Source organism: Clostridium nitrophenolicum (genome assembly GCF_055391695.1).
In genome coordinates, this window is record NZ_AP042469.1 from 1,903,158 (window position 1) to 1,960,828 (window position 57,671).

Annotated in this window: 51 protein-coding genes and 1 tRNA gene (1 of these 52 only partly in view); 47 read left to right on the forward strand and 5 right to left on the reverse strand. The window is 31.6% G+C overall.

Annotation, left to right across the window (positions count from 1 at the left end; genetic code table 11):
• The 3 genes from ACZ5N4_RS08870 to ACZ5N4_RS08880 all read left to right on the forward strand — a co-directional run.
• A protein-coding gene (locus ACZ5N4_RS08870) for an ATP-binding protein (RefSeq protein WP_464209104.1) crosses the window boundary here: on the forward strand, positions 1–2,269 show its 3' portion. It extends 1,103 nt beyond the left edge of the window; only the last 2,269 of its 3,372 coding nucleotides appear in the window; the start codon falls outside the window, past its left edge; it ends in the stop codon at positions 2,267–2,269.
• A 325-nt stretch (positions 2,270–2,594) separates the two neighbouring features.
• A complete protein-coding gene (locus ACZ5N4_RS08875) occupies positions 2,595–5,972 on the forward strand; it encodes an insulinase family protein (protein WP_464209106.1) in 3,378 nt (1,125 codons plus the stop codon).
• Between the two features lie 115 nt (positions 5,973–6,087).
• Entirely contained in the window at positions 6,088–7,293 is a 1,206-nt protein-coding gene (locus ACZ5N4_RS08880) for an MFS transporter (RefSeq protein ID WP_464209108.1), read from the forward strand.
• Positions 7,294–7,342: 49 nt separating this feature from the next.
• On the opposite strand, the gene ACZ5N4_RS08885 is transcribed toward ACZ5N4_RS08880, so the two are convergent.
• The gene (locus ACZ5N4_RS08885; protein ID WP_464209110.1) at positions 7,343–9,424 is read right to left on the reverse strand and encodes a M1 family metallopeptidase; all 2,082 of its coding nucleotides are present in this window, start codon (positions 9,422–9,424) and stop codon (positions 7,343–7,345) included.
• A 216-nt stretch (positions 9,425–9,640) separates the two neighbouring features.
• On the opposite strand from ACZ5N4_RS08885, the gene ACZ5N4_RS08890 reads away from it, so the two are divergent.
• The 20 genes from ACZ5N4_RS08890 to ACZ5N4_RS08985 all read left to right on the forward strand — a co-directional run bounded on the left by ACZ5N4_RS08890 (position 9,641) and on the right by ACZ5N4_RS08985 (position 29,471).
• Positions 9,641–10,915, forward strand: coding sequence for a coproporphyrinogen-III oxidase family protein (locus ACZ5N4_RS08890; RefSeq protein WP_464209112.1), 1,275 nt, complete (start codon positions 9,641–9,643; stop codon positions 10,913–10,915).
• Between the two features lie 11 nt (positions 10,916–10,926).
• A complete protein-coding gene (locus ACZ5N4_RS08895) occupies positions 10,927–11,829 on the forward strand; it encodes a radical SAM protein (RefSeq protein WP_464209114.1) in 903 nt (300 codons plus the stop codon).
• Positions 11,830–12,090: 261 nt separating this feature from the next.
• Positions 12,091–14,319 (forward strand): HelD family protein, encoded by a 2,229-nt coding sequence (locus ACZ5N4_RS08900; RefSeq protein WP_464209116.1) that lies wholly within the window; start codon positions 12,091–12,093, stop codon positions 14,317–14,319.
• 244 nt (positions 14,320–14,563) lie between these two features.
• Positions 14,564–14,992, forward strand: a complete 429-nt coding sequence (locus ACZ5N4_RS08905) for a PAS domain-containing protein (RefSeq protein WP_464209118.1) — start codon at positions 14,564–14,566, stop codon at positions 14,990–14,992.
• A 124-nt stretch (positions 14,993–15,116) separates the two neighbouring features.
• Positions 15,117–15,743 (forward strand): GNAT family N-acetyltransferase, encoded by a 627-nt coding sequence (locus ACZ5N4_RS08910; RefSeq protein ID WP_464209120.1) that lies wholly within the window; start codon positions 15,117–15,119, stop codon positions 15,741–15,743.
• 73 nt (positions 15,744–15,816) lie between these two features.
• Positions 15,817–16,170, forward strand: coding sequence for an arsenate reductase family protein (locus tag ACZ5N4_RS08915; RefSeq protein WP_464209122.1), 354 nt, complete (start codon positions 15,817–15,819; stop codon positions 16,168–16,170).
• 216 nt (positions 16,171–16,386) lie between these two features.
• Positions 16,387–17,628 (forward strand): sensor histidine kinase, encoded by a 1,242-nt coding sequence (locus ACZ5N4_RS08920; RefSeq protein WP_464209124.1) that lies wholly within the window; start codon positions 16,387–16,389, stop codon positions 17,626–17,628.
• 14 nt (positions 17,629–17,642) lie between these two features.
• Complete coding sequence (locus ACZ5N4_RS08925; protein ID WP_464209126.1) at positions 17,643–18,392, forward strand: response regulator transcription factor; 750 nt, start codon at positions 17,643–17,645, stop codon at positions 18,390–18,392.
• A gap of 284 nt (positions 18,393–18,676) precedes the next feature.
• Complete coding sequence (locus tag ACZ5N4_RS08930) at positions 18,677–20,341, forward strand: propanediol/glycerol family dehydratase large subunit (RefSeq protein ID WP_464209128.1); 1,665 nt, start codon at positions 18,677–18,679, stop codon at positions 20,339–20,341.
• Positions 20,342–20,359: 18 nt separating this feature from the next.
• Positions 20,360–20,935, forward strand: coding sequence for a propanediol/glycerol family dehydratase medium subunit (locus ACZ5N4_RS08935; protein ID WP_464209130.1), 576 nt, complete (start codon positions 20,360–20,362; stop codon positions 20,933–20,935).
• Positions 20,936–20,956: 21 nt separating this feature from the next.
• Positions 20,957–21,379, forward strand: a complete 423-nt coding sequence (locus tag ACZ5N4_RS08940; protein ID WP_464209132.1) for a diol dehydratase small subunit — start codon at positions 20,957–20,959, stop codon at positions 21,377–21,379.
• A gap of 27 nt (positions 21,380–21,406) precedes the next feature.
• Positions 21,407–23,248, forward strand: coding sequence for a diol dehydratase reactivase subunit alpha (locus ACZ5N4_RS08945; protein ID WP_464209134.1), 1,842 nt, complete (start codon positions 21,407–21,409; stop codon positions 23,246–23,248).
• The gene (locus tag ACZ5N4_RS08950; protein WP_464209136.1) at positions 23,248–23,598 is read left to right on the forward strand and encodes a glycerol dehydratase reactivase beta/small subunit family protein; all 351 of its coding nucleotides are present in this window, start codon (positions 23,248–23,250) and stop codon (positions 23,596–23,598) included. Before ACZ5N4_RS08945 ends, ACZ5N4_RS08950 begins: the two co-directional genes overlap by 1 nt.
• An 18-nt stretch (positions 23,599–23,616) precedes the next feature.
• Entirely contained in the window at positions 23,617–24,132 is a 516-nt protein-coding gene (locus ACZ5N4_RS08955) for a cob(I)yrinic acid a,c-diamide adenosyltransferase (protein WP_464209138.1), read from the forward strand.
• A gap of 30 nt (positions 24,133–24,162) precedes the next feature.
• Positions 24,163–24,588 (forward strand): GlcG/HbpS family heme-binding protein, encoded by a 426-nt coding sequence (locus ACZ5N4_RS08960; RefSeq protein WP_464209140.1) that lies wholly within the window; start codon positions 24,163–24,165, stop codon positions 24,586–24,588.
• A 69-nt stretch (positions 24,589–24,657) separates the two neighbouring features.
• Positions 24,658–25,815 (forward strand): 1,3-propanediol dehydrogenase, encoded by a 1,158-nt coding sequence (gene dhaT / locus ACZ5N4_RS08965; RefSeq protein ID WP_464209142.1) that lies wholly within the window; start codon positions 24,658–24,660, stop codon positions 25,813–25,815.
• Between the two features lie 782 nt (positions 25,816–26,597).
• A complete protein-coding gene (locus ACZ5N4_RS08970; RefSeq protein WP_464209144.1) occupies positions 26,598–27,383 on the forward strand; it encodes a DUF2087 domain-containing protein in 786 nt (261 codons plus the stop codon).
• A 383-nt stretch (positions 27,384–27,766) separates the two neighbouring features.
• Positions 27,767–28,237: a methylated-DNA--[protein]-cysteine S-methyltransferase gene (locus tag ACZ5N4_RS08975; RefSeq protein ID WP_464209146.1), complete on the forward strand. Its 471-nt coding sequence runs from the start codon at positions 27,767–27,769 to the stop codon at positions 28,235–28,237.
• Complete coding sequence (locus ACZ5N4_RS08980) at positions 28,224–28,847, forward strand: DNA-3-methyladenine glycosylase family protein (RefSeq protein ID WP_464209148.1); 624 nt, start codon at positions 28,224–28,226, stop codon at positions 28,845–28,847. The genes ACZ5N4_RS08975 and ACZ5N4_RS08980 overlap by 14 nt, the downstream gene beginning before the upstream one ends.
• Before the next feature lie 72 nt (positions 28,848–28,919).
• Positions 28,920–29,471: a bifunctional transcriptional activator/DNA repair enzyme AdaA gene (locus tag ACZ5N4_RS08985; protein WP_464209151.1), complete on the forward strand. Its 552-nt coding sequence runs from the start codon at positions 28,920–28,922 to the stop codon at positions 29,469–29,471.
• 62 nt (positions 29,472–29,533) lie between these two features.
• Here ACZ5N4_RS08985 and ACZ5N4_RS08990 read toward each other — a convergent pair whose 3' ends face one another.
• Positions 29,534–29,710: a DUF1540 domain-containing protein gene (locus tag ACZ5N4_RS08990; RefSeq protein ID WP_464209153.1), complete on the reverse strand. Its 177-nt coding sequence runs from the start codon at positions 29,708–29,710 to the stop codon at positions 29,534–29,536.
• A 339-nt stretch (positions 29,711–30,049) separates the two neighbouring features.
• Here ACZ5N4_RS08990 and ACZ5N4_RS08995 point away from each other — a divergent pair, with 339 nt between their 5' ends.
• The 3 genes from ACZ5N4_RS08995 to ACZ5N4_RS09005 all read left to right on the forward strand — a co-directional run bounded on the left by ACZ5N4_RS08995 (position 30,050) and on the right by ACZ5N4_RS09005 (position 32,929).
• Positions 30,050–30,268, forward strand: a complete 219-nt coding sequence (locus ACZ5N4_RS08995; protein ID WP_308037314.1) for a hypothetical protein — start codon at positions 30,050–30,052, stop codon at positions 30,266–30,268.
• A gap of 340 nt (positions 30,269–30,608) precedes the next feature.
• The gene (locus ACZ5N4_RS09000; protein ID WP_464209156.1) at positions 30,609–30,755 is read left to right on the forward strand and encodes a Spo0E family sporulation regulatory protein-aspartic acid phosphatase; all 147 of its coding nucleotides are present in this window, start codon (positions 30,609–30,611) and stop codon (positions 30,753–30,755) included.
• A gap of 521 nt (positions 30,756–31,276) precedes the next feature.
• Complete coding sequence (locus tag ACZ5N4_RS09005) at positions 31,277–32,929, forward strand: peptide ABC transporter substrate-binding protein (protein ID WP_464209158.1); 1,653 nt, start codon at positions 31,277–31,279, stop codon at positions 32,927–32,929.
• A 144-nt stretch (positions 32,930–33,073) separates the two neighbouring features.
• Here the strand turns inward: ACZ5N4_RS09005 and ACZ5N4_RS09010 are convergent, their stop codons facing one another.
• From ACZ5N4_RS09010 to ACZ5N4_RS09020, 3 genes are read right to left on the reverse strand one after another with little or no spacing between them, the layout of a single operon-like run.
• Positions 33,074–34,156, reverse strand: coding sequence for a dipeptide epimerase (locus tag ACZ5N4_RS09010; protein ID WP_464209160.1), 1,083 nt, complete (start codon positions 34,154–34,156; stop codon positions 33,074–33,076).
• A 24-nt stretch (positions 34,157–34,180) separates the two neighbouring features.
• Positions 34,181–34,984, reverse strand: a complete 804-nt coding sequence (locus ACZ5N4_RS09015; protein ID WP_464209162.1) for a serine hydrolase — start codon at positions 34,982–34,984, stop codon at positions 34,181–34,183.
• Positions 34,985–34,998: 14 nt separating this feature from the next.
• Complete coding sequence (locus ACZ5N4_RS09020; RefSeq protein WP_464209164.1) at positions 34,999–35,568, reverse strand: M15 family metallopeptidase; 570 nt, start codon at positions 35,566–35,568, stop codon at positions 34,999–35,001.
• 621 nt (positions 35,569–36,189) lie between these two features.
• Between ACZ5N4_RS09020 and ACZ5N4_RS09025 the strand changes: the two genes are divergently transcribed.
• From ACZ5N4_RS09025 to ACZ5N4_RS09125, 21 genes are all read left to right on the forward strand, one after another.
• Positions 36,190–37,257, forward strand: a complete 1,068-nt coding sequence (locus ACZ5N4_RS09025; RefSeq protein WP_464209166.1) for a Fe(3+) ABC transporter substrate-binding protein — start codon at positions 36,190–36,192, stop codon at positions 37,255–37,257.
• A gap of 65 nt (positions 37,258–37,322) precedes the next feature.
• Complete coding sequence (locus tag ACZ5N4_RS09030) at positions 37,323–38,960, forward strand: ABC transporter permease (RefSeq protein ID WP_464209168.1); 1,638 nt, start codon at positions 37,323–37,325, stop codon at positions 38,958–38,960.
• Positions 38,960–39,649: an ABC transporter ATP-binding protein gene (locus tag ACZ5N4_RS09035; RefSeq protein WP_464209170.1), complete on the forward strand. Its 690-nt coding sequence runs from the start codon at positions 38,960–38,962 to the stop codon at positions 39,647–39,649. Before ACZ5N4_RS09030 ends, ACZ5N4_RS09035 begins: the two co-directional genes overlap by 1 nt.
• A 204-nt stretch (positions 39,650–39,853) precedes the next feature.
• Positions 39,854–40,414, forward strand: a complete 561-nt coding sequence (locus ACZ5N4_RS09040; RefSeq protein WP_464209172.1) for a nitroreductase family protein — start codon at positions 39,854–39,856, stop codon at positions 40,412–40,414.
• A gap of 541 nt (positions 40,415–40,955) precedes the next feature.
• The gene (locus tag ACZ5N4_RS09045) at positions 40,956–41,132 is read left to right on the forward strand and encodes an aspartyl-phosphate phosphatase Spo0E family protein (RefSeq protein WP_464209174.1); all 177 of its coding nucleotides are present in this window, start codon (positions 40,956–40,958) and stop codon (positions 41,130–41,132) included.
• A 185-nt stretch (positions 41,133–41,317) separates the two neighbouring features.
• The gene (locus ACZ5N4_RS09050) at positions 41,318–41,659 is read left to right on the forward strand and encodes a PadR family transcriptional regulator (protein WP_464209176.1); all 342 of its coding nucleotides are present in this window, start codon (positions 41,318–41,320) and stop codon (positions 41,657–41,659) included.
• Complete coding sequence (locus ACZ5N4_RS09055; protein WP_464209178.1) at positions 41,650–42,969, forward strand: FtsW/RodA/SpoVE family cell cycle protein; 1,320 nt, start codon at positions 41,650–41,652, stop codon at positions 42,967–42,969. The genes ACZ5N4_RS09050 and ACZ5N4_RS09055 overlap by 10 nt, the downstream gene beginning before the upstream one ends.
• A gap of 100 nt (positions 42,970–43,069) precedes the next feature.
• A complete protein-coding gene (locus ACZ5N4_RS09060; RefSeq protein ID WP_464209180.1) occupies positions 43,070–43,771 on the forward strand; it encodes a response regulator transcription factor in 702 nt (233 codons plus the stop codon).
• Positions 43,772–43,851: 80 nt separating this feature from the next.
• Positions 43,852–44,775: an ATP-binding cassette domain-containing protein gene (locus tag ACZ5N4_RS09065; RefSeq protein ID WP_464209182.1), complete on the forward strand. Its 924-nt coding sequence runs from the start codon at positions 43,852–43,854 to the stop codon at positions 44,773–44,775.
• Positions 44,768–45,514: an ABC transporter permease gene (locus tag ACZ5N4_RS09070; RefSeq protein ID WP_464209183.1), complete on the forward strand. Its 747-nt coding sequence runs from the start codon at positions 44,768–44,770 to the stop codon at positions 45,512–45,514. Before ACZ5N4_RS09065 ends, ACZ5N4_RS09070 begins: the two co-directional genes overlap by 8 nt.
• A gap of 19 nt (positions 45,515–45,533) precedes the next feature.
• On the forward strand, positions 45,534–46,433 hold the full coding sequence (locus ACZ5N4_RS09075) for a sensor histidine kinase (protein WP_464209185.1): 900 nt from the start codon (positions 45,534–45,536) through the stop codon (positions 46,431–46,433).
• A gap of 466 nt (positions 46,434–46,899) precedes the next feature.
• Complete coding sequence (locus ACZ5N4_RS09080) at positions 46,900–48,183, forward strand: GntP family permease (protein ID WP_464209187.1); 1,284 nt, start codon at positions 46,900–46,902, stop codon at positions 48,181–48,183.
• 83 nt (positions 48,184–48,266) lie between these two features.
• A complete protein-coding gene (locus tag ACZ5N4_RS09085; protein WP_464209189.1) occupies positions 48,267–49,409 on the forward strand; it encodes a glycerate kinase family protein in 1,143 nt (380 codons plus the stop codon).
• A gap of 152 nt (positions 49,410–49,561) precedes the next feature.
• Complete coding sequence (locus tag ACZ5N4_RS09090) at positions 49,562–50,575, forward strand: CdaR family transcriptional regulator (protein WP_464209191.1); 1,014 nt, start codon at positions 49,562–49,564, stop codon at positions 50,573–50,575.
• Between the two features lie 338 nt (positions 50,576–50,913).
• Positions 50,914–52,446 carry a sugar ABC transporter ATP-binding protein gene (locus ACZ5N4_RS09095; RefSeq protein WP_464209193.1) on the forward strand — a complete coding sequence of 511 codons (1,533 nt, stop codon included), beginning with the start codon at positions 50,914–50,916 and terminating at the stop codon, positions 52,444–52,446.
• Positions 52,421–53,371 (forward strand): ABC transporter permease, encoded by a 951-nt coding sequence (locus ACZ5N4_RS09100; RefSeq protein WP_464209195.1) that lies wholly within the window; start codon positions 52,421–52,423, stop codon positions 53,369–53,371. The genes ACZ5N4_RS09095 and ACZ5N4_RS09100 overlap by 26 nt, the downstream gene beginning before the upstream one ends.
• Positions 53,372–53,424: 53 nt before the next feature.
• Positions 53,425–54,414: a substrate-binding domain-containing protein gene (locus ACZ5N4_RS09105; RefSeq protein ID WP_464209197.1), complete on the forward strand. Its 990-nt coding sequence runs from the start codon at positions 53,425–53,427 to the stop codon at positions 54,412–54,414.
• Between the two features lie 363 nt (positions 54,415–54,777).
• Positions 54,778–55,752 (forward strand): ROK family protein, encoded by a 975-nt coding sequence (locus ACZ5N4_RS09110; protein ID WP_464209199.1) that lies wholly within the window; start codon positions 54,778–54,780, stop codon positions 55,750–55,752.
• Between the two features lie 13 nt (positions 55,753–55,765).
• The gene (locus ACZ5N4_RS09115; RefSeq protein ID WP_464209201.1) at positions 55,766–56,404 is read left to right on the forward strand and encodes a D-sedoheptulose-7-phosphate isomerase; all 639 of its coding nucleotides are present in this window, start codon (positions 55,766–55,768) and stop codon (positions 56,402–56,404) included.
• Between the two features lie 289 nt (positions 56,405–56,693).
• A complete protein-coding gene (locus ACZ5N4_RS09120) occupies positions 56,694–57,236 on the forward strand; it encodes a flavodoxin family protein (protein WP_464209203.1) in 543 nt (180 codons plus the stop codon).
• A gap of 303 nt (positions 57,237–57,539) precedes the next feature.
• Positions 57,540–57,613: transfer RNA gene (locus ACZ5N4_RS09125), tRNA-Gly, on the forward strand.
• Positions 57,614–57,671 lie beyond the last annotated feature (58 nt).

The following is a 57,671-nucleotide window of genomic DNA, read 5'->3' on the forward strand; positions in this document are numbered from 1 at the left end:
CATAGTTGCTGTATTTATCTTGTTTATAACAAGACTTAATGATATTTTATATGAATATTCAATAATTCAGACTGATTCCTATGCTCCACTAGGTATGCTTATTTTTATTTTGGCTCAATCCTATGTGTTAGCAGATAGATTTTCAACGGCATTTTCTAGTGTTGAAGAAATGACAGAAAAACTAAAATCTGTGGATAGACTTAAGGATGATTTTTTAGCTAATACGTCCCATGAATTGAAGACGCCGTTAAATGGCATTATTGGATTATCTCAAAGTTTGTCTTTAGAATTACCAGAGTCTCTAAGTAAGAGAAATAAAGAAACTTTAAATCTAATAGAGGCTAGCGCTAAGCGATTGTCTAATTTAGTAAATGATATTTTGGATTTCTCAAAGCTTAAAAATAATGATATAAACCTTGAAATGAAAGCTGTGGATATTAGACAGCTTACTAATGTTATCATAAAGTTTTGTGAACCTTTTATTGGTAATAAGGATTTAAAAATTATTAATAACATAGATTATAATACTCCTCCTATTTATGGTGACGAGAACAGAATTGAACAAATTCTGTATAATCTAATAGGAAATGCAGTAAAGTTTACTGAGGCTGGTGAGATAGTAGTATCAACGGAGGAAAGTGGAGATTACATGGAAATTACTGTATCCGATACAGGTATAGGAATACCATCGGAACAGATTAATAAAATTTTTGATCCCTATGAACAATGTGAAGGAATAAATAGAAGATATAGAGGAACAGGTTTAGGTCTGCATATAGCAAGAAAGCTAGTGAGGCTTCACGGCGGAGAAATAAGGGTTAAATCTGTGGTAAGCCAAGGCTCAAAATTTATTTTTACATTACCAAAACATAATTCCTGCAGCCATGAGATAGATAGATTACAAAGAGATACAGACAAAGAAGAGTTAAATGAAATGTTGGACTACAAAGAAAATGCTGAATGTAGTAAAGAAGTACCTAAGAACGGTAAAAGAATATTAATTGTAGATGATGAACCAATAAACATAAGGGTTTTAAAACATTTTTTAGAGCAACGAGAATATACGGTTGTTACAGCTGCTAACGGCAGAGAGGCAATAGAAAAGGTGGCTAATGACAAAGAGTTAGATCTTGTCATACTAGATATAATGCTTCCTGATATGCTTGGGTTTGAAGTATGTACTCTATTAAGAGAAAAATACTCTCTACTTGACCTGCCAGTTTTAATAATGACAGCTGATAATCGTGCTGAAAGTTTGGTTGTTTCCTTTGAATGTGGTGCCAATGATTATTTAAAAAAGCCTTTTGAACGTTCTGAGCTTTTAACTAGGGTAAAAACTCTTATAGATTTAAAGCACTCAGTTAAAGAAGCTATAAAACTGCAGTTCCAAGTTGAAAATACTACAAAACAGGTAGAAGAGCTAAGTGAAAACTTTGAAGAAAACAAAAGAATGCTTACAGAAGTATTAGAGTATGATAAACTTAAAACTGAGTTTTTTGCCAATGTTTCTCATGAACTCCGGACTCCATTAAATGTAATATGGAGTACAACTCAGCTACTTCAATCAATAAAGTTAACTAGCTATGGGGAAGGATACGACATAGATAGATATTTAAAGATCATGAATCAAAATACATTGAGGCTTTTAAGATTAATAAATAATTTAATAGATACCACTAAAATAGATGGAGGATACCTAGCACTTAATTTGGCTAATGACAATATAGTATATGCTGTAGAAGAGATAGTTTTATCAGCTGCTAGCTACACTGAATCTCAAGATATAAATTTAATTTTTGATACAGAAGTAGAAGAAAAATATATGGCCTTTGATTCGGATAAAATCGAAAGAATAGTATTAAATATACTATCAAATGCAATTAAGTTTACTGAGAGAGGCGGCAGTATATTTGTTAATATTTATGATTTAGGAGATAGAATTAAATTATCTGTTAAGGATACTGGGATAGGAATTCCTGAAGATAAATTAGAAAGTGTTTTTGGAAGATTTGCTCAGGTAAATAGGCCTATTTCGAGAAGAGGTGAAGGAAGTGGAATTGGTCTGGCACTGGTAAAATCACTTGTAGAACTCCACGGCGGGAAGGTATATGTTAAAAGTAAGGTTGGAGAAGGTAGTGAGTTTATAATTGAATTACCAGTGACTCTTGTAGAAGAGAAGAATGATTCAGAAATTGAATCATCTTATAAAGATATGAATTCCAAATATATTGAGAGTGTTCAAATTGAGTTTTCGGACATATATGAATAATTAAAAGGTGCGGATGTATTGCCGCACCTTTTAATTATTTATTTTTGTTAAGGCATAATCAAATAAATAATAGACTAGTATTCTCGAATATTTGGTTTCTTATTTCTTTTCATATGCCTAAAATATTTTTGAATTAATAATTAGTTTTTTTCAAATAATAATATAAATTACGGTAGACATATAAAAACATAATAAACAAGAACTAATTTTTTGTACATCATTTAAAGGGATTTGACTGGATAGTATAGAATATATTATGATATTGTAAGTTATATTTCCATATGAGATTATATATGGAAAAATTGTTTGAAAGAGAGAGATTATAATGCATAAGAAAACAAAAGTCTTAATAGCAATTACATTATCAACAATGCTTGCATCACAAGCTTTGATAATGCAGATATCAGGTAGTGTTAAAGCAGCTGGGGTTAGTGTACAAGCATCCTATGCAGCAACAGAAAGCAATTCATTAGGTGGATTTAAATTAGAGTCAAAGAAATGGATAGAAGATTTAAAGTGTAATTCATATACATATGTTCACTCAAAAAGTGGAGCGCATCTTATATATTTAGAGAGTAATAGTGATGATAAAATGATGTGTGTAAACTTTAGAACTCCAACTAAAGATAATACTGGAGTGAACCATGTAATAGAACACTCTGTACTTTGTGGGTCAAAAAATTATCCTGTTAAAGACCTTTTTAATCAAATGGGTAAGCAATCAATGAGCACATTCTTGAATGCTATGACCTCAAATGACAGTACTCTTTATCCTGTATCAAGTAAAAATGATAAGGATTTTCAAAATTTAATGAGTGTATATTTAGATGCAGTCTTTTATCCTAACGTATTAAAGGATAAAAGAATTTTTCAGCAGGAAGGCATAAGATATGAGTTAGACTCTAAAGATGGTGAATTAAAATATAATGGCATAGTATACAATGAAATGAAAGGGAACTATTCAATGCCAGATAGAATACTAAATAAAAGTATAGAACAATCACTTTTCCCTGATACCTCATATAAATTCGAATCCGGTGGATTGCCAGAGGATATGCCAACTTTAACTTATGAGGAGCTTGTAAAGACCTATAATGATAATTATAACCCAGCTAATAGTTACTTCTATTTGTATGGAAAGATGGATATTGAAAAAACTCTAAAATTCATTGGAGAAAAATATTTAAATAATTTTGATAAAAAAGAAGTTAAAACAGAGCTTCAACTTCAAGAGCCCTTTACACAGAGAGTAGAAAAAACAGTGGAATATTCAATACCTAATGGATCACCTACTGACAATAAAACATATTTAAGTTTAAATTATGTAATTGATAAATCTACTAATAAAGAGTTAGTAGAAACCTTCGCATTTATTCAGACATTGCTTGGTGGTATACCATCATCGCCTATTAAAAAAGCATTAAAGGATAACGGCTTTGGAGAAGATGTAAGTGTTAAATTTGATAATTCAAATATTCAGCCAGTACTAAGCATAGTAGCAGAAAATGTTAATGAAAATCAAAAGGAAAAATTTAAAAAGGTTGTTGATGATACATTACAAAACGTAGTTGAAAAAGGGTTTAATGATGAGTTATTAAATTCAATTTCTAAGGTATATGATTTATCACATCGAATGTTAAAAGGAGATTTTGCTCTATCATATAATATGCTAATTATGAGAAGTTGGCTTTATGGTGGAGATCCTACAGCTTATTTAAATATGAATTCTGATATGGCAGATATTAAAAATAAATTTAAAACAGGATATATGGAAGGCTTAGTAAAAAAATACCTTGTTGATAATAAACATAGTTCACTAGTAGTCCTAAAGCCAGTTCCAGGCCTTGAGGAGAAGAAAGAAAGTGAGCTTAAAGCTAAATTAGCTAATTATAAAGCTTCTCTTTCAAAAGATAAGATAGATGAATTAGTTAAAAATACGGAGGAACTTAAAAAATGGCAGGCGGCTCCATCTACACAAGAGGAAATAAATACTTTGCCTACTCTTACTCGTGAAGATATAAATAGAAATGTTAAAGAATATAAAACTATCGAAAAGAATGAAAATGGTGTCAAGATACTTCAACACCCTATAAATACGAATGGTGTGGATTATGTAGGCTTATACTTTGATACTACGAAGGTTTCCCAAGACAAATTAGGTTATGTTTATTTATTAAGTCAAATTCTTGGAAATATAGATACAAAAAACTATTCTAAAGAAGAATTAGCAGAGCAGACGTTGATTAATTCTGGTGGGATTGGTTTTTCAACTAATTGTTTAGTTAAATATGGAGACAATGATTCTTATTCTCCTAAAATGTGTGTTAACTTAATAGGATTAAACGAAAACCTACCTAAAGGATTTGAGCTTTTACAAGAAATTATATTTAACAGTAATTTAAATGATAAAGCTCGTATAAAAGAAATAATAAATAATATAAAAATGCAAAAAGAGCAGGGTATGGCATATAACGGATATGGTATGGCGGCAGAAAGAGTTGCATCCTATATGTCTGAATCAGGAAAATATAAAGCTTACGAAAATGAAGGCTTCTACTCTTTCTTATGCGATTTAGATAAGAATTTTGATAGTAAAGGTGATGAAATTGTTAAGAACCTGCAGCAGGTCAGAGATGCTATATTTAATAAACAAGATATGATTGCAAGTATTACAGGAAATGATGAAAACTATAAAAGCTTTACTGATAGCTTGAATAAATTAACGAGTTCACTAAAGAGTGATAAGTTAACAAGTTACAAATACACCTTTGATAGCTCAAAAATAAATGAAGGTCTAATCATACCTTCAAAGGTTCAGTATGTAGTTAAAGGCGGAGATCTTAAAAAAGCAGGATATACACAAAATGGGAAGCTGATAGTATTACAAAACATACTACAAAGTGATTATTTATGGAATAATATAAGAGTAAAGGGTGGAGCTTACGGCGCTAATATAGGAATAGAGAATGGCAGTGTTATATTATCCTCCTACAGAGACCCTAATTTAAAAGAGACTATTGATACTTTCGATAAAATTCCTGAATATCTAAGAAATTTTAAAGCGGATGAGAAACAAATGAACAATTATATAATTGGTGCAGCAGGAAAAGTTGATAATTCTACTGGTATTTTAAGTTCATTAATAGGACCTGCAGCAGATGGTATGATTGCAGATGGATTGTACTTAACAGGAGTTAAACAATCTGATATGCAAAAGGAAAGAGAAGAACTTGTATCAACCACTGCAGAAGATATAAGGAACTTTGCTCCTGTTATGGACGCTGTGTTAAAGCAGAATTACCTTTGTGTGGTAGGTGGAGAAACTCAAATAGAACAAAATAAAAAGAATTTTATGGTAATAAAAAATGTATTAATCTCAAAGGAAGAGAAGGGTAAATTTATAGAATTGCAGAAAAAGGATAAAGTGGCTGATAACAAATCATGGACAGTCAAATTCTCTGATGATTTAGATCCTTTGACAGTAAATACAGCTAATATATATGTTTTAGATGAGGAAAATCATCAATTTAAAATAAAAGTTAGCTATGATAAGAACACCAAGGCTATAAAAGTAGAACCAGATACATCCTATGGAAAAGGGAAAAAGTACACATTATTTATAAAAGATATTAAATCTGTAGAAAAAGATGGAAAGGCATCTAATCTTATAGCACCTGTAAAAATGGACTTTTCAATTAATTAAAATAAAAAGGAGAGATGTCAAATTACTTTTGATATATCTCCTTTTTATTTGCTAATATAATAGCACATTATGCACATAATAAAAGGGTATTAACGAAGTTAAAGGAGAGAGCCTTATGTGCAAAAATGCTAAAGTTCTATTAGTTGTAAGTATGCTGTTCTCATTTGCTACAGGACTATCAGGTATTTTTATAAATGTTTTCTTCTGGAGACAAACCAATGATTTTGTTGTAATAGTAATTTATAACTTAATTCATTACATAGTTACACCGATAACTTTCCTTTTGGCTGGAATAATTGCTAAAAAGAAAAATGGAATATTACCCTTAAGACTAGGGTTACTAACCTATGCCTTGTTTTATGGGTTGATATTATTTGTAGGAAACAAAGGGGTACCATACATATATGCTCTTGGGATTGTGTTCGGAGTGGCCGTAGGCTTTTACTGGTTAGCCTTTAACACTTTAAGCTTTGATCTCACCGATGTTAACAATAGGGATACCTTTAATGGATTTAACGGAAGCTTTTGTGGAATTTCTGCAGCAATAGCTCCGATAACTTCCGCGTATATAATTAACAGGTTTACTGGTATAAGAGGATATAATATAGTTTTTACTGCTACTCTTACTATATTTTTACTGCTTATTTTAATTAGTATGATTTTGAAGTGTAATAATTATTCTAGTAAGATTAATTATAAAAAAATATTTTCAAGTAATTGTGATGAGTGGAAAGTTATTCAGAAGGCTACAGTTTTCTGGGGAATTAGAGATGTTATAATCGTTTTTTTAGTAAATATATTAATCATTGAGACTACTAAAAGCGAACTTTCTCTCGGGAAATTTACATTAACTGCTTCTTTGATATCTTCTGCATCTTATATATTGGTACAAAAAATAATTAAGCCAACTCGTAGAAAAACTTCTATACTCATTGGAACAATAGGTTCTTTTGCAGCTGTTTTAGGATTAGCTATAAATATAGAATATAAAACATTGTTAATCTATACTGTAGCGGATGCATTTTTTCTTCCATTTTTTATTATACAATTATCTTCATCTACCTTTAATGTCATAAATGAAGCTCATGAAGAAGATATGAGAATAGAATATATGATTAATAAAGATATAGCACTTAATCTAGGGAGAGTTATAAGTGGGGTTATATTAATATTTCTGCTAATTATATTTAAAAATACTTCAATACTAAGATTTTACTTAATATTTATTGCTCTATCTCCGATTGTATCAGGTTATTTTCTTAGAAAGCTAAAGAGAGTATTAGAAGGTACATATATACCAGAACCTAAAATTAAAAGCTAATCTGTAGAAAAAAATGCGGCTAAGTTTGCCGCATTTTTAACCTTAAGAACTAAAAATCCCCGTTCATAAATTGCTTATTATCTATGGAAATTCTAAATTGTGAATTCATCTCAGGATCAAAGAAAAAGTTTGCAGAACCATCTTTTGTCCAGAAAAGTATTCCCATAACCTTTTTTTCATCCTTAGGGTTTTTTGTTACTAAAAATCCACTTATATTTTCGTTAGTTATAGTAAAACCGCTAGAAGATATTCCTGTTTTATTTATAGAAATAGGAAGAGATTTAGATATAGAATTAAATAACTCATTGTTCTGTGGATTACCTAAGAGCATAACATTATTATCAATAAGGTCCTTTTCGATAATGTCTTTGTCTTTTTTAATTAATACTTTTCCATATAAGTCTCTAAAATAATTTTTTAAATTATCTTCAATTAATGATTCTTCTGTTTTACTAAGGGACGAAGGAGTGACAATTATAACTTTTTCTCCTTGTGCAGCTCTAAGAAATAAACTTCCTAATACAAAGCCTTTGCTATCCTCTGAAGCCTTTATTGAACTCTTTAATCTCTCGATAGACATTTTTTCAAAATCTTCATTAGTCACTTTTAAATTTTCTGGATTGTATTTATCTGAATATATGGCATTTCTTATAGCTTCTTTAACAGCGCTTCCACAATTTTGTTCTATTATAGATAAGAGTCCATCAATAGATGAATTTTTAAATTTATATTCTTTGAAATAGGATTGCATTACTTCTTTAAACTTTGCGTCTCCAACTCTATTTCTTAAGTCCTCAAATATTAAAGCACCTTTTCCGTATATTGAAATGTTATAGATCATCATGTTGTTGTACTTGTCCACACTTGAGCCAGCAGGTGGAATTTTCATTTCACCATAAGCTTCTTCGCGAGTTGCAAATGGAGCCCTTAGCCTACTTAAGATACTTTCTTCAGAGTAGGGTCCCTCAGTTTTATCAAAAAAGTATGCAGTAGAAAAGGAAGTTAAAGATTCGTCTAAGAATGGTTCTTTAAATTCATTATTGCCTACGGTTACATACCACCATTGATGTCCAACTTCGTGAACAGCAGCTTGCTTTATAAAAGGTGTCATATCATAGAACTTATTCATTGAAGGAGTTTTTATGCTTGAAGGATACTTTGGCATTTGAACTAGTTGTGGATATTCCATAGCTCCACCTTGAAAATACGTTTCAACCATATCTAAATCATCATAAGGATATTTTCCAAATTGCTGGCTGAAAAATTTAACTGCTTCTACAGAAGAGTCCAAAACTTTTTCAGCAGTATTTAGTGTTGAATCACCTTCTTTATCCAAATAATGGCTATTTACTTTTATGCCATCTATTTCTTTAGATACAGATTTAAAATATGGACTCATAATCATTACAAAGTCTCTTACATCTTTTGCCTTTAGATTCATTACTTTAGCATTATCTTCTGAAGATGCTTCTGTTTCCTTTCCTGTGGAGACTACAGTAAAGTTTTTAGGTACTTTAATATTTACACTATATTCTGATATATCACTATAATTTGATTCTCCTATAATATTAAATGAGTTTTCATCCCATTTATTTTCCTTTGAATCATACATTGAAAGTATTGGGTACCAATTTGTAAATGAATATACATCGTTTGAATATCCAAGTCTTAAAACCCCATTAGGCAGTTTTAGATTAAATTGTATAGATATACTTAAATTTTCGCCTTTTTTAAGCTCTTTATCTAAAGATATTTTAAGAAGTTCATTGTCCTGGGTATAGCTTAGCTCTTTTCCGTTTGCGATAACCTTTTCTATTGAGATATCACCTTTTTCTTGTTCTGAAAGAGGCTTGTCCCCCATAGAACTATTGTAAAAAGGCATGGTTTCTCTTTTGTTGTATGAGTCTGCATATAAATGAAATTCCAGTGTTTTCAGGTCAGAACCACTGTTGTTGTTAATGTATACATCTTCTTTTCCGGTTAAGTTCTTTTTCTCTGCATTAAATTCTAGATTCATATCATATTTTGTAGGCAGAGAAGAAGCTTGTACAGTTGTTCCTTTAAATAGACATACCATGGATAACCCTGCTACAAAGGCTGTAACAGCTGTTTTTATGTGACCTTTTTTCATTTTGAACACATCCTTTACGTTAACATCAAATTTACATTTGTATAAATTATATCATTTTATGGTTATTTATGGAATAAAGAAAAGGTTACAAAATAGTTACAAAGTAACTATAAATAGTATTTAAGGTAATAAAAGTCCTATAGTTCTTAAAATTATTATTTACATCACTACACTTGCAGTGTAAAATTACACTATAAGTGTAGTGGGGTGAGTATTATGATTACTGATTTTTTCCGTAGAGTTATATTAGGGAAAAGGGACAAATTCAAATTCGTGAGATATAAGAAGAAAATGATTGATTTTAGTAGTATTGATGATGAATGTGGAATATATATACATGTTCCTTTTTGCAAAAATATATGCCCTTATTGTCCCTATAATAAAGAAATATATGAAAAAGATAAAGCAAGGGAATATTCTAAGGCGCTGCTTAAGGAGCTAACCATTTATAAGAATAGTTTAATGGATAAAAAGATTACATCCGTATATATAGGCGGCGGAAGTCCAGCCCTTTTAAGCCCAGAACTTAAAGAAATCATTGATTTTATAAGAAGTAATTTTAATTTTGTGGGGGATATAGGAATAGAGATATATCCTTCGCAAGTAGAAAAAAATCTTCTTCAAAACCTAAAAGAAATGGGAATTAATATGATTAGTCTAGGTGTGCAAACTTTTAATAATGATAAGTTAAAATTCTTAGGAAGATGTTATAATGACAAGGATGTACAGGAGGCTATAACTCTAGTTAAAAGTTTTGATTTTAAGTGTTTAGATATTGATATCATGACTAATATACCTGGACAAACTATTGATGACATAGTGTATGATCTAAAAACTGCTTACTCATATGATATAGACCAAATTTCCATATATCCTCTTATTGTTTTTCCCATGACTAGCATGGATAAGTTAATAAGAGAAAAAGGATTAAGTAGATTCAGTGAACTAGGAGAAAAAAGAATTCTTCAAATTATTGATGAGATATCCATGGAGCATAATTATAAAAGAAGTTCCATATGGACTTATGGAAAAGATATGGACAACAGATATACATCCGTTACTAGAGAAAGCTTTATTGGAATAGGAGCAGGCGCTAGTTCCCTTTTTAGCAACTATTTTTACCTTAATACTTTTAATGTAAATGAATATATTAATTCACTCAATAAAGATAGTTTGCCTATAAATATTGTAAATATAATGACAGAAAGGGAGAAGATGATATTTTGGCTATTTTGGAGATGCTACGATGGAGTAATAGATGAAAATAGATTTTATGAATTATTTAACAAGGATATGAAAAATGAATTTAGAATACTTTTTACAGCTTTAAAAATTTTGAAGATGATAAAATCAGAAGGAAACAAAGTGATTTTAACGGACCTTGGCAGATTTGCGTACCACTATGTAGAAAAACAGTACTCCATATATTATCTAGACAAGCTATGGCAGAGCTCTATGCAGCAGCCTTGGATAAAAGAACTTAATTTATAAGGAGATATGAGATGAAGAAAAAAGATTTCTTATATTTAGCTTATTTCGGTATCAAAAGTATAGTATTTAAAGAAAAGAAGCCAATACTAGGAACTATAATATTGACGGATTACTGTAATTTAAGCTGCAAGCATTGTGCAGTAAATAATATAAATAAGAAAATGCACTCTTATGAAAGTATTATAAAGGAAATGAAAAGATTTTATAGTATAGGTATAAGAATTTTATTTTTCTGTGGTGGAGAAACCTTGCTTTGGCAGGATAAAGGGAAAAATATAAGAGATTTAATCAAAGAGGCAAGAAAAATAGGCTTTTATATAGTGAATGTTGTAACCAATGGCACTGTTACTTTAGATATTCCTGAAGCTGATGTAATATTTTTGAGTCTTGATGGTATGAAAGATACTCATAATTTGATAAGAGGAGATACTTATGACAGTATCATGAAAAATATTGATGATGCAGTAGATTCTAACATATGTATTTATATGGCAGTAAATAAGTTGAATTTTAAAGAGGTGCAGGAAGTTGTTGAATTTGCAGATAAAAATCCTAATATAAATTCTATATCTTTTAACTTTCACACCCCATATAAAGGAACAGAATATCTCACTCTCAGCAGAGAAGAAAAGTTAGAGGTAGTAAGTAAAATCAAAGAACTTATTAAGAAAAAGATGCCTATATTTAATTTGTATAGTGCCCTTGATGTTTATCTGAAAAATTCATGGAATAGGCCCTGTTATCAATGTATAGTATCTGAAGAAGGTAAAATATATAATTGCGGGAGATGTGTAGAGGTAGAAGGACTATGCGCAGAATGTGGATATCTATTTGCAGTGGAGTTTTCGCTTTTATTTAATGGAAATGTCAGAGCTATGATTGACATGATAAGAACTTATTTAAAATATGTATAGAGAAAAATTTTATTAAAAAAGACCTTCAAATTTGTTTGAAGGTCTTTTATGTACATTTTTGAGTTCTTGTATAACGGCATATAATGTTATTTTAAAAACATTACATGTGATATTTACAATAAAAGGTTTTTAATGTATAATTGAAATTTAGACACAATTATCACTATTATATCATATTAATTTTAAATCACACAATTATTGTAGCATAAAGATAATAATTGTGTCAAGAGCTTTTTTAAAAAAATATGGGAGCGTGATAGAATGAATGATTTTAATCAAAACCAGCAGGATGAATTAATGTATCTTAAGAAAACACTGAATGTGATTGAAAATGAACTTCAAAAGGAAAAATCAGAGTTAGACAATAAACTAGGTAGTGTTATAGCATCTAGAAAAGAAATGTGGGAAGAAAGTGTTCACTTTTCAGAAGATTTTGATAGAATACCGGAAATGAATCATTATCTTGCAGAGGTTAACAGAGAAACTAGAGATTACACTTCTACACAAAAGCGTATAGAAAAACTTAATAAAATGTTGAAATCCCCTTACTTTGGAAGATTTGATTTTATAGAAGAGGGGTATGATGATTTAGAAAAGATTTATATTGGATTATATAATCTTATGGAATCAGATACAAATGAAATTTATGTATATGATTGGCGGGCTCCTATCTCAAGTATATTTTATCGCTGCGAACTTGGAAAAGGCACTTATAAATCACCTGTTGGATTAATTTCTGGAGACGTACTACTAAAAAGACAATATAAAATTCAAAATTCAGATTTAAAATATTTTTTTGACAGCAGTATCGTTATAAATGATGAGATACTGCAAGAAGTGTTAAGTCGCAATTCCTCTGATAAGATGAAAAGTATAGTAGAAACCATTCAAAAGGAACAGGATATTATTATTAGAGATACTGAAAATGAGCTGTTAATAGTACAGGGTGTAGCAGGAAGCGGAAAAACATCTATAGCACTGCATAGAATTGCATTTTTGCTTTATGAAGGATTAGACTCTAAAATAAGTGCTAATAATGCTATTATTATTTCGCCAAATCTTATTTTTAGTAAATATATATCTAATGTTCTTCCGGAGCTTGGAGAAGAAAATGTGGAACAGATAACTTTTGATGATATTATTATAAAGTCTTTAGGAAAAAGATTTTTAGTAGAGAGTAGGCAAAATCAGCTGGAAAACTTAATTTTGTTGCAGCAACAGGAAGGTTATTATGTAAAAGTTGAGAGTATTAAGTTTAAGGGATCAGAAGTCTTTGTGAAAATTATAGATAGATTAATTGAGTATTTTGAGAAAAACTTAATTGACTTCAAAGATATATACTATGATGGAGAAATAATTGAAACAAAGCAGCAGATAAAGAATTTTTTCTTAAACAATAGAATAAATATGGTAATAACTAAAAGGTTAAAGAGAATTGAAAACATGATATTAAATAAGATTCATCCATTACGAAAGAAAAGGTTGAATAAAATAGAAAAAGTTGTTGAAAAGTGTAATAATCATGTGCTTGAAATAAAGTCTTTTGCTCGATTAATGGCTATTAAAGAGGCTAAAGTGTTTATGGAAAATCTATGCAGTTTTACAGAAGTAGATTATATGAAATTATATAAATTGCTGTTTGATAAAAAGGAGCTTTTATTAAAGCTTTCTGAAGGGCTTCAGCTCCCAGAAAACATAAGTGAAATAATAGAGCAAACCCAAAAGAACCTTCAACAAGAATATATTCAATATGAAGATTGCTTACCACTTTTGTATATTAAATTAAAGCTGGAAGGTAGTGATGAGTTTCCAGAAATCAAACAGGTAGTCATAGATGAGGCTCAGGATTATTATCCTATACAGTATCAAATATTTAAGCTTTTATTTAAAAATTCAAGATATACGGTATCAGGTGATTTTAATCAAAGCCTTGAAAAGAAAGGAGATAAGAATATATATGACATTATTGAAGAAATATTTGATAAGAAAAAATCAGTAAAAGTTTTTATGAATAAGAGTTATAGATCTTCTTTTGAGATAAATTCCTTTACTCAAAAACTTTTAAATGATAAGCATCAGCTTGTGTCTTTTGAAAGGCATGAAGATGAACCTATGGTCATATATAAAGAGAATAAAGATAAACTCGATGAAGCAATAGCTTTAGACATTAATAAATATTATAGTAAAGGATATGAGTCAGTTGCCATTATATGTAAAACTGAAAAGGAAGCAAGTGAAATTCAACAAAGATTAAAAAGTTTTATTGATGTGAAGGTATTAAGTGATAAGAACAGTGAACTTAAAGAATGCCCATTAGTTATGCCAGCTTATCTCGCAAAAGGATTAGAGTTTGACGTAGTAATTGTGTATGATGTTTCAGCTGAAAACTATAAAAGTGAATTTGATAAAAGGCTTTTATATGTGGCTTGTACAAGAGCCCTTCACCAATTATCAATATATTACACCAATGAAAGAAGTAAGCTTATCTAAGTACAACAAAAGGCTGCTTACTGATTTAATTAGAGTTACTATAACAGCCTTTAAGATATAGTGAGTATTAAATTCTAGTAAAATTTTAAAAGAATTAAAAAAAATCATGTATTTTAGAGGAAATATAGTGTCCATATAGAATATATTGTATTAAATGGATGATATATTATTTAAATCCATCAAGTAGAACTTACAAAATGCATTAATTTAAGAATATTAAAGATATATATTAAGAGGTGTTTTTATGTTTTATAGGGGAATTATTAACCCTAAAGAGGAGAATGTGGGTAATAGCAAAGAATTTAATTTATTATTTAATGCATTAGATGAGTATGTTTTGGTTGTAGACGAAGAGGGTACTATTTTAAATGCAAATAAGTCTGCTTTATTAAGGTTGGGGTATACTTCTGAAGAGATTTACGGAATGAGTCTATCTCATCTATGTTTATCCAAATGTATAGATGAGATAAGAGAAATCATAAAGAATATATTAGAAGGAAGGATATCGAAATGTAAAATACAGCTTTGCACAAAATTAAGAGTACAAATATCTATAGAGGCATGCGTTTTTATAGGAAAATGGAATGAAAAAATTGCAATATACACTATATGTAAGGAGGTTTCTGAAGCATCAGAGATAAATACTCCATTAAAAATTGTAAACTATAGTTGAATTCAAATTAGCATAATATATGGCAAAGGTCAGCAGAGGCTGACCTTTATTGTACTTATAATTTTACTAAGGAAAGTGTTATAATTAATAATATTCAAACTTTTATTTTGGTGGTGATATAAAAATGGTAACGAAACAAAATGAGGTCCTCAGATTATCACAAGAGTATGATATTAATCAAGCAGTTGAGGTTCTTACTAGAGCATTTAAAAATGATTCTCTCTATAAATATCTTATACCGGACGAAGAAAAGAGAAATAAAATTTTGCCTTATTTTTTTAAATTTAGAATTCGATATGGAATGTTGTATGGAGAAACATATGCAACTTCTCCTAGAATGGAAGGATTAGCAATTTGGATTCCCTATAAAAATATTAATATGTCACCGCTGAAAGTACTAAAATGCGGAGGAGTATCTTTATTTTTTAAAGCAGGAAAAGATGTTATGGATAGACTTTCAAATCTAGAAGAATATGCTTCAAAGATTCATAAAAGACATGGAGATTTTCCTCATTGGCATTTGTCACCAATTGCTGTTGATCCCATTTTTCAAGGGAAAGGATTTGCCAGAACTCTTTTAAACGATATGTTAGAAAGAATGGATAAAGAAAAGCTCCCTTGTTTCTTAGAAACTCAAAGTGAAAATAACGTGTCCATATATAAAAGATATGGATTTAAAGTAGTAGAGGAAGGTAAAATTCCAAATACTAATATAACACACTGGGCTATGATGAGAGATTCTATTGAATAGCTTATATTAAAAATATCAAATCTATGCTAGAATATGATGAAAAACTAATGTTACTTTAAGGAGAATTGGACAGATGAACATTCAAATATTTGGTGTAAAAAAATGTTTTGATACTCAGAAAGCTGAACGATATTTCAAAGAAAGAAAAATTAAGTATCAGCTTGTAGATTTAAATCAAAAAGGATTGAGCAAAGGTGAATTAGAAAGTGTAAAGGCAGCAGTAGGATTAAATAATCTAATTAATACTAAAGCAAAAGAATATAAAACACTAAATCTTGAGCATATAAGAACTAGCAGTGTAAAGGAAGAACTGCTTTTAAATAATCCTAAACTGTATAAAACTCCAATAGTGCGTAATGGAAAGCAATCCACTGTTGGATATCATCCAGATGTATGGAAAGAGTGGGAAAGTCAAGAGTTAAAATAAAATATAGGGGCAAGGGGAAAGTTAACTTTCTAGGTCTTTAACCTATATAGATGCTAAGAGAATTGCAGGTTTATTCTGCAATTTTTTTATTGGAGATACACTTATTGTGATATAGCTCCAATTATTAGAATGTTAAAACTTTGTTGAAAAAAGTTGAATTTGTAAATATAATAAAAATGAAAACATTTTAATAAGAATATTTAAGGGGATGATGGTTTGCGGGATAAGATATTGCACCTAAAAGATGTAATTGACATAGATATTTTCCAAAAGATACAGGATGATATTGCGAAGGCGACAGAAATGGCTGTTATTACGGTAGATTATAAAGGTAGACCAGCTTCCAAGCATAGCGAATGCAGTGAATTTTGTAAGATAATAAGATCAGACTCTGAGTACTCTCAGTTGTGTGAAAAGTGTGATTCAAGGGGTGGTTTAGAAGCAGCTAGACTCGAAAAACCATATGTTTATATATGTCATGCTGGGCTAATAGATTTTGCTACTCCCATTATTGTAAATGGTCAATATCTAGGGGCAGTTATGGCAGGGCAAGTCCTTATAAAAGAAGAAGAAAAGAATGAACTAGAAGTTATACTGGATAATAAATTCTATAAAATAGATCTGGAAAATGGGGATAAAAGTATATCTAAATCTTATAGTAAACTTCCCGTAGTTTCTTTAGATAAAATAAAAGCTGTAGCGCAAATGATGTTTCATATAAGCAACTATATAGTAGAAGAAGCAGTATTAAAGATGGCGCGGGAGGAACTGAATGAAAAAAATATAAAGTTTATTCAAGCGAAAAAGGTTCAAGCAGAATTAGAAAGAGAGTTCAAGGCTTCTGAATTAAAGGCATTACAATCTCAAATTAATCCTCATTTTTTATTTAATGTTTTAAACAGCATATCCTCGCTGGCATTGGTTGAAAAAGCACCTAAAACACAAGAAGTAATATACAATTTGTCTAATCTGCTCAGGTATACCTTAAGAAAAGTTAATAAAATTGTTACTCTAGAGGAAGCAATAAATTATATAGATTCATATTTAAAGCTTCAGAAAGTGAGATACGCAGATAGACTTCAATACGAGATAAATATAAGTGAAGAAACTAAAACAATAAATATTCCCTTTATGATACTTCAGCCCTTTGTAGAAAATGCCATAGTTCATGGATTAGAAAAAAAAGAAGAAGGCGGCTTTATAAAAATATACGAAGAAAATTTAGGAAGCCATGTAGCATTATGTATTGAGGATAATGGTACAGGCATAACTAAGGATAAACTAGACACTATTTTAGATGATCTAAAAAGTAAAGAAACTAGCAGTTCCGATAGAATAGGGATAAACAATGTTAATAGGAGAATGTATCATCATTATGGAGAAGAATACGATATAGATATAATTAGTCATATAAGAAAAGGCACTATTGTAAAAATTACTATACCAAAAGAGCATTAATGAGGAGAATAAGTATGATAAAAGTTATGATAGCAGACGACGAACCACTAGAGATAGAAGCATTAAAAGTCATACTACAGGATTTAAAAGAGGACGTTAAGGTAATTGGAGAAGCAGTAAATGGCAGAGAAGCTATTGAATTAAATAAAAAATTAGAACCAGATATAATAATTATGGATATTAGAATGCCTGGAATAGACGGGTTAAAAGCATCTGAGGTTATTAAAAATGAAAATAAAGATAAAATAATAATAGCACTTACTGCTTATGATGACTTTGAGCTAGTAAGAAAAGCTCTAAAGCTAGGAATAAACGATTATGTATTAAAACCTGTAAGACCTGAAGAGTTGATAAAAATTATAAGTGGATTTGTTAATTTTAAAATTAACGATGAATATAATGAAATTCAAGAAAAACATGATGAAAAACCAAAGTTGAAGAAGATAAATAATATTTTGAAACCGGCTCTAGAGTATATAGAGAATAATTATAATGAAGATATAAGCCTTGAAAAGATGGCTTTTGTATGCAATGTAAGTTCTTCTTATTTTAGCAAGCTTTTTAAAAAAGAGATAGGAGTGAATTTCTCGGCATATATAAATAATTATAGAGTAGATAAAGCTAAAAATTTGCTGAAGGATACGGATATGCCTGTATTAAATATAGCACTAGACTTGGGGTTCGAAGACTGTGGATATTTTATTAAGGTATTTAAAAAAATAGAAGGAGTTACCCCAAATATATATAGACAGAAAGTACAATAGTATTAAATAGATGTAAAAAGTGTTCATAGGCAATATAAAAATAGATATATAGTAAAAAATAGCACTGGAATTTTTAAACCAGTGCTATTTTTTTATATAAACCTAATATAAGGACAAAAAAACACAATGAAACTTTGTTTAAATTTGAACAATATTTTTCGATAACAGAACAAGATTGTGTAATGGATTTCAAATAAAATTATATTACAATTTAAACATCGATAAAAAAGTAACAAAGCAAAAGAAAATTTAAAGGATAAAGATATTAAAAGGGAGGAATATAAGTGAAATCAAAAAGATTCCAGGTTTTAGCTAAGCGTCCAGTAAACCAAGATGGTCTTATCGGTGAATGGCCAGAAGAGGGTTTAATAGCAATGGGAAGTCCAAATGATCCTAAATCTTCTATAAAGATTGAGAATGGCATAGTAGTAGAACTTGACGGAAAAAAAAGAGCAGACTTTGATATGATAGATAGATTCATAGCTGACTATGCAATAAATTTAAATAATGCTGAGAAGGCTATGAGCTTAGATTCACTAAAAATTTCAAAAATGCTTGTAGATATAAATGTTAGCAGAGATGAGATTGTAAACATAACAACAGCTATAACTCCAGCAAAGATAGTTGAAGTTGTATCACATATGAACGTAGTTGAAATGATGATGGCCCTTCAAAAAATGAGAGCTAGAAAAACTCCATCAAATCAATGTCACGTTACAAATTTAAAAGATAATCCAGTACAAATTGCTGCAGATGCTGCAGAAGCTGGTATTAGAGGTTTCTCAGAACAGGAAACTACAGTAGGTATAGTAAGATATGCACCATTTAATGCATTAGCAATACTTATAGGTTCTCAAGTTGGACGCGGAGGGGTGTTAACTCAATGCTCAGTAGAAGAAGCCACAGAGCTTGATCTTGGTATGAGAGGACTTACAAGTTATGCAGAAACAGTTTCAGTATACGGAACTGAATCAGTATTTACAGATGGAGATGATACTCCATGGTCAAAAGCATTCTTAGCATCAGCATATGCTTCAAGGGGACTTAAGATGAGATATACATCAGGGACAGGTTCAGAAGCCTTAATGGGATACTCAGAAGGAAAGTCAATGCTTTACTTAGAGGCAAGATGTATATATATAACAAAAGGTGCTGGAGTTCAAGGACTTCAAAATGGAGCAGTTAGCTGTATAGGTATGACTGGTGCAGTTCCATCAGGAATAAGAGCAGTACTTGCTGAGAACTTAATAACTACTATGCTTGATATAGAAGTTGCTTCAGCAAACGATCAAACTTTCTCACATTCAGACATAAGAAGAACTGCAAGAACACTTATGCAGATGCTTCCAGGAACAGACTTTATATTCTCAGGATACAGTGCAGTTCCAAACTATGATAACATGTTTGCTGGTTCAAACTTTGATGCAGAAGACTTTGATGATTACAATGTTCTTCAAAGAGATTTAATGGTAGATGGTGGATTAAGACCGGTTTCTGAAGAAGAAACTATAGCTATAAGAAATAAAGCTGCAAAAGCAATACAAGCCGTATTTATGGAATTAGGTTTTCCAGCTATAACAGATGAAGAAGTGGAAGCAGCAACTTATGCTCACGGTAGCAAAGATATGCCAGAAAGAAATGTAGTTGAAGATTTAAAGGCTGCAGAAGAAATGCTTAAGAAGAGAGTTACTGGTTTAGATATAGTGAAAGCATTAAGCAAAAATGGATTTGATGATGTAGCAAACAACGTATTGAATATGCTTAAGCAAAGAGTAACAGGAGACTACTTACAAACATCAGCCATATTAAATAAGAATTTCGATGTTATAAGTGCGGTTAATGACATAAACGATTATATGGGACCTGGAACAGGTTATAGAATAAGTGAAGAGAGATGGGAAGAAATTAAGAACATTCAAAATGTAATAAAACCAGAAGATATTCAATAAGTGATAGAGGTGAAAATTATGGAGAATGTAGCAAATGAATATGTTATACCAGAGCTTCAGCTTACAGAAATAGGTGAAGCAAAAGTTGGAACAAAATCAGACGAGGTTGTTATAGGTTTAGCACCAGCTTTTCATAAGTTCCAAAACAAGACTATAGTTAATATTCCTCACAGCGATGTGTTAAGAGAAATTATAGCAGGAATAGAAGAAGAAGGCTTAAGTGCTCGTATAGTTAGAATAATTAGAACATCTGACGTTTCATTTATAGCCAATGATGCAGCTAAATTAAGTGGATCAGGAATAGGTATTGGAATTCAGTCAAAAGGAACAACTGTTATACATCAAAAAGACTTGCTTCCATTAAATAATTTAGAGTTATTTCCACAAGCACCACTTATAACACTTGAAACTTTCAGATTAATAGGGAAAAATGCAGCAAAATATGCTAAGGGAGAATCGCCAACACCAGTTCCAACTAAGAATGATCAGATGGCAAGACCTAAGTTTATGGCAAAAGCAGCATTACTTCATATAAAAGAAACTAAGCATGTACAGGTAGGTGCAAAACCTATAGAGGTAGAAGTTAAATTTTAATTTGGAAGGGAGAAAAACTTAATGGAACAAAGAAAAATGAATCCGCAAGATTATCCTTTAGCTACTAAAAGACCTGAATTTATTAAAACTCCAACAGGAAAGAAATTAGAAGATGTAACTTTAGAAAAGGTACTAAGCGGAGAAATTAAACCAGAAGATGTTAGAATATCACCAGAAACATTGGAAATGCAAGCTCAGATAGCAGAAGGAATGAATAGAGATGCTATGGCTAGAAACTTTAGAAGAGCTTCAGAGCTTATAGCAGTTCCAGATGATAGAATATTAGAAATATATAACTCTTTAAGACCATATCGCTCTACAAAAGAAGAACTTTTATCTATAGCAGAAGAGCTTGAAAGCAAATATAATGCAAAAGTCAATGCAGATTTTCTAAGAGAAGCAGCAGAGATTTATGAAAAAAGAGAAAAGTTAAGACAAGAGTAAGCAAGCTTTAAGTAAGGAGGAAAAAATATGAGAATTATTGCAGGTGTTGATATAGGAAACGCTACAACAGAAGTTGCTTTGGCTAGGGTAGATAAGGGTAAGGTAGATTTTCTTTCTAGCGGAATAGTTCCAACAACAGGAATAAAGGGTACAGAAGAAAATATACAAGGAGTTTTTTCCTCCTTAAAGCAGGCTTTAAAAAAAGTATCTATGGAGGTTACAAACCTTGACTTGGTAAGAATAAATGAAGCTGCACCGGTTATAGGTGATGTAGCTATGGAGACTATAACTGAAACTATAATAACAGAGTCAACTATGATAGGACATAATCCTTCTACACCAGGGGGAATAGGTCTTGGAATAGGAAAAACTATATATATAGAAGATTTAGATTCATTAAATATAGAAGATTTAACTGAAGAGGATCAATTTATAGTTTTAATATTAAGCAGAGTAAGTTTCTTGGAGGCAGCAGCAAGGATAAATGCTGCAGTAAAAAGAGGAATAAATATAGCTGCAGCTGTAGTTCAAAGAGATGACGGGGTTTTAATAAATAACAGATTAGAAAAGAAGATACCTATTGTTGACGAAGTAATGCTTTTAGAAAAAGTTCCATTAGGGATGAAAGCAGCAGTAGAAGTAGCTGAGCAAGGTGGAGTAGTAGAAAACCTATCCAACCCATACGGTATTGCTACAGTATTCGGATTAACCTCAGAAGAAACAAAGCTAATAGTGCCTATATCCAGAGCACTTATAGGAAATAGATCTGCGGTGGTTATAAAAACACCTAAAGGAGATGTACAGGAAAAAAGAATCCCAGCAGGCAAAATCCACATAGACGGATTAAAGCGTAAAGAAGTGGTGGACGTGGAAGAAGGCGCTGAAAAGATAATGGAAGCGGTTAAACTCTGCGTTCCAGTACATGACATAAAAGGTGAAGCTGGTACTAATGCAGGTGGAATGCTTGAAAGAGTAAGACAGGTAATGGCCAAGCTTACTAATCAAAAGATAGATGATATTAAGATTCAAGATCTTTTAGCAGTAGATACTTTTATTCCTCAGAAAGTAAAGGGAGGCTTGGCAGAAGAGTTTTCCATGGAAAACGCAGTGGGCATAGCTGCTATGGTTAAGGCTGACAAGCTTCAGATGCAGAGGATTGCAGACAAACTTCAAGAGAAATTAAAGGTTTCTGTAGAAGTTGGTGGAGTGGAAGCGGATATGGCCATAAGAGGAGCTCTGACTACTCCAGGAAGCAGCACACCTCTTGCAATACTCGATATGGGTGCTGGTTCTACTGATGCATCAATAATAAACAGGCAAGGACAAATATGCTCTATACATCTAGCGGGTGCTGGAAATATGGTAACAATGCTGATTAAATCAGAATTAGGATTAGAAGATTTTAATTTAGCAGAAGATATTAAAAAATACCCTCTAGCGAAAGTGGAAAGTTTATTTCATATAAGACATGAAGACGGTACTGTAGAATTCTTCGAAGATCCACTGGAGCCTTCTGTATTTGCAAAGGTAGTTATATTAAAAGAAGGGATGCTAGTTCCAATAGATGGACATAGTTCTTTAGAAAGAATAAAAAACGTAAGAAGATATGCAAAAAAGAAAGTGTTTGTTACCAATTGTCTAAGGGCATTAAGTATAGTATCTCCAACGGGAAACATTAGGGATATAGAATTTGTAGTTTTGGTAGGTGGATCTTCACTAGACTTTGAAATACCTCAACTGGTTACAGATGCACTATCTCAGTATGGGGTAGTAGCTGGAAGAGGTAATATAAGGGGCGTGGAGGGACCAAGAAATGCCGTAGCTACAGGACTTATATTGGCCTTTAATGGAAATGAGGAAGGTAACTAATGAAACATTATAAATATGATAAACCAAGCATATATATTTATTACTCCTCTGAAATAAAGGATTTATCAATCTTTAATGATGTGTTATTCGGTATAGAAGAAGAAGGTATACTTTATGAAGTTAAAAAGCAAAAAGAGTCGAACTCCTTTGAGTTAAGTTATAAGGCTGCACAAGACTCAAGATTAGCTGTAGGTATAGGAATTCATTCAAGTGGTAAAATAACACTGACTTTTAATAAGCTAAAAAGAGAAAAACCTTTATTTGTTACCAATTTAGCTTCTGGAGAAAATGTCCTAAGAAATTTAGGAGCTAATGCAGGAAGATTGGTTAAGGGGATAGCTTTTAAGTAAATTTTAGGGAGTGATAATATGAGTAGTATTTACACTAGAACAGGAGATAAGGGAACTACAGCTTTAGTTGGAGGCAACAGAGTAGAAAAGGACAGTTTAAAAGTAGAAGCCTATGGAACAATAGATGAAGTAATTTCTAACATGGGTGCGGCTTGTTCATTTATACAAGAGGAAGAACTTAAAGCTGAAATAACAGAGATTCAGAAGAAGTTATTTGTATTAGGTGCAGAGCTTGCCAGTGATGAAAATGGCATGAAATATCTAAAGGGACTAATTAACCAGAGTGATATAGATGCTTTAGAGAAAGTTATAGATAAGTATATGGAGAAGGTGGGGCCTTTTAAGGGTTTTGTAACACCAGGAAAGAATACTCAATCAGCTATGCTGCATGTAGCTAGAACTGTGGCAAGAAGAGCTGAGAGAGTAATAATAACTTTGAGTAGAGAAGATAAGGTTAGAGAAGAGATTAGAAAATATGTAAATCGACTTTCGGATACCTTATACGCTATGGCTAGATATGAAGAAGAAAAATAATAAAGCTATTTATGAAGGGGGATAACAATTATGAAAAAATTAAATGAGATAAAACAATTAAGCTTAGAGGTAGTAAAGGAAATGGCTGCAGCAGCTGAGGTAAAGGCTGCTGCCATGAATGTACCAGTAGTATTTGCTGCAGTAGATGCAGGTGCGAACTTAATGCTTATGCATAGAATGGAAAATGCTTTTATAACAAGTGTAGATATAGCTGTAAATAAAGCGTTTACTTCAGCAGCATTAAAAAAAGGAAGTCATGAAATAGCATCAGATGTTCAACCAGGAGAAAGTCTTTATGGATTACAGTTAACAAACAACTGTAGAATAGTACCTTTTGGTGGCGGTTTCCCAATAATAGTAGATGGACAAGTAGTTGGAGCAGTTGGAGTAAGTGGTGGAACTGTTGAGGAAGACATGGCTATAGCACAGGCAGCTGTGGAAGTATTTAATAAGTAGTGTAGGGTCAAAACTTATAAGTTAACTTACACCCGGACAAATATAAAAAACTTTAGGAGGAAATTTAAGATGAGAATGTATGATTATTTAGTACCAAGTGTAAATTTTATGGGAGCAGGTTGTATAAGCCTAGTTGGAGAAAGATGTAAGATATTAGGAGGCAAAAAAGCTCTAATAGTTACTGATAAATTCTTAAGAAATATGGAAGGTGGAGCTGTTGAGTTAACTGCTAAATACTTAACTGAAGCAGGAATCGAAGTTTCATATTATGATGGAGTAGAACCAAATCCAAAGGACACAAATGTAAGAGAAGGTTTAGAAATATTTAAGAGTGAAGATTGTGATATGATAGTTACAGTTGGAGGAGGAAGTGCTCACGACTGTGGTAAAGGTATTGGTATAGCTGCAACTCACGAAGGAGATCTTTATGACTATGCAGGAATCGAAACTTTAACAAATGCTCTTCCTCCAATAGTTGCAGTAAACACTACAGCTGGAACAGCAAGTGAAGTTACAAGACACTGTGTTATAACTAATACAGAAACAAAGGTTAAATTTGTTATAGTAAGCTGGAGAAACTTACCGCTAGTATCCTTCAATGATCCAATGCTAATGGTTAAAAAACCAGCTGGTTTAACAGCAGCTACAGGAATGGATGCTTTAACTCACGCTGTTGAAGCATATGTATCAAAAGATGCTAACCCAGTAACAGATGCCGCTGCAATACAAGCTATAAAATTAATAGCTCAGAATTTAAGGCAAGCTGTTGCTCTAGGAGAAAACTTAGTAGCTAGAGAAAACATGGCATACGCTTCATTATTGGCAGGTATGGCATTTAACAATGCTAACTTAGGATATGTACATGCTATGGCTCACCAATTAGGTGGATTATATGATATGCCACACGGAGTAGCTAATGCTATGCTTCTTCCACATGTTGAAAAGTACAACTTAATTTCAAATCCACAAAAGTTTGCTGATATAGCTGAATTCATGGGAGAAAACATAGATGGATTATCCGTTATGGAAGCTGCTGAAAAAGCTATAGACGCTATGTTCAAACTTTCATCAGATATAGGAATTCCAGCAAGCTTAAAAGAAATGGGAGTTAAAGAAGAAGATTTTGAATACATGGCTGAAATGGCATTAAAGGATGGAAATGCATTTAGCAACCCAAGAAAAGGAAATGAACAAGACATAATTTCAATATTCAAAGCTGCATTTTAATATATAAGGGTAAAAGACCGAAAGTTAACTTATACCCCGGGCTATGTTTCCAAACTTCAGTCCGTTAAAAACTTTTAGTCAGTCTAAAGCTTGTGTTTTAGACGACCTAAGAACTTAGATAAACTCGCTATGCTCAAACACTATCTAAGATTCTAAGGTTGTCTTAAAACCCTTCACCAAGACTGACACAAAATTTTTAAATCTACCTTCAGCTTTGAAAACATATCCCTTTATATAAGTTAACTTTCTGGTTATTTTCTCTATAGTTTTAAAAATATTTATAAATATAAAAATTAGAAAAGTCATTCTTAATAGTAAATAAAAAACTACAGGGATGACTTTTTTAATTGGTTAGGTTTTATCTCTATACTTGAACTAAGACAAGCTTTTTTTATATTTAACATAATCCATATCAGTAGCCAGTATATGCCCAGATATCCATTCCATGAAAAACTCTAACACTTCCATTAAATACCCATCTTGATTGTGGTCTATTCTTTCTATGTCAGCATTTTTTATTTTTTAATAAAATCATCATGCTGCACTTTGTGGCTAAAAAATTTTTTGTAACCTATATTCAGCAGATATTTTTCTTCCGTAGAAAAGTGATACTCGCAATAATCCAATAATTTATTTAAAATTGCAACCACTTTATCATATTTGTCCAGTATTAAGTCGTTCTTTAATTGAAAAAAGTTTATTCAGTTATATTTATTAATACAATTGACAATAATAAATGATAATGTTATTATGTCTATGAAATTAATAGACCGGAGGGAAAAATGGAGGAATTAATCCGTAATGCAAGTATAGAAGATTTTAAAAGAGGGTATGTTTGGAATTGCAAGAACGCACAATTTATTTGTCTGATATGTGGTCAAAATATTGGTGACAACGATACTGATGCAAATGCTCATATTATAAAACATGGTAGTCCAATTGAAAGACTTCTTTTATTAGACAAGAAGTACACTGGATTGACTGAAATTCAAAAAGAATTTTTGACAATGATATCAAACAAATACACTGACAAGGAGATTGCCAGTAAGCTTGCTTGCGCAGAATCAACAGTAAGAAATATGAGATTTGCATTAAGAGAACGGGCAAGACAGGCAAGAGCTTTTTTAGCAGTTATGGAGTTAGTAGAGGAAGAAAAACCAACAGCAGTACAGCCTCCTAAGCTTCGGGTTTTTCCTGCTAGAGAAGGAAAAAGAAAAGCCTTATTACCGAGGTTTGCAGCTCTGTTTGAACCAAACAGAGAATATACAGAAATAGAAATGGGAATAATTAAAATACATAATAAGGTAACAGGATATTCCTTTGTAGGTATATGTAAGAATTTATATAAGCCATTTGAGGGAATAAAGTTTAGATTAGGCACAGGAACCTGTAAGCCAAAAAAAATGCAAGAGGATTGGAACACTTATGCGGAAGATTCCTTTACTTTTGAAGTTGTGGAAAAGCTTAAGCCGAAAGAAGGCGCTACAGAGAAAGAAAAGGTTGATGAATTAAACGAACTAATGAAAATGTGGATTGATAGTCAAGGAGAAAATTTAAAGTTGTATTAAAAGATATAACAGAGAATCAAACATGAAAAGAACAGAATTAAATTAGAGTCTTATCTTCTAATATATTAGCAGATAAGGCTCTAATATATATTTATGCAAAAAACTTAATATTAAAAGTCGAGAATGGGGAAAGGGTCAGTTAAATAATCAAATAACTATCCTTAGTTTCTATGAAAAAAGTTTTTTGCTCAAGGGCTATATAATTTACTTCTATATATTTATTCGAAATTTCCCTAACAGAGGAAAAAATACATAGTCACATGAACTCTTATGAGTTTAGAATGAGCATGCATTATAATTGCAAAGTGATATTTCGAAAGACAGAGGTAAAGGAATATAGTAAAATACAATATATATAGATATAAGAATATAGGAGGAAAAATATGAGTAATGCATTTTACTATGAGACGAAAATTGGGAAAATAGGAATTGTTGAGAATGGAACAGCGATTACTCATCTTTATTTTGGAGAAATTATTTCTGAAGATATAAATATAATCGAAACACCTTTGTTGAAGAAAGCAAATCAAGAGCTTCAAGAATATCTTGATGGGAAAAGAAAAATATTTAATTTACCACTTGCGCCAGAAGGTACAGAATTCATGCAAAAGGTTTGGAAGGCATTACAAGAAATCCCTTATGGTGAAACCTACAGCTATAAGGATATAGCTAAAAGTATTGGTAATATAAAAGCTTCTCGTGCGGTAGGTATGGCGAATAATAGAAATCCAATCCTTATATTTATTCCCTGTCATCGTGTAATTGGTGCTAATGGTAATTTGGTTGGTTATGCTGGTGGATTGAATGTAAAAGAAAAACTTTTAGAAATGGAAAAACAAAATGCAAACAGTTAAAACTAAATTTTTTCAGTATGGTACAACAGAAATTACCTATTTAAAGCAAGTAGATGAAATATTGGGAGAAGCTATAGAGAGGCTCGGTAAAGTGGAACGTGTCATTATACCCGACCTATTTTCGGCACTGATTTATGCAATCATAGGGCAGCAAATATCTGTAAAAGCTGTTAATACTATTTGGAGTAGGATACAAGAACGTTTTGGTGAAATTACAGCACAAAATATTTCAAGGATTTCTATACATGAAATACAACAATGTGGAATAACAATTCGAAAAGCAGGATACATCAAAAGCATTGCGGATATGGTAATACAAGGTGATTTGAATTTGAATGAGCTTTATAATTTATCAGATGAAGAAGTTATTAAAAAGTTGTCCTCATTACATGGAATTGGTGTATGGACAGCAGAAATGCTTCTGCTTAACTCAATGGAGCGTCCTGATGTTGTAAGCTGGGGTGACATTGCAATTAGGCGAGGTATGATGAAGTTATATGGTCTTTCTGAACTTACTAAAGAGCAATTTAATCAATACAGAAATCGATATTCCCCTTATGGTTCTGTGGCTTCTATTTATCTTTGGAAACTATCTTTTGAAAAATTATAACACAAAATTATGAGGAAAAAATGGAAAAGAGAATAAGAGAACAAATTTTTTAAAAAGTAAAGGAGGGGCTGTATGGCATTAGCAGAAGAAGAAAAATGGAATGCAGTAGTACAATGTAACAGCAATTATGATAGCGTTTTTTTCTATGGTGTAAAAACCACAGGAATTGTTTGCAAGCCATCTTGCAAATCTAAAGAACCAAAAAGAAATAATGTTATGTTCTTTGATAATATAGAAGAGGCCTATGCCTATGGACTACGTCCTTGCAAAAGATGCAGACCAGATTTAATAAAGTTTAATCCTATGAAGGATTTGATTAAAAAAGCAAAAGATATCTTTGATAAATACTATGCCAATCGTGAAGAATTAGAGCTGGAGATAAAAAAATTAGGGATTAGTCAAAATTACCTGATACAATTATTTCGTAAAAAATATGGACTTACTCCAGTAAAATATTTAAATCAGCTTAGAATAGAAAAATCCTTAGATTTATTATCTAACACAAGTATCAATATTATCGATATTGCATTATGTTCTGGCTTTGAAAGCCTTTCGACCTTTTATGATTTTTTTAAAAAGCAAATTGGAATGACGCCAAAAGAATATAGAAAAGATAAAGTTTGAAGCATCCTTAATTTAAAGCCCGATAGACTAAATTAATTAGCTCTAGCGGGCTTTGTCGTTAATTATCCTTGTGATTCTGGAAGGAATGTTGCACAGTCTGTTTCTTGAGTATCATGTGCATTTCTAGGTTGAACTTCTATTTGTTCTGCGCTGCAATGATCACCAGACATGTAGTAGTGGCAAGTATTAACGACACATTTAATTCCTTGATTAGGACGATCCATTTTTTGTGGTAGCATATATATTACCTCCTACATAAAAATATTAATTACATAAAATATTGTCTGCAAGATTAAAGCTTTCATACATGTATATTAAAATAGTCTTTGTTAAATATATATACTTATTATATATATATGAAATTTTAAAAAGCATAGAAAGGACTTTAGCAGGGTTTGATAAAAATATTCACCTGGAATAATCTATAAATATAAATTATAATAAAATAAAGATGTATAACTAAATATAATAGTTAAATATCCATAAGGTATACAAATTTCTTAACTAAGAATAATGGAGGAATAGAAATGAAGAAAATAGTTGTTTTTGGAAGTAAGTATTGACCAGATTGTCAACCTGTGAAAGAGTTTCTTTCTGAGAATGATATTAAGTTTGCATTTGTTGATATTACTGAAAGTATGTTTAATTTGAAGATGTACCTTAAGTACAGAGATAACAGACCTGAATTCGAGGAAGTTAAGAAGAGCGGAAAAGTCGGAATACCATTTATATCGATTAATAACGGAGAAAAGTTGATTTTTGATGAACAACCTGACTTAAATGAACTTAGGGATTAAAATAAAGGAAGCATATGTAAGGAGAAGTTACATATGCTCTTTGCTATGCATTTTTATTTCTTTCTGCTTTATCAAACCACTCAGTGTTAACTGGAAATACTGTCACTATATCAGCAAAAAGAATATTGTTTTTTAACTTTGATTATAATAAGAAATTTATAAGTTTAGGTAATTGAATGTATTTCCATGAAAAAATATGTTTATTAAAAGTTTATATAGCTATTATTATGAAATATTATTCTAAATAATTAAAAAAAGACGCTTTAGCCTGTTGAATTATTTAGAATTTTATAATATAATTTCTAATGTTGTGCAAATTTGTAAATGTGGGGATGAAGTAATGGAAGAAAAAATTGAAATACTTAGAGAAGAATTAAACAAATTAACTGAAGAAGCAAATTGTTTGTACTCTGATAAGGTAGTTAAGCTAAGTCAACAATTGGACAAGCTTATTTATAAATATTACGAAAAGGCTATGCCAGCATAAAGCTGATTTATTTTAAGGATTTCACTATAGTGTTTGAATTAAATATATAATATTACATAATATAAGTTAATTAGTGTGTGTTTCTTTATTTTCACACATTATTTTTTATGATAAGAGCTTTTATAATATATACTTGAATATTGAATATTTCAATTTTGAATTAGCCATATAGTTAAAAACTTATTTTTAACTATATGGCTAATTTAATTTATTATTATCACGTATAAAAACTTTTATTTAAACAATATTGTTTCTACAATCTTGAGGATTAGATTATCTATGAATACAGCTCTGTTTTTACAGTCATATAGTATTAGAGAAATTGGCACCTTTCGGTTGATCCTATTTGGAATAAATGACACATTAAAAGATAAATCTTTCATATTTCTGAAAAATCTATTTTTATATATTGAAAAACGTTTATTTTTTAGTTACAATTTAATAAGAATAAAATTACTTTATAGGATAATTTATCAAGAAGATATTTTGAATTTTGTTCTTTTATAAAAAGGAGGGGGAAATTGGTGAAGAGTAAATTTGTTAAGATTGGTACTGTTCTTATTTCTGTTATGATAACTATGACAGCTTTAGCAGGTTGTGCGGGGAAAGATAATGTTGATTCAAAAAAAGATCAAATTATACGATATAATCTTGGTGCAGAACCAAAAACTTTAGATCCAGGATTAACCAATACTACTGAGGGGATAACAGTAGCTGCAAACTCCTTTGAAGGATTATTGAGACTAGATGAAAAGGAAAATCCTGTGCCTGGAGTTGCAGAAAAGTGGGAAGTTTCACCAGATGGATTAAAATACACTTTTAGTTTAAGAAAAGATGCTAAATGGTCTGATGGAAAACCTGTTAAAGCAGAAGATTTTAAATATGCTTGGCAAAGAGCTTTAGATCCTAACATTGCTTCTGAATATGCCTATCAACTTTTCTATATAAAAAATGGTGAGGCTTTCAATAAAGGAAAAGTCAAGGCAGAAGATTTAGGAATAAAGGTTATAGATGATAATAAATTAGAAGTTACGCTCGAATATCCAACTAGCTATTTTCTATCACTTACAGCTTTTCCAACCTATTCACCGGTAAGAAAAGATATTGTTGAAAAAGATCCAAAAGCATGGTCAAATAAAGCAGATACTTTTGTATGCAATGGACCTTTTAAAATGAAGGAATGGAAGCTAAAGGATTCGATAAACTTTGTTAAGAATGATAATTACTGGAATGCAAAGTCTATAAAACTAGATTCCTTACAGTTTAAATTACTTGAACAAGCCTCAAGTGCTCTTTCAGCTTTTAGAGCTGGACAAATAGATTTTATGGAGGCACCACCGCTTCAAGAAACTCCAAATCTTTTAAAAGAGGGTGTTGCTAAAGTTTATCCATACCTTGGAACTTGTTATGTTTCATTAAATGTATCTCCTAAAGCAAAAGAAGTAAGTGCTGATGCTGCTAAGGCTTTAAGTAATCCAAAAGTAAGAAAGGCTTTAGCGCTAGCTATTGATAGAACGCAAATAGTACAGAATGTAACAAAAGGTGGACAAAAGCCTGCTACTGCTTTTGTAAGTACTGGAATTAATGAAGATAAATCTGGTAAAGACTTTAGAAATAAAGACTACTATAAGCCAGAAGCAGATGTGGTGGAAGCAAAAAAACTCTTAGCTGAAGCTGGATATCCTGATGGAAAAGGGTTCCCAAAATTAAGCTACTTATATAATACTGCAGAGGATAATAAGAATATAGCTGAAGCTCTTCAAGACATGTGGAGAAAAAATCTAGGAATAACTGTTGATTTAATAAACCAAGAAAAGAAAGTATTTATGAATACAAGAAAAAATAAAGAATATTTAACTGCAAGAGGCAGTTGGATTGCTGACTATAGTGATCCTATGACTTTCCTTGATATATGGGTAACAAATGGAGGAAACAACAATACTGGTTACAGCAATCCTGAATATGATAAAAAAGTAGGTGCTGCTAAATTAGAAAAAGATACTGCAAAGAGAATGCAGCTGCTTCATGAAGCAGAAGATATACTTATGAATGATATGCCTGTAATACCAATTTACTTTTATGTAAGTGTTGGATGCTCTAAGGATTATGTAAAAGGTGTTCACAAATCACCATTAGGAATGACTTTATTTGATACTGCTTATATTCAAAAATAAAGACAATATTAAGTTATGAAATAAGTTTACCTTAAAGTTTTAAAGCAATGAAATCAAATAAAAATACACGCTGACGTAGAAGTTTCAGCGTGTATTTTATGTTGACTGATTAAACTATTGAGTATTTTTTCTCCTAAACAAATTTCAGATTAATCCTTCTATACCTCTAATCCCAAGTCCTGGTTCATCAATTAGTTTAATCTTGTAATCCTTGAAAATTGCTCCACCATCTACAGGGTCTTCACTACATAATACAGGTCCGTCTAAATCTATTTTAGCTATAATGCTCTTAGCTGCTGCTAAATGAACTGCTGCGGTAACACTAACTTTTGCTTCAAGCATACAGCCTATCATACACTCCATTCCATACACTTCTGCCATAGAGCATATCTTTAGAGCATTATGCAGCCCAGCAGTTTTCATAAGCTTGATATTAATGAGATCCGCAGCTCTCAGCTGCATTATTTTTACCGCATCTGCTGGTGAAAACACACTTTCATCTGCCATAACGGGAATAGATACGTTGTCTGTTACAAATTTTAATCCATCAATATCGTGAGCTTCTACAGGCTGTTCTACAAGTTCTATATTGAGTCCTGCATCTTCCATTTTTCTTAGAGTATAAACTGCTTCTTTTGGTTTCCAGCCTTGATTAGCATCTATTCTAAGATCTACGTCATAGCCTACAGCTTTTCTTATGGCTTTCATTCTTTTGATGTCCATGTCAGAATCTACACCAACTTTTATTTTCAAGGTTTTATAACCATGCTTTATGGCGTCTATACTATCTAAAGCCATTTGTTCAGGATCGTTAACACTTATGGTTATGTCTGTTATAATTTCTTTTCTATAACCACCTAAAAGTTTATATAAAGGAGCTTTGTATAATTGTCCATATAAATCATATAGTGCTATGTCCACTGCAGCTTTAGCACTAGTATTTTTTACTACACACTTATCAAGTTTAATCATTATCTCTTCAAAATTTTCAATATCCATACCAATAATTGATTTTTTTATATGATCTTCAATAGCTGCTATTATAGCACCTTTAGTATCTCCAGTTATAACTCCTGTTGGAGGTGCCTCACCATAGCCTATATTACCGGTATCAGTAATTATTTTAACTATTACATCCTCTACACTATGTACAGTTCTAAGTGCAGTTTTAAAAGGTCTAACTAATGGAACAGATATGTGCCCAATCTGTATATCTTTTATTTTCATATTTTTTAATCCCCCTTATAACCACTATTTATTAAAAAAGTTATCAATATCACTTTTCATTAAAAAATATTCATAAACAGCCTTGGAAATCTTAGCTATAAGCCCACGAGCATAACTGTCACTTTCAGCTTCATATGTAAGCATGACAAAAATATAATCCCCAATTTTATCATTATATACAATACCGGTATCATGCTTTACACAGCTTATATCACCTGTTTTATGAGCTATTTCAAGCTCATCTGGCAAGTACATTCTCATCATGGCATTGTCTAATTGAAGTTTTAATATTTGAAGCATAATATTGTCATACTCCTTATTTACAAGTTCACCATGATAAAGCTTATCGAAAAGCAAAGCAACATCCTCTGCACAAGTGTAATTTTCTTTTCCTTTTTTAGCAGATTCAAAATCCATCATTTTTCTTTCAAGTGCCGTGTTCTTATATCCTTGTTCTTTTATGAAGTTGTTTATATTTTCTATTCCCAGCTTATCTATGAGTAAATTTGTAGCTGTGTTGTCGCTTTGAATTGTCATTAAGGTTAGCAAGTCTTTAATGCTATAAGATTGTATAGATTGGAGTACAGATACTATGCTGAAAGGAACCTTTTCTTCGTCATTTACGATGATCTTTTCCTCTAAGTCTAACTCTTTCTTTGCTACCAAGTGAAAGGCCATTTCAAGTATAAATAATTTTATTATAGAAGCCGAAGATACCTTTGCGCTAGAGTTTGCATTATAAATTTCACCAGTCTTATAGTTTTTTATTATTAAACTATATTTAGAGTTAACTTCTTTTAAAAGATTGTTTAATTGACTATTTAGCATTACAATCACACCTCTTATATAAATTTATCTAACTGTACATCTAGAATGTCGTATTTTTTCCATTCTGCATCTATATAATGCCACCATTCAGAATCTATATAGTCGAAACCAAATTTGCACATACTTTCTGTTAAATAGTTTAAATTTTTTCTTGCTTCTTCCTCCATATTAGGGTTATCTCTTCTTGCCTTTATAGAGAAATCATCAAAGGAGGAAGGCATTATAACTTCTTTTCCTTGATTTGTGATTAATGTTACATCCACTGCAGCTCCATAACTATGTTTGGAACCGGTCTTTGTAGGATTAGCTACAAATCTACTGTCTGGAAGTATGTCCCAAAATAACTGCTGTACATAAACAGGTCTATAGGCATCCCATACTTTTATCCTATAACCATCCTTTTTTAGTTCGTCATTTACTCTAATTAACTTTTCTGCGGTTTGCCTTCTAAGTACACATATATCTATAGGATATATTTTTTCACCAGTGAAATTGTTTTCACTAGCGTATCTAAGTTCTATAGAAATAGTGCTATCTAAATCGCTCAAGCAAACCAGTCCATCTATCTCTTTTATTTTCCCCATATTTTCACATCTCCAGAAATCTCTATTTAGTGTTGTACTGATTTTTATTCTATCATTTTATAGAAGACAAGGTACTAGAGTAGAACCGTTAGATAAATAGCATTTTTACCAATTATTATAATACTACAGGTAGACTAATACAAGAGGATATAGACTAAGTTTTCACGTTGAAAACCTATAATTGGAATTAAGCAAAAATTTGCTTATTATATACATTTTTATTAAAATACCTATATAGTTTGGAACGTAATATCAATGGTGCTGTTAGAGTATGAAAAGTTAAGTAGTAAAATGCAGAGAATTATAGATGCTATAACAAGATAGTTTAAGATTATAGCATTAAATACAAAGTGGACAGGAACTTATTATAATATCAATAATAAGTTCCTGTCCATTTTGTATTTCAATATGAAATATAAGGTTTTCCTAAAAACTCATTGACAAGCTTATATTAAGCAGTTATTATAAAAGGGGAATAGAAATGATAATGAGTATCAATTGCAATTGAAAAGTACTGAAGAGATTAAGAAAATTTAAAAGATATAGCTAGTATATAACAAGGTTTTTGAATAATTACAGAAATAAAAAGTATTTGTACATATAAAAGAGAGGAGCTTATAAATGAAAAAAACAAAGTTATCAATTATGTCTTTATGCTTAGCATCAGTATTAGCATTAGGAGGTTGTGCAAGCAGTAAACAAGAATCTAGCAATAAAGAAACAGCTAGTAGTAAAAGCAAAGTTGTAAATATTTATACAGATAGACACTATGACACAGATCAAAAACTATATGAAGAATTTACTAAGGAAACAGGTATAAAAGTAAATGTTGTTAAAGCAGAATCAGATGAATTGATTGAAAAATTAGCTAGAGAGGGAAAAGATACAGAAGCTGATGTGTTAGTTACAGCAGATGCAGGAAGATTATATAGAGCAAAAGATCAACAATTATTACAGCCTATACAAGATGATACAATATTTAAGAATATACCTGAAAACTTAAGAGATAAGGATAATCAATGGTTTGGATTAACTATAAGAGGTAGAGTTATAGTATATTCTAAAGATAGAGTAAATCCAGCGCAATTATCAACATATGAAGACTTAACTTCCCCTAATTGGAAAGGTAAAGTTTTAGTTAGATCGTCTTCAGCAGTTTACAATCAATCACTAATGGCTTCCTTCATAGCTATAAATGGTGAAGAAGAAGCTAAAAAGTGGGCAGAAGGTATAGTAGCTAATATGGCTAGAGAACCAAAAGGAAATGATAGAGATCAAGCTAAAGCTATAGTTGCAGGTGAAGGTGAAGTTGCAATTATGAATACATACTACATAGGAAAAATGCTTAATTCTTCTGACCCGGAAGAAGTTAAAGTAGCACAAAAGGTTGGAGTATTCTTCCCAAATCAAAATACTACAGGAACTCATGTAAACGTAAGTGGAGCTGGGGTTACGAAGAACTCCAAAAATAAAGATAATGCAGTAAAGTTTATAGGATTCTTATCTGGTGAAAAAGCTCAAAAAGAATTTGCAGAAGCTAACTACGAATATCCAGCAAATCCAGCAGTACAACCTTCAGAATTGCTAAAATCTTGGGGACAGTTTAAAACACAAAATATTAATCTCTCTAAGTTAGGTGAATACAATAAAAAAGCAGTAGAACTAATGAATCAAGTTGGTTGGAAATAACTTAAAAAAGCAGTCTTTAGGGGCTGCTTTTTTTAGAAATTACAGAAGGAGTGAGATTAGATAGAGTGAAAAATCTAAAATTTAATTTTAATGCCTGGTCGATTTTAAGCTTTATATTTATATTACTGGTAGTATTACCTAATTTAAATATATTCATCAATATATTTAATAAGTCAAATGAAAATTGGCTTCATATAAAACAATATCTTCTGAAAGATTATATAATAAATTCAATAATATTAGTTTTATTTACATCTATATTTACTATTGTAATTGGAACAAGTTTATCTTGGATAATTTCAGCATATGATTTTCCTCTTAGGAAATTTTTTAAGTGGGCGTTAATATTACCGCTAGCAATACCACCTTATATTGCAGCGTACACCTATAATGGAATTTTAAATTACACAGGTATTATTCAAAAGACCTTAAGAGATATCTTTAACATAAAGGTGAATCCAGAATACTTTAATATTATGTCAATGAAGGGAGCTGTATTCATATTTACTATGTTTCTATTCCCTTATGTATATATAATTACAAAGTCTTTTTTACAAAAACAATCTGCAGCTTTAATAGAAAATGCTAGACTTCTAGGAAAAAACTCTTTTGAACTCTTTTTACAAGTAGTTCTCCCTATATCAAGAGGTGCAATTATAGGAGGAGCTAGTTTAGTTATACTAGAAGTTTTGAATGATTATGGAGTTGTCAAATACTTTGGGATACCTACCTTTAGTACTGCAATTTTTAAGACTTGGTTCGGTATGGGGGATACGGATTCAGCTGTAAAACTGTCAGCTATATTAATGTTTTTAGTATTTTGTGTTTTGATGGTTGAAAGGTTTCTAAGAGGAAGGAAAAGATTTAGCTACACCACTACTAAAGTTAGACCAATAGTACGTAAAAAGTTAAAAGGCTTTAAAGCTATATCAGCACTTATCTTTTGCTTTGGAGTTTTTACCTTAAGTTTTTTAATTCCCACTATTCAGTTGATTGGATGGAGTTTACTTACTTATAAAAGCATTTTAAATATGAAGTTTTTAGGACTTATGTTTAATTCCTTGATTATCGCATTATTTTCATCTTTTCTTATTGTAATTGCAGCAGTTATAATTGCAAATTACTGCAGAATAAGTGAAGGCATACTTGCTAAAATATATTCAAAGGTTACTTTAATAGGTTATTCAATTCCAGGAGCAGTCATATCAATAGGAGTGTTACTATTCTTTATAAATTTAGATCGCAACTTGTATCCTTTTTACGAAATGATAAATGGTAGTTCTCGTAAGCTAATCTTAAGTACAAGTATAGTAATGCTTATTTTTGCTTATATCATGAGATTTTTAGCTATAGGCTATAACTCTATAGAGGCTGGTTTCGAAAAAATAGGGAAGAGATTTTTTGAAGCTTCCAGAATGCTAGGAATGAATGTAACAGAAACCTTTTTCAAGGTTGATTTTAAAATGATAAAGCCTGCAATTTTAGGAGGATTTCTTCTTACATTTGTGGATATATTGAAGGAATTACCACTTACTTTAATTCTAAGACCATATAACTTTAACACCCTAGCTACTAAGGCTTTTGAATATGCTAATGATGAAATGATTCATGAAGCTTCTATAGCTTCGCTAATAATCATAATTGTAGGTTTTTGTTCCATTTACTTCTTTTATAAAATAGGATATAAGGAGGAGGACATATAATGTTTGTTGAAATTAAAAGATTAAGTTTTAAATATAAAAACTCTAAAGAAGATACTATAAAGAATTTTAATTTAGACATAGAAAAAGGAGAAGTTGTTTCTATTTTAGGAGAAAGTGGAAGTGGTAAAAGTACTGTACTCAGATTAGTAGCAGGACTGGAAACTCCAACTGGTGGAATAATTAAGATAGATGACAATATTATAGTGGACGAAAGTTTATTTATACTTCCAGAAAAAAGGGGAATAGGAATGGTATTTCAAGATTATGCACTATTTCCGCATATGACAGTAGCTAAAAATATTAAGTTCGGATTAAAAAAAATAAGTAGTAAAGAAAAAGATAAAAGACTGGAAGAGGTCTTAGCGTTAGTTAATCTAGAAAAATTTAGAGATAGATATCCTTATGAATTAAGTGGAGGACAACAGCAAAGAGTAGCTATAGCTAGATCTTTGGCACCAAAGCCGTCACTGCTGTTATTGGATGAGCCTTTTAGTAATCTAGACGCGAATCTTAGATGTAAAATCAGAGAAGAATTAAAAAGTATAATAAATAGAGCTGGTATAACATCAATTTTTGTTACACATGATAAAGAAGATGCTAGAGCTATAGCGGATAAAGTAGTAGTTTTAAGTGAAGGTGAGATAGTTCAAGCAGGAAGGGTTAAAAACATTCTATCTAGCGGTTATTGAACTAACGAATTTTGTTTTGTGCTTAGAAATAGAAATACGGACATTCTAATACCTCACCAGGTTAAAACCTGAAGGGGTATTTTATTTATATAGTATTATTTTTGTAACTATATATTTTAAAAGTGCGTACTTGCATTCAATAGGTATAATAGTATAATTGTAACTAAACGCAAAATAAAAAAGCAATACGAGGAGGATTTCAACATGAATGAAACTTTAAAAAGTATAAGAAATAGAAGAAGTGCAAGAAGTTATCTACCAGAACAGATTAAAGATGAAGAATTAAAGGCTATAATAGATGCAGGTATTTATGCACCAAGCGCTACGAATAAACAACCATGGCACTTTACTGTAGTACAAAATAAGGACCTTATTGATAGACTAAGTGACGGATTTAAAGAAATTGCAAGAAAATCAGATAATGAGTATGTTAAAAAATATGGTGAAAATGAAAAATTTCATGTGTTTTATAATGCACCAACAGTAATATTAGTATCCGGTGATGAAAGCAATAACTATGCTTCAGTTGATTGTGCAGCAGCAGTAGAAAATATGCTTATAGCAGCAGAATCCTTAGAAATTGGATCTTGTTGGGTTGGATTTACTGCTTATCTGTTAAATAGTGAAGAAGGTAAGGAATTTGTTAAGGAACTTGGAATACCAGAGGGCTTCAAACAAATACACTCAGTAGCTCTTGGATATAAAAAGTTTAATTTGACCAAAGCACCTGCAAGGAAAGAAAATACAGTAAATTATATAAAATAGTATAACATAAAAATAGTCTAAGAATTTGATTTTATTAATTCTTAGGCTATTTTTAATTAAAGGAAATAAATATATATTATAAAGCACTTGGATAGCTCTAAGTGCTTATTTAAATGTAATAAATTAGAAACAGTTACTTAACAAACAAGACATGGTTTCGTAATATTTGTAGTTTACAATAATTTTATCCTAAGTTATTAAGAATTAGAAAAAGTTATTCTTAATAATTCCCTTAAAAGTTAAATTTATTGATTTAAGCACTGGTGAAATACTGGTGCTATTTTTTTATTAAACAAGGAAACAAGATATAGATATCCAACCTGGATGCTTGACTTAGTAGAGGGATTCATAGGGGTACCTCTTATGTACTGCCAAATGTACCCCTATGAATACCTTGGTTAAGTCAATTATCGAAGTTGGATATCTATATGTTAAGTATCTATACGAGCTAAATGAAGGACATGTAAATTAGAATTTATATTGCGAACAGATGATTAATTTAACTCACAGCCGGTAAAACTATTGCTTGGAGGTGTTTTGAATGTCAGAATTAGAGGATTTACTAAAAGACGTAAATACATTAAGGGCAAACTTAGAACAATTAATAGAACTAAAAGAAGGCAACTTAATAGATTCAGAAGTAGTTACAGCTAGTAAAATATTAAACGCAGCACTAAATCAATATAATAAATTTATAAATGATAAGATGAAAAAATAAAGTTGCACAAACTGGATACCTTTTTAATAACAGGAGAGTTAATCATCAGGTTAGCTCTAATTTTTTCTAAGTATATAAATTACCATCAAATAAGTAAAGCTTGAAATAAATAGGAAATAAGTGTATATTTATATATAGATATTCGATGCATAGATTTTCTATGTATCGTAATTGGAGGTGACAATATGGCAATAAATAAAGAGCTTATGAAAGGAAGTACTGTGATTTTAATTTTAACACTTTTAGACAGAAAAACTATGTATGGCTACGAAATGATAAAAGAAATAGAATTAAAATCTGATGGAGTGTTTACTTTTAAGGAAGGAACCTTATATCCCATACTTCATTCTCTAGAGGGAGAGGGGATGGTGGCGAGCTATTGGACAGAAACTGATGGTGGCAGAAAAAGAAAGTATTACAGGATCACTAAGGCTGGAAGAGAGTATATGAAAGAAAAGCAGGAGGAATGGAAAGTGTTTCGTTCAGCGGTAGATAAAGTGATTTGGGAGGGGTTTGTATGGGGATAAATAACTCTAAAATAGATGAATATATCAATGAAATTTGCAGTCATGTTAGATATAAACAGGCACATAATGAGATAAAGGCAGAGCTATTAGATCATTTTGAAGAAAAGCTTGAAGAACAAAGGAAAGAGGGAATAGAAGAGAATGAGCTGGTGGAAAGAGCTCTTAAAGATATGGGAGAGGCTGAACTTATAGGAAAGCAGCTAAATGAAAGTCATAAAGCAGCTCCAGAGATAGGGATTATTCTTTTAACAGTTGTATTTTCATTTATAGGGATGTTTTCAATTTATTTTATTGTAGCTAATGGAATATCTCCGAATATGACCATTTTTTACAAAAATACAGTATTTAATATATTGGGTTACTGCATAATTGCTGTATTGTACTTTTTCGACTATAGAATATTGGAGAGATATTCAAAAAAAATTTATAATGTAGTTACAGTAATACTGATTTTACAAATGTTTATGGGAGATTATATTAATGGCAGAAAAAGCTGGATTCATATAGGAGTTATCAGCATTGATATCATAGAGATAAGTCTATTTTTTTATGCTATTGCTCTTTCTAAAATATTAAAGGAATTGGATTGGAAATATACAAAGCAGTTTATCCGTGGATTTATTATGGCTTTTTTACCACTTCTATTATATTCAGCTTTAAGAGTAAGAATAGCTGAAGTGATTTACATGGTATTGTTCTTAACTCTTATGATTGCAACAAAATCAAAGTTGAGATACATTATTTCTGCAATAGGAATACTTATTACAGGTGGAATTTATTATCTTGTTTCAGAGCCATACCGTACACAGGCTATTTTTAGTTTTTTACATCCAGAACAAGATCCTTTAGGGTCAGGATATATTAACTTTCAAATTGCAAAGCTTATAAAATCAGTAGGGTGGTTTGGACATGGATTTACCTTTCCACAGAAAATTATTCCACAAGTACAAAATGATTTTATACTTACATATATAATTTATACCTTTGGATGGATAGCAGGAATTGCAGTTATAGTACTTGTTTTTGTATTTATAGCACGTATGTTTATAGCTGCCAAAAAGGTTAAGGACAAATTTGGAAGTCTTATTATACAGGGCTTTATGTGTATTTTTTCATTAGAATTTGTATGGAATATACTCATGGTATTAGGACTTGCACCTATAATATCAGTGAGTCTGCCTTTTATAAGCTATGGAGGAACAAGTGCGATAACACAGATGGCGGCAGTAGGTCTCATACTTAGTATCTACAGGAGAAAAAATCTATCTAATATTACAACAGTAAGCATAAAGAGTGAGAATATTGTATAATGGGGAAGCAGTTATTGTATTAAAAAAGCATATCAACTTTACAGAAGTGGAAAACTTTGATAGATTTTGTTTATAATCTATCTGAGGGGGAGATTTAAGTATGAGAGATAACGTAAATATATTAATTGTAGAAGATGATTCAGATATAAACAATCTTTTGCATAAAATATTAAGTAAAAATGGTTACAACATCAGATGTGCCTATTCAGGTTCAGAAGCTAAGATGTGTTTTGATAACTATGATTTCCAGCTGGTTTTACTGGATTTAATGCTGCCTGGAGCAACAGGGGAAGAACTTATAGAGTATATAAGAAAAATTAATACAGTGCCAATCATAGTTATATCTGCAAAACCTGGGCAGGACATAAAGATAGATGTTTTAAAACTAGGAGCAGATGATTTTGTATCAAAGCCTTTTGATGCCTATGAGGTTTTGGCAAGGGTTGAAGCACAATTAAGACGTTATATTGAATTTTCAAATACCAATGAGAAACCGAATGTTTTAGTACATAAAAATTTAACTTTAGATACTGAAACTCTGGAAGTTGCAGTTAATGGACAGCCTATTTCACTAACTGCGAGAGAATTTTCCATACTTCAAATTTTAATGTCTTATCCAAGCAAGGTCTTTACAAAGGCAAATTTATTTGAACATGCTTGGAACGCTGAGTTTTTAGGTGATGATAATACAGTTAATGTTCATGTAAGCAACCTTCGATCAAAAATAGCTAAAGTTGACCCAGATACAGAGTACATACATACGGTATGGGGCATTGGGTTTAAGATGAGTGATAAAACTTAATACTTTCTTAAACCTTTCTTTAAGCTTTCTTGTATATTTTATTCTAATATGTAAGTATACAAAGAAGGAGGAGATACTAATTGAACGCAACTGTACTGAAAACTAAAAATTTAACTAAAAAATATCGCAGTTATGCTGCAGTAAATAATGTAAATATGGAGATTAAGCAGGGAGAGATATATGGCCTTGTTGGTAAAAATGGTGCAGGAAAAACTACTTTACTCAGAATGATAACTGGACTTACAATGCCAACAAAGGGAGAAATTCAAATCTTTGACGAAACATCAGAAGCAGGATTAAACAAAGCCAGAATGAGAACGGGATGTATTATTGAGACACCAGACTTTTTTCCATATTTATCTGCAAGGAAAAATCTTGAGTATTATGGAATTCAAAGAGGAATTGTAGAAAAAGAAGCTGCTCATCATGCACTGGAGATAGTTGGGCTTTTGAATACTGAAAAGAAAAAGTTCAAAAACTTTTCCCTTGGAATGAAACAGCGCTTAGGATTGGCTCTAGCTATCATGGCAAGTCCTGATTTACTCATTTTAGATGAACCTATAAACGGACTTGATCCTACAGGAATAGTAGAAGTAAGAGATATTTTACTAAAGTTAAACAGAGAAAGAAATACCACAATTATAATATCAAGCCACATATTAAGCGAGCTAAGTCAGCTGGCAACTACCTATGGGTTTATTCATAAGGGTGAATTTATAGAGCAAATATCAGCAGTAGATTTAAAAGAAAAATGCAAAAACTACCTATCAATTAAAGTAGATAATACGGAAAAAGCAGCAGCTCTAATAGAAAATCAGCTTAAATGCAGCAATTATGAAGTGCTTGGCGATAACGAAATAAGATTATATGAGAAAGTAGATAAACCTGAAATTATATCAATGGCCATTGTTAATAATGGAATTATGTTATACTCCATATGCCAAATGGGTTCACAATTGGAGGACTATTTTATCAATTTGGTTGGGGGGAATAAACATGATTAATTATATAAAAGCTGAACTTTACAGAAACTTTAACAGAGCATACTTCTGGGTTTACACAGGAATAATATCAGCTTTATTATTAACAATTGTTATTTTATTTAATGTAAGTTCTATACCTAGTATAAATTTAAGTGCGATAATACAGATTAGTAATCATATGGTTTTTATACCTGTATTTTTGGTGGCAGGTACTATTGAGATGGTTATAGCTGAAGAATATAAAAATAAAACTTTAAAAAACGTTATAACTTTTGGATTACCAAGAACTAAATTGATTCTATCAAAGTTTATTGTTACAGTTATTCTCTCTTTTATAGCAGCTATTATTATGCTAACTGTATTTTATGGGAGCGCAGCAGTATTGTTAGGCCTTGGAAATGGGTTCCACGGAATATTCTTAGATCACATTGCAAGATTAGCAGCAGCATTACCACTTTGGATCGCAGCTATAGCAGTAGGTATTTTTCTCAATGTTGTTATTAGCAACAGCACTATATGTGCATTTGTATATGCTGGGGTATTTTTAATGACATCACAAATTGTAAAATTATTAGCATTCCTTGTTTCGAATAAATTCAAGTATGTTTATGATAATCTTATTACAATCCAATTAAGCAAATTAGGTGGAAATATAGTATCAAAGCAGGATCTCACTTCTGCAGCCATTATAGGATGTATATATACTATTATATTCTTGATTTTTAGTATAGTATACTTTAGAAAGAAGGAAGTCAAGTAGAAAGAAAGGGGTGATATATATGGAAGTATTAACAATTACTATTCTCACAAGCATGATAATCATATTTGTCACCCTGTATGTATTGTTGCATAAAGAAATTAAAAGCATAACATGTCAGTTAAATAAAATTAACAGTATTAAAACCAATTCAAAAGTACTTCTCTCATTAAGAGATAAGAATCTAGAAAAGTTAGCTTTAGAAATAAATGAAACCTTAGAGGAAAAAAGGAAAACAGAAACTGAATATAAAAAAATAGATTTAGAACTTAGGCAGGCCATTGCAAATATGTCACATGATCTTAGAACTCCACTTACATCAATAATGGGATACATTCAACTTATTGAGGATGACAGTTTGTCAATTTATGAGAAAAAAGAATACATGGATATAGTAAAAAAGAGAGCAAAGTCTCTTCAAGCTTTAATAACCAGCTTTTATGATTTATCCAGACTTGAGGCGAAAGAATATAAATTTGAGTTTAAATCATTAAGCTTACCCAATATACTTTGCGACATAATAGCTTCCTTTTACAATGATTTCATAAATAAAGGAATAGAGCCAGCTATTGACATAGATCAAAAAGCGGCAATGGTTATTGCAGACGAAAATGCAGTAAGACGAGTATTTTCAAATCTGATACAAAATATGATAAAGTATGGAGAAAAAAGTGTATTTATATCTCTAAAGCAGCAGGATAACTTTATTATTATAGTCTTTAAAAATGATGCGCCAAATTTAAGTGTAGAAGATGCGTCACATCTATTTGAACGATTTTTTACAGTGGATCGTACAAGAAACGGAAATAATACTGGTCTTGGACTTGCTATATCAAAGCAGTTGCTTGAACAGATGGGACATGAAATTTCTGCAGAACTCCTTGATGGGAAGCTTGGCATAACAATAAAATTTAAGATGTAGGGAAACTAACTAGAAAGGTAACTTATACAGAGGGATATGTTTCCAAAGCTGAAGGTAGATTTAAAAAGTTTTTAACGTACTGAAGCTTGGAAACATATTCTAGCGTATAGGTTACCTTTCGACATTGTAGCCCTATATTTTATTTAATTCAGAGGTAGACCCCATTATTAGCACTGGATTTTTTGATGGGTCCATTCACATCAATATATTTAAAAGCTTATCTTTAGGCATGCCCACACACCACAAGATTCCTCCATCTGAGTACGGTGTTATGCGCATAAATATGTCTTTAAAATTATAACTTGAGTTGAGTTTTATACTTTAGTTACAATTTTTTATGCAAATACACAAAAAAAATCGTTACATAATCAATATAAAACTTAGTATAAATGCACTATTATTATATTAAGAAAACGTTAACGTTAATTATTAAATTAAAAGTTTAATTTACTAAGGAGGAAGCATAATGGCAGTTATTCATTGGAGTGGAGCAATATTGGGATTAGCAATTGCTATACTATTAATTTTCAGAAAGGTAAACCCTGTATATGCTCTTTTTGGTGGAGCTATTATAGGTGGCGTAGTAGGAGGAGCTAGCTTAGCTCAAACAACGCAAATAGTTATCGACGGTACTAATAGTGTAATGGGTGCAGTAGTACGTGTATTAGCGGCAGGTATATTAGCAGGAATTCTAATTGAGTCTGGTGCAGCGGAAAAAATTGCAGAAACTATAGTAGAAAAACTAGGTGAACAAAAGGCACTTTTGGCAATAGCTTTAGCGACTATGGTTATTACTGCTGTAGGAGTATTCATTGCGGTTTCAGTTATTATAGTTGCTCCTATAGCACTATCTGTAGCAAGAAGAGTTGGACTTACAAAATCATCAATACTTTTAGCTATGATAGGTGGCGGTAAGGCTGGAAACATAATTTCACCTAATCCAAATACAATTGCAGTAGCAAAAGGATTCGATCTAGATTTAGCGCAGGTAATGATAAATGGGTTTTTACCAGCAATAGTAGGATTAATAGTTACGTATTTTGTTGCTACATTGATAAGCAAAAAAGGGGAGCTAATTAAAGAATCAGAAGTTGCTGTAACAACCACTAAGATAAAGCCAAGCTTTGGAAGAGCAATGGTGGCTCCAATTGTAGCTATTATATTGTTAGCACTTAACCCTATCGGAAGTATATTGCATATAAAATTTCTAGCATCAATTAAAATTGACTCTATGATTATACTGCCTGTTGCAGGATTAATAGGATTATTGGCAATGGGACAATTTAATAAAGTTATTGATTATACAACTTCAGGTTTAAATAAAATGACAGGAACTGCAATAATATTAATAGGAGCAGGAGCAATAGCAGGTATTATTTCTAAATCTAACTTGAGCCAAGTAGTAGTACAATGTATCAAAGCAGCAGGTATTTCAGGGGTGTTCTTAGCACCAATATCAGGTATATTAATGGCAGGAGCTACTGCATCAACATCAACAGGATCAATTGTAGCAGCAGGAACTTTTGGAAAGGCAATATTATCTATGGGGGTAGCACCATTAAGTGCAGCAATAATGGTTCATACAGGAGCAACAGTTATAGACCACTTGCCACACGGTAACTTCTTCCATGCAACGGCAGATTCTGTAAAGATGAATATTAATGAACGTATGAAGCTAATTCCATATGAATCTATCGTAGGTGGATCTATGGCCATTGTAGCAACTATTATATATGGATTTTTAAGATAACTGAATTTAGAGCTTTATAACTAGAAATTCAATAAATACACAAATGAAGATCAGATGTATAAAAGAAGGTAGGAGAGTTTGATATGAAAAAAGATTTAGTTATAGTATTAGCACCAGATTCCTTTAAGGAAAGTATGACAGCAAAGGAAGCCTGTGAAGCAATGGAAAGAGGAATTAAAAAAGTAAATGCTAATATTAGTTGCATACATGTTCCCATGGCTGATGGAGGAGAAGGAACAATGCAATCTTTAGTAGATGCCACAGGTGGAGAAATATATTCTTTAAATGTAATTGGACCTCTAGGAAATGAAGTAAAAGCAATGTATGGCATATTAGGAGATGGAGAAACAGGAGTACTGGAAATGGCTAGTGCCAGCGGAATCCACTTAGTAGCAGCGGAAAAAAGAAATCCACTAGTGACAACAACTTTTGGTACCGGTCAATTGATTAAGGCATGTTTGGATCATGGAGTAAAGAAATTGTTAATAGGCATAGGTGGAAGTGCAACTAACGATGGTGGTGCTGGTGTAATTCAAGCTTTAGGGGGAAAACTTCTAGATAAAGAAGGAAAAGAGCTAGGTTTTGGTGGAGAAGAATTAGGAAAACTAACTACTATAGACTTAACAAATTTTGATGAGCGTTTGAAGGATGTTGAAATAGAAGTAGCCTGTGATGTTAATAATCCACTTTGCGGAGAAAGAGGAGCTTCCAATGTCTTTGGACCACAAAAAGGAGCAACTCCTGAAATGATATCAGTATTAGATCTTAATCTGAGACATTATGCTAGTGTGATTAAAGAACAAATGAATAAAGATGTGCTAGATATACCGGGAGCTGGAGCAGCAGGGGGATTAGGAGCGGGACTTATGGCATTTTTAAACGGCACATTAAAAAAAGGTATTAATATGGTAATTGAGTACTCCGGGCTTGAGGAAAAAGTTAAGAGTGCAGATATGGTTTGGACAGGTGAGGGAAGTATTGATTTCCAAACTCAATATGGGAAAACACCTCTTGGAGTGGCTACAATTGCTAAAAACTATAACAAGCCGGTAATTGCATTAGCTGGTAAAGTTGGAGAAGGCATAGATGTATTATATAGCAAAGGTATTGATTCAATTTTCGGCATTATGAAAGGTGTAACCACAATTGAAGAAGCACTGGAAAAAGGGCAAGAAAATATAGAAAGAACTGCTGAGAATATAATAAGAATGATTAATATAATGTAAAAATTAATTTTACAACAGAATCTCTCTGACTTTTAGTTGACTTTTAAGTATAATCTAAAGGAGGGAAGATTCTGTTTTTGATATATGCAGTTTAAGATTTTAGATGTCTGCTTATAGATGGAGGATGTGAGTTAATGAAGCTATCCAAGAATATGGCGCAAAAAATTGTTGAAGAAATGATGAATGTAATTCCTTATAATATAAATGTTATGGATGAAGATGGAATAATTGTGGGGAGTGGAGACAGTAATCGTATTGATACTATTCATGAGGGAGCTAAAAAGGCCATTAATGATCAGTCTATAAATGAGGTATACTTTGAAGGTGGAGGTATGAAGCCGGGGGTAAATGAACCAATATTTTTTGATGGGAAAGTAATTGGTGTAGTAGGTATTACAGGGCATCCAGATGAAGTTAGGAGATTCAGTAAGTTAGTTAGAGTAACTGCAAAGCTATTGATAGAACAGGAAAAAATCAATAAAGAAGTTCAAAATAAAAGATTAAATACGGAGAAATTTTATCATGAATTAGCTTATAGAAAAGCGGAATATGATAATGAGTTTCTTCAAAGAGCGAGAAACTATGAATTAGATCTAAGAAAAAAGTGTAAAGTTATATTGGTAGATGGTGATGTTAATTCAAAAGCCTTTAAAGCAATAAAGCAAAAATATGTTCATTATTCTGATCTAGAGAATGACAAAGCAGCTTTTTTTATTATAGATAACTATAGATATAATGAACTTTTAAGAGAATTACAAGAAAGTAAAGATGTAAACAAAATAAGTATTGGAGGGGAGAAAGACATAGCGGCTACCTCTTTAGAAGAGGCGGCGATGGCAGCAGAGGTTGGTGCTAAAATTAAACCATCAATCAAGATATATATTTATGATGACTTTAAGTTTTTTATACATTTAACCTATGAGTATAGAGAATCCCTTGTTTCTTTATTTTCCAACCTAAATAAATCAGGAAATAAATTGGAGCTCATAGAAACATTGCAGGCCTATATTGAGGAAAACGGGGATATTAATAACGTAGCTAATAAATTAAATATTCATCGAAATACGTTAAATTATAGACTAGATAGAATTCAGCAGCTAACAGGCAAAAATCCGAAAAAAATACTAGATTTGTTTGAGCTGCTCTGCGGATTAATTTGGAGATAAAAAGTAAATAGCATAAAGAGAACCATCAGTATTTTATAACTGATGGTTTTTTAGCTTGTAATTTTAGTGTTTAAAGCTCTCAGCTCTTTAATCTAAGAAAGAAATTTACTATAAGAATAGTTGGTAAAAATATGTAAATATTTAAATAAAATAAAGAGAATATAATAAAAAAAATCTTCATATTTTGTAATAGCAATATATTAAGAATAAGTTTGATATTATGATTACTAGTTAGTTTTAAGGTTTTTATACATAAATAGCTTTGATGCTTGAGATATACTGGCGAAGAAGCCAAGTACCAAGGCTTTCTATCCATATAAGTGAAATGAGGTGGATTAATGGATGTTCTAATGAAGGCTGAAAGTATATGCAAAACCTTTCCAGGTGTAAAGGCTCTTAACAATGTAGATTTTGAACTAAGAAAGGGGGAAGTTCATGCACTGCTGGGGGAAAACGGTGCAGGCAAGTCTACTTTAATGAAAATTTTATCTGGAGTCTATCAGAAAGATAGTGGAACTATATTTTTAAATGGAAAGGAAGTAAATATTACCTCTACAAGAATGGCTCAGGACATGGGTATAAGCATTATTCACCAAGAATTAAATTTATGTCCTCATCTTACAGTGGCTCAAAACATATTTATAGGAAGGGAATTCTCAAAAAGAGGCATAATTAATGAAAAAAAGCAAGAAGAAGAGGCAAAAAAGATACTTGATAGGCTACATGTAGATATTGATCCTAATGAAAAGGTTAATAAATTACCTGTATCTAAACAGCAAATGGTGGAAATTGCAAAGGCCCTTTCAACAAAAGCTCAGGTAATAATTATGGATGAGCCTTCCTCTGCACTTACTGAAAAAGAAATTGAAGACTTATTTTCTATAATTAAAGAGCTAAGGAATCAAGGTACTGGAATCGTCTATATTTCACATAGATTGGAGGAGCTAGAAGAAATAGTTGACAGAGTTACAGTTCTAAGAGATGGAGAGTATATACAGACCTTGAATTTCAAAGATACTAATTTAGAGACCTTAATAGGTTTAATGGTTGGAAGAAAACTAGATGAAAAGTTTCCTAAATTAGTTATGGAAAGAGGGGAAAAAATTTTAGAGGTAAAAGGTTTTAATAAAGGAAAGAGAGTAAAAAATATTTTTTTTGATTTATACAAGGGAGAGATCCTAGGTTTTGCAGGGCTTATGGGAGCAGGAAGAACGGATTTAGCAAGAGCTATCTTTGGTGCGGATAAAATTGATTCTGGAGAAATATATTTAAATGGGAAAAAGCTAAATATTAAGTCACCGGCAGATGCCATAGCAAATGGTTTGGCTTACATTCCAGAGGATAGAAAGCATGAGGGATTATCCTTAAGTATGAATGTAGCTTTTAACTTAACGCTATCTAATATAGACTCCATTGCTTCACCAGCGGGAATAATAGAGCGTTCAAAGGAAAAACAAATATCAAATAAGATTGTATCGGATTTAAAAATAAAAACACCTTCATTAGAGCAAATAGTTAAAAATCTAAGTGGTGGAAACCAGCAAAAAGTTGTTGTAGGAAAGTGGCTAACTAGAAATCCTAAGGTATTCATATTTGATGAACCAACTAGAGGAATAGATGTAGGAGCAAAAATTGAGATATATAACATACTAAATCAATTGAAAAAGTCAGGTATAGGGGTAATTATGATATCTTCTGAACTGCCAGAGATTTTAGGAATATGTGACAGAGTTTTAGTTATGTGTGAAGGTGAAATAAAGGCAGAACTTAATTGTGAAAATACAAATCAAGAGGAAATAATGCATTATGCAACGCTATATACAAATAGTGAAAGGGAGGAAGCAAATGGAGAAGGCAAAGAGTGGGTTTAAAATGTCTAGGGAAACGTCTCAAGTGTTATCAGTTTTAAGTGGCTTGATATTATTATCATTGATATTTGGCTTTATGTCAGATAAGTTTTTTTCAGTAGATAATCTGCTGACTGTTGCACTGCAATCTGCGATCATAGCTATAATTGCCATTGGACAAACTTACGTAATAATAACTACCGGTATTGATTTATCTATAGGTTCTAATATTGCCTTAGCAGGTATAGTTGCAGCAATACTGATGACAAGCGGCGTTGCAGTACCTATTGCTGTAATTGGCGGTTTGCTTTCTGGTTGTTTAGTAGGATTAATTAATGGATTAATAGTAGTTTATGGAAATATACCTCCTTTTATAGTGACACTAGGAACTATGAGTATAGTTAGAGGAGTTTCATTAGTTATTACAAAAGGTATCCCTGTCACTGATTTGCCTGAGACTTTTACAATTATAGGAACGGGCTCTATAGCTAGTATACCTATTCCTGCTGTGATTATGTTTGTATTAGTAGCAATTTTTGGTTTTGTTTTAGCTAAGACAAAGCTTGGCAGGTATACCTATGCAATAGGCAGTAATTTTGAAGCAGCAAGGTTGTCTGGAATTAATACAAAAAGAACATTGATATCAATATATATAATCAGTGGTTTTTTAGCAGCTTGTGCAGGATTAATCTTAGCGGCTAGAGTAGTATCAGCACAACCAACGGCTGGTACAGGTTATGAATTAGATGCAGTTGCAGCATCTGTTATTGGCGGCGCCAGTTTGCTAGGCGGAGAAGGTATGATACTTGGAACCTTCATTGGTGCTTTAGTAATTGGAGTATTAAGAAATGGACTTAACCTTATAAATGTATCTGCATTTTGGCAGCAAATCGTTATTGGTGCAGTAATTATAGCCGCAGTTTATATTGACAGGGTTAAAAGAAAATAGTCTTCAATTAAATTTACTTATATAAAAAATTATATTAATAGGGGGAATCATTCATGAAAAAACGCCCAAGGCTTTTAGCAAAAGTTTCAGCAGTGTTAATGAGTCTGTTTTTAGTCTTAGTTGGTTGTGGAAACAGCAATTCAAGCTCAACTAGCTCATCAAGTTCATCAAGCAGCAATGATAAAAAACAATACAAAATGGTACTGATAACTATGGACTCCATAGACGAACACTGGTTATCAGTTAAAGCAGGGGCAGAAGCAAAGGCTAAAGAATTAGGGAATGTACAGTTAACCTTTAGAGCACCAGCAGGGAAGACAGACCCTGGTGAACAGGTAAGAATGGTAGAGGACGCAATAAATCAAAAAGCAGATGCTATTTTATTAGCTCCATCAGATCAGAGTGCACTTACTCCAGTAGTAGAAAAGGCAGCTTCGGCAAATATACCGGTCATCGTAATAGATTCACCTGTAAAAACAGATAAAATATCTGCATTCTTTGCTACAGATAATGCAAAAGCAGCATCTATGGCAGCAGATAAAATGGCAGAATTAATAGGACAAAAGGGTAAAATAGCAATAATAAGTGCGCAACCAGGTGCTGGAACTACAATGATTAGAGAAAAAGGCTTCAAAGACAGAGTGGCAGAAAAATATCCAGATATCAAAATTGTTACAACTCAATATTGCAATGGAGACAAAGCTACAGCATTAAATCAAACAATGGATATACTTACAGCTAACCCTGACATAGTAGCCTTTTATGCAACAAATGAAGGTTCTACTGTAGGCGTTGCAAGAGGAATAAAACAAAAGAATGTAATTGGAAAGGTTAAGGTTGTAGGTTTTGACAAGTCAAAAGATATAATCAACGCTTTAGACGAAGGATTAATTCAAGCAACTATGGTTCAAAATCCTTATGATATGGGTGCAAAAGGAATTCAATCAGCTGTCGACGTTATCGGAAAGAAAACAGTTGAAAAGAAAGTAGACACTGGTGTAAAGGTAGTTACAAAAGACAACATAAGCGAAATAAAGAAATAGTTTATATAGGGTTAAAAGACCGAAAGTTACCTTATACCCCGGGCTATGTTTTCAAGCTTCAGTCCGTTAAAAACTTTTAGCCAGTCTAAAGCTTGTGTTTTAGACGACCTAAGACTTAGATAAACTCGCTCTGCTCAAACAGTATCTAAGTTCTAAGGTTGTCTTAAAACCCTTCACTAAGACTGACACAAAGTTTTTAAATCTACCTTCAGCATTGAAAACATATCCCTTTGTATAATGTAACTTTCTGGTTAGTTTCCCTATATGGATGTCAAATACCCAGGAGATGCTTAAAGTTTCTTTATTTGTCTCGGAGTGTGGGTAAAAAACATTATAAGTAGGTTTCACTTCAAGGAGGGATATATGAATAGTGACAATTTGATAGGTGTTGATATTGGCGGAACAAAGTGTGCTGTAGTTTTAGGAAATCCTTATGGCAAGATAATTGATAGGATTTCTTTCCCTACAAAGATCACTAGGGAAGCTAATTACACTATAAATAAAATTTTTCATTTTATTAATGAAATATTGAGCAAAAATGAAGTTAGTATGGAGGATATCAGAGCTATTGGAATTAGTTGTGGTGGTCCCTTAGATAGTGGAAAAGGTATAATTATGTCTCCACCTAACTTGCCAAATTGGGATAACATACCTATAAAAGACATTTTTAAAAATAGATTTAATAAGAAAGTATATCTACAAAATGATGCTAATGCTTGTGCTATAGCAGAATGGAAATTTGGTGCGGGAAAGAATTGCAACAACATGGTCTTTTTAACCTTTGGCACCGGTTTAGGAGCAGGCCTAATATTAAATGGGAAGCTTTATACTGGAGCTAATGATATGGCAGGAGAGATAGGTCATATAAGGATTAGCAGAGAAGGCCCTTTAGGCTATAGAAAGTTTGGTTCCTTTGAAGGCTATTGCAGTGGTGGTGGCATTGCTAAATTGGCCTATGAGGAAATAACTAGGAGAATAAAAAGAGGTGATAGAGTAGAGTTTTGCGAAACCTTAGAGGAAGCGAAAAACATTACGGCAAAAGAAGTTGGTATTGCTGCTCAAAATGGCGATAAGGTAGCAATAGATATTTTAAAAACAAGCGGAAGGTATTTAGGCATGGGTTTATCAATCATCATTGATATATTAAATCCTGAAAAAATTATAATAGGAAGTATATTTACTAGATGCAGAGAGTTTTTACAGCCTACAGCAGAAGAAATTATAAAAAAGGAAGCATTAGAGTTATCTTATAAAAACTGCAGTATTTTACCTTCAAGTTTAGGTGAAAGTATTGGAGATTATGCCTGCTTGTCAGTGGCATTAGGAGAAAATTATTAGAGGAGCTTTAAGTATGAGGAACGTGAAAAAGGTTTTGGATAATCTAATGAAAAACTATCCTCTATTAGAAGTATGTTCAGAAGATATATGTAAAGCATATGAAGAGATTTATGAATGTTATAAAAAAGAAGGAAAAATTCTTGTTTGTGGTAATGGTGGCAGTGCTGCAGATTCAGAACATATAGTAGCAGAATTAATGAAAAGTTTTATGCTAAAGAGAGAACTTCCTAAAGATATTAAAGAAAAACTGATAAATACAGAGAATGAAGCAGGAATAATTTTGGCCAATAGACTGCAGTGTGCACTTCCAGCCATTGATTTAACGGCACAATCAGCTTTGTGTACTGCTTTTTCAAATGATGTGCACCCAGACTTAATATATGCCCAGCAAGTATTAGGCTATGGGAAAAGTTCTGATTTATTTATAGCGATAAGTACTTCTGGAAACTCAAAAAATGTTATATATGCTATTTATACAGCAAAAGCTTTAGGTATAAAAACTCTAGGCTTAACTGGAAAGTCAGGAGGAAAAATGGTAGAGCTTTGTGATGTTACAATAAGAGCACCTAAAGAACTTACCTTTGAAGTTCAGGAACTTCATCTTCCAATTTATCATGCACTTTGCCAGATGGTTGAAATGTCATTCTTCTAAAAATAGATTTCACAATATCTTGTAAAAATCTCTTAGTAAAAATACTAGGAGATTTTTGTCCTATAATAAGGGCATCCATATCTAATTGGAGGACGGACGGTAAGGATATTAAAGCTTCATCTGAAGTATTAAATGAAGCATTTGCAAAGTTTTATAATAGTAAGAACTAGGTTAAAAGCTAAGATAATAGTTTCCTAAAAGATAGTATATATCATAAAAGTACGTACTATTATTGTGAATTGTTTGCAATTATAATAATAGTATCTAGTTTATCAAGGGGGATGGTAAAATGAAGATTTTTTCAGTTTTAGGAAGTCCAAATAAAAACCGAAATACAGCAACTCTATTGGCCCAATTTTTGAAGGGTGTGCAAGAAAATCACAGTAGCGTAGAATACTCTAATGTATTTCTTCAGGAGAAAAACATTAGTGGATGCAGTGCATGTAATAGCTGTAGAAAGGCATTAGATACCTGTGTTATAAAGGATGACATGCATCCACTATATGAGGAAATAAAAAGTTCAAACATAATTATTTTAGCTACACCAGTGTATTGGTGGAATATGACAGCACAACTAAAAACTTTTATAGATAGGTTATATGCCCTTAAATCAGAAGACTTTAAGGACAAGGAAGTAGTATTATTAATGACTCATGAAGGAACAGAAGAAGATTCAGGTGCTAAGGTTGTTGAAAGTAGTTTGGAGCAGATGTCAGAGTACTTAGGGCTAAAATTTACTCGAAAGTATGGAGTATCTACAGGAGAATTGGCTGTATCTGATAACAAAGAAGCCTTAGATAAAGCTTATAATATGGGAAAGAATCTAATATAACTGATTCTCTTTTGTTATAATAAATTCAAAAGGATTGTTCATAATGCGAAAATATGTATTATGAACAACCCCTTTTCAACATATAGCTAAAATTGCTATATACAATAGAACTTATAGTTTTATAAAGCGATTACTTTTAATTCATCTGAGACAGAATACAATAAATCTTATATTATTTTTGGTACTATTTAATTAAACTATGCTGAATTTAAAATGAGGGTAAGAGTACAGGCCATATGTGTTTTGACAAAAAAGTAAAAATAAGCTATAATATATGTAATATTAATTTAACAGTTTATATATGCGGGTGTAACTCAATGGCAGAGTGCTAGCTTCCCAAGCTAGTTACGAGGGTTCGATTCCCTTCACCCGCTCCATTAAAAATTATTATCGAATATTTATATAAAGATATAAACAAGAATTCTGAAGCATTTA

What these genes read in the sequence shown, in the direction of transcription:
- ACZ5N4_RS08890 (WP_464209112.1), top strand. Translation starts at nt 9,641, where the DNA reads ATGATTACTGATTTTTTCCGTAGAGTTATATTAGGGAAAAGGGACAAA.
- ACZ5N4_RS08955 (WP_464209138.1), top strand. Translation starts at nt 23,617, where the DNA reads ATGAGTAGTATTTACACTAGAACAGGAGATAAGGGAACTACAGCTTTA.
- ACZ5N4_RS09055 (WP_464209178.1), top strand. Translation starts at nt 41,650, where the DNA reads ATGGGGATAAATAACTCTAAAATAGATGAATATATCAATGAAATTTGC.
- ACZ5N4_RS09100 (WP_464209195.1), top strand. Translation starts at nt 52,421, where the DNA reads ATGGAGAAGGCAAAGAGTGGGTTTAAAATGTCTAGGGAAACGTCTCAA.
- ACZ5N4_RS09050 (WP_464209176.1), top strand. Translation starts at nt 41,318, where the DNA reads ATGGCAATAAATAAAGAGCTTATGAAAGGAAGTACTGTGATTTTAATT.
- ACZ5N4_RS08990 (WP_464209153.1), bottom strand. Translation starts at nt 29,710, where the DNA reads ATGCTACCACAAAAAATGGATCGTCCTAATCAAGGAATTAAATGTGTC.
- ACZ5N4_RS09070 (WP_464209183.1), top strand. Translation starts at nt 44,768, where the DNA reads ATGATTAATTATATAAAAGCTGAACTTTACAGAAACTTTAACAGAGCA.
- ACZ5N4_RS09115 (WP_464209201.1), top strand. Translation starts at nt 55,766, where the DNA reads ATGAGGAACGTGAAAAAGGTTTTGGATAATCTAATGAAAAACTATCCT.
- ACZ5N4_RS08970 (WP_464209144.1), top strand. Translation starts at nt 26,598, where the DNA reads ATGGAGGAATTAATCCGTAATGCAAGTATAGAAGATTTTAAAAGAGGG.
- ACZ5N4_RS08880 (WP_464209108.1), top strand. Translation starts at nt 6,088, where the DNA reads ATGTGCAAAAATGCTAAAGTTCTATTAGTTGTAAGTATGCTGTTCTCA.
- ACZ5N4_RS09020 (WP_464209164.1), bottom strand. Translation starts at nt 35,568, where the DNA reads ATGGGGAAAATAAAAGAGATAGATGGACTGGTTTGCTTGAGCGATTTA.
- ACZ5N4_RS09105 (WP_464209197.1), top strand. Translation starts at nt 53,425, where the DNA reads ATGAAAAAACGCCCAAGGCTTTTAGCAAAAGTTTCAGCAGTGTTAATG.
- ACZ5N4_RS08985 (WP_464209151.1), top strand. Translation starts at nt 28,920, where the DNA reads ATGGCATTAGCAGAAGAAGAAAAATGGAATGCAGTAGTACAATGTAAC.
- ACZ5N4_RS08975 (WP_464209146.1), top strand. Translation starts at nt 27,767, where the DNA reads ATGAGTAATGCATTTTACTATGAGACGAAAATTGGGAAAATAGGAATT.
- ACZ5N4_RS08915 (WP_464209122.1), top strand. Translation starts at nt 15,817, where the DNA reads ATGAACATTCAAATATTTGGTGTAAAAAAATGTTTTGATACTCAGAAA.
- dhaT (WP_464209142.1), top strand. Translation starts at nt 24,658, where the DNA reads ATGAGAATGTATGATTATTTAGTACCAAGTGTAAATTTTATGGGAGCA.
- ACZ5N4_RS09015 (WP_464209162.1), bottom strand. Translation starts at nt 34,984, where the DNA reads ATGCTAAATAGTCAATTAAACAATCTTTTAAAAGAAGTTAACTCTAAA.
- ACZ5N4_RS09095 (WP_464209193.1), top strand. Translation starts at nt 50,914, where the DNA reads ATGGATGTTCTAATGAAGGCTGAAAGTATATGCAAAACCTTTCCAGGT.
- ACZ5N4_RS08980 (WP_464209148.1), top strand. Translation starts at nt 28,224, where the DNA reads ATGCAAACAGTTAAAACTAAATTTTTTCAGTATGGTACAACAGAAATT.
- ACZ5N4_RS08910 (WP_464209120.1), top strand. Translation starts at nt 15,117, where the DNA reads ATGGTAACGAAACAAAATGAGGTCCTCAGATTATCACAAGAGTATGAT.
- ACZ5N4_RS08875 (WP_464209106.1), top strand. Translation starts at nt 2,595, where the DNA reads ATGCATAAGAAAACAAAAGTCTTAATAGCAATTACATTATCAACAATG.
- ACZ5N4_RS08905 (WP_464209118.1), top strand. Translation starts at nt 14,564, where the DNA reads ATGTTTTATAGGGGAATTATTAACCCTAAAGAGGAGAATGTGGGTAAT.
- ACZ5N4_RS09090 (WP_464209191.1), top strand. Translation starts at nt 49,562, where the DNA reads ATGGCGCAAAAAATTGTTGAAGAAATGATGAATGTAATTCCTTATAAT.
- ACZ5N4_RS09010 (WP_464209160.1), bottom strand. Translation starts at nt 34,156, where the DNA reads ATGAAAATAAAAGATATACAGATTGGGCACATATCTGTTCCATTAGTT.
- ACZ5N4_RS08925 (WP_464209126.1), top strand. Translation starts at nt 17,643, where the DNA reads ATGATAAAAGTTATGATAGCAGACGACGAACCACTAGAGATAGAAGCA.
- ACZ5N4_RS09035 (WP_464209170.1), top strand. Translation starts at nt 38,960, where the DNA reads ATGTTTGTTGAAATTAAAAGATTAAGTTTTAAATATAAAAACTCTAAA.
- ACZ5N4_RS09085 (WP_464209189.1), top strand. Translation starts at nt 48,267, where the DNA reads ATGAAAAAAGATTTAGTTATAGTATTAGCACCAGATTCCTTTAAGGAA.
- ACZ5N4_RS09060 (WP_464209180.1), top strand. Translation starts at nt 43,070, where the DNA reads ATGAGAGATAACGTAAATATATTAATTGTAGAAGATGATTCAGATATA.
- ACZ5N4_RS08940 (WP_464209132.1), top strand. Translation starts at nt 20,957, where the DNA reads ATGGAACAAAGAAAAATGAATCCGCAAGATTATCCTTTAGCTACTAAA.
- ACZ5N4_RS08900 (WP_464209116.1), top strand. Translation starts at nt 12,091, where the DNA reads ATGAATGATTTTAATCAAAACCAGCAGGATGAATTAATGTATCTTAAG.
- ACZ5N4_RS09045 (WP_464209174.1), top strand. Translation starts at nt 40,956, where the DNA reads ATGTCAGAATTAGAGGATTTACTAAAAGACGTAAATACATTAAGGGCA.
- ACZ5N4_RS09000 (WP_464209156.1), top strand. Translation starts at nt 30,609, where the DNA reads ATGGAAGAAAAAATTGAAATACTTAGAGAAGAATTAAACAAATTAACT.
- ACZ5N4_RS08945 (WP_464209134.1), top strand. Translation starts at nt 21,407, where the DNA reads ATGAGAATTATTGCAGGTGTTGATATAGGAAACGCTACAACAGAAGTT.
- ACZ5N4_RS08885 (WP_464209110.1), bottom strand. Translation starts at nt 9,424, where the DNA reads ATGAAAAAAGGTCACATAAAAACAGCTGTTACAGCCTTTGTAGCAGGG.
- ACZ5N4_RS09120 (WP_464209203.1), top strand. Translation starts at nt 56,694, where the DNA reads ATGAAGATTTTTTCAGTTTTAGGAAGTCCAAATAAAAACCGAAATACA.
- ACZ5N4_RS08895 (WP_464209114.1), top strand. Translation starts at nt 10,927, where the DNA reads ATGAAGAAAAAAGATTTCTTATATTTAGCTTATTTCGGTATCAAAAGT.
- ACZ5N4_RS08960 (WP_464209140.1), top strand. Translation starts at nt 24,163, where the DNA reads ATGAAAAAATTAAATGAGATAAAACAATTAAGCTTAGAGGTAGTAAAG.
- ACZ5N4_RS09025 (WP_464209166.1), top strand. Translation starts at nt 36,190, where the DNA reads ATGAAAAAAACAAAGTTATCAATTATGTCTTTATGCTTAGCATCAGTA.
- ACZ5N4_RS09080 (WP_464209187.1), top strand. Translation starts at nt 46,900, where the DNA reads ATGGCAGTTATTCATTGGAGTGGAGCAATATTGGGATTAGCAATTGCT.
- ACZ5N4_RS09075 (WP_464209185.1), top strand. Translation starts at nt 45,534, where the DNA reads ATGGAAGTATTAACAATTACTATTCTCACAAGCATGATAATCATATTT.
- ACZ5N4_RS08935 (WP_464209130.1), top strand. Translation starts at nt 20,360, where the DNA reads ATGGAGAATGTAGCAAATGAATATGTTATACCAGAGCTTCAGCTTACA.
- ACZ5N4_RS09040 (WP_464209172.1), top strand. Translation starts at nt 39,854, where the DNA reads ATGAATGAAACTTTAAAAAGTATAAGAAATAGAAGAAGTGCAAGAAGT.
- ACZ5N4_RS08950 (WP_464209136.1), top strand. Translation starts at nt 23,248, where the DNA reads ATGAAACATTATAAATATGATAAACCAAGCATATATATTTATTACTCC.
- ACZ5N4_RS09110 (WP_464209199.1), top strand. Translation starts at nt 54,778, where the DNA reads ATGAATAGTGACAATTTGATAGGTGTTGATATTGGCGGAACAAAGTGT.